General features: G+C 73.4%; 54 protein-coding genes and 1 pseudogene (1 of these 55 only partly in view). 23 read left to right on the top strand and 32 right to left on the bottom strand.

From position 1 onward, the window contains the following. Together IE177_RS08195 and IE177_RS08190 are read left to right on the top strand one after the other, a co-directional pair. On the top strand, positions 1 to 901 hold the 3' portion of the coding sequence (locus IE177_RS08195) for a DUF6777 domain-containing protein (protein WP_190014257.1). It extends 470 nt beyond the left edge of the window; 901 of the gene's 1371 nt are visible here — the last part of the coding sequence; the start codon falls outside the window, past its left edge; it ends in the stop codon at positions 899 to 901. A gap of 114 nt (positions 902 to 1015) precedes the next feature. After that, complete coding sequence (locus tag IE177_RS08190) at positions 1016 to 1468, top strand: ATP-binding protein (protein ID WP_190014255.1); 453 nt, start codon at positions 1016 to 1018, stop codon at positions 1466 to 1468. 31 nt (positions 1469 to 1499) lie between these two features. Here the strand turns inward: IE177_RS08190 and IE177_RS08185 are convergent, their stop codons facing one another. After that, positions 1500 to 2387: an RNA polymerase sigma factor SigF gene (locus IE177_RS08185; RefSeq protein ID WP_190014254.1), complete on the bottom strand. Its 888-nt coding sequence runs from the start codon at positions 2385 to 2387 to the stop codon at positions 1500 to 1502. 303 nt (positions 2388 to 2690) lie between these two features. On the opposite strand from IE177_RS08185, the gene IE177_RS08180 reads away from it, so the two are divergent. Both IE177_RS08180 and IE177_RS08175 read left to right on the top strand, forming a co-directional pair. Next, positions 2691 to 3080, top strand: a complete 390-nt coding sequence (locus tag IE177_RS08180) for a helix-turn-helix domain-containing protein (RefSeq protein WP_190014252.1) — start codon at positions 2691 to 2693, stop codon at positions 3078 to 3080. Between the two features lie 125 nt (positions 3081 to 3205). Further along, on the top strand, positions 3206 to 3688 hold the full coding sequence (locus tag IE177_RS08175; protein WP_190014251.1) for a VOC family protein: 483 nt from the start codon (positions 3206 to 3208) through the stop codon (positions 3686 to 3688). Positions 3689 to 3700: 12 nt separating this feature from the next. Here the strand turns inward: IE177_RS08175 and IE177_RS08170 are convergent, their stop codons facing one another. Next, on the bottom strand, positions 3701 to 4579 hold the full coding sequence (locus tag IE177_RS08170; protein WP_190014249.1) for an aminoglycoside phosphotransferase family protein: 879 nt from the start codon (positions 4577 to 4579) through the stop codon (positions 3701 to 3703). Positions 4580 to 4742: 163 nt separating this feature from the next. Between IE177_RS08170 and IE177_RS08165 the strand changes: the two genes are divergently transcribed. Together IE177_RS08165 and IE177_RS08160 are read left to right on the top strand one after the other, a co-directional pair. Then, positions 4743 to 5540: a VOC family protein gene (locus IE177_RS08165; RefSeq protein ID WP_190014247.1), complete on the top strand. Its 798-nt coding sequence runs from the start codon at positions 4743 to 4745 to the stop codon at positions 5538 to 5540. A 46-nt stretch (positions 5541 to 5586) separates the two neighbouring features. Further along, entirely contained in the window at positions 5587 to 6270 is a 684-nt protein-coding gene (locus IE177_RS08160; protein WP_190014245.1) for a ribonuclease H family protein, read from the top strand. Here the strand turns inward: IE177_RS08160 and melC2 are convergent, their stop codons facing one another. Together melC2 and melC1 are read right to left on the bottom strand one after the other, a co-directional pair. Further along, a complete protein-coding gene (melC2, locus tag IE177_RS08155; RefSeq protein WP_190014243.1) occupies positions 6271 to 7092 on the bottom strand; it encodes a tyrosinase MelC2 in 822 nt (273 codons plus the stop codon). 35 nt (positions 7093 to 7127) lie between these two features. Continuing rightward, entirely contained in the window at positions 7128 to 7508 is a 381-nt protein-coding gene (gene melC1, locus IE177_RS08150; RefSeq protein ID WP_190014241.1) for an apotyrosinase chaperone MelC1, read from the bottom strand. Positions 7509 to 7845: 337 nt separating this feature from the next. On the opposite strand from melC1, the gene IE177_RS08145 reads away from it, so the two are divergent. The 5 genes from IE177_RS08145 (at position 7846) to IE177_RS08125 (ending at position 12879) form a co-directional block, all read left to right on the top strand. Then, positions 7846 to 9042, top strand: a complete 1197-nt coding sequence (locus IE177_RS08145; protein WP_190014240.1) for an FAD-dependent monooxygenase — start codon at positions 7846 to 7848, stop codon at positions 9040 to 9042. Positions 9043 to 9134: 92 nt separating this feature from the next. After that, on the top strand, positions 9135 to 10628 hold the full coding sequence (locus IE177_RS08140) for an MFS transporter (protein WP_190014238.1): 1494 nt from the start codon (positions 9135 to 9137) through the stop codon (positions 10626 to 10628). Further along, positions 10625 to 11221: a TetR/AcrR family transcriptional regulator gene (locus IE177_RS08135; RefSeq protein ID WP_190014235.1), complete on the top strand. Its 597-nt coding sequence runs from the start codon at positions 10625 to 10627 to the stop codon at positions 11219 to 11221. The genes IE177_RS08140 and IE177_RS08135 overlap by 4 nt, the downstream gene beginning before the upstream one ends. 113 nt (positions 11222 to 11334) lie before the next feature. Then, entirely contained in the window at positions 11335 to 12318 is a 984-nt protein-coding gene (locus tag IE177_RS08130) for an aldo/keto reductase (protein ID WP_190014233.1), read from the top strand. 66 nt (positions 12319 to 12384) lie between these two features. Continuing rightward, on the top strand, positions 12385 to 12879 hold the full coding sequence (locus IE177_RS08125) for a DUF6328 family protein (RefSeq protein WP_190014231.1): 495 nt from the start codon (positions 12385 to 12387) through the stop codon (positions 12877 to 12879). 29 nt (positions 12880 to 12908) lie between these two features. On the opposite strand, the gene IE177_RS08120 is transcribed toward IE177_RS08125, so the two are convergent. The 9 genes from IE177_RS08120 to IE177_RS08080 all read right to left on the bottom strand — a co-directional run bounded on the left by IE177_RS08120 (position 12909) and on the right by IE177_RS08080 (position 22066). After that, the gene (locus IE177_RS08120) at positions 12909 to 13565 is read right to left on the bottom strand and encodes a DUF2238 domain-containing protein (protein WP_373305048.1); all 657 of its coding nucleotides are present in this window, start codon (positions 13563 to 13565) and stop codon (positions 12909 to 12911) included. A 74-nt stretch (positions 13566 to 13639) separates the two neighbouring features. Further along, positions 13640 to 14068, bottom strand: coding sequence for an SsgA family sporulation/cell division regulator (locus tag IE177_RS08115; protein ID WP_190014230.1), 429 nt, complete (start codon positions 14066 to 14068; stop codon positions 13640 to 13642). A 95-nt stretch (positions 14069 to 14163) separates the two neighbouring features. After that, positions 14164 to 15135 carry an LLM class F420-dependent oxidoreductase gene (locus IE177_RS08110; RefSeq protein ID WP_190014228.1) on the bottom strand — a complete coding sequence of 324 codons (972 nt, stop codon included), beginning with the start codon at positions 15133 to 15135 and terminating at the stop codon, positions 14164 to 14166. Positions 15136 to 15185: 50 nt separating this feature from the next. Next, positions 15186 to 16757 carry a serine/threonine protein kinase gene (locus IE177_RS08105; RefSeq protein ID WP_190014225.1) on the bottom strand — a complete coding sequence of 524 codons (1572 nt, stop codon included), beginning with the start codon at positions 16755 to 16757 and terminating at the stop codon, positions 15186 to 15188. A gap of 83 nt (positions 16758 to 16840) precedes the next feature. After that, entirely contained in the window at positions 16841 to 17800 is a 960-nt protein-coding gene (locus tag IE177_RS08100; protein WP_190014223.1) for a threonine/serine dehydratase family protein, read from the bottom strand. Between the two features lie 93 nt (positions 17801 to 17893). Beyond that, positions 17894 to 18925 (bottom strand): polyprenyl synthetase family protein, encoded by a 1032-nt coding sequence (locus tag IE177_RS08095; RefSeq protein ID WP_190014221.1) that lies wholly within the window; start codon positions 18923 to 18925, stop codon positions 17894 to 17896. Next, on the bottom strand, positions 18922 to 19962 hold the full coding sequence (locus IE177_RS08090) for a tetratricopeptide repeat protein (protein ID WP_190014219.1): 1041 nt from the start codon (positions 19960 to 19962) through the stop codon (positions 18922 to 18924). The genes IE177_RS08095 and IE177_RS08090 overlap by 4 nt, the downstream gene beginning before the upstream one ends. Before the next feature lie 154 nt (positions 19963 to 20116). Continuing rightward, entirely contained in the window at positions 20117 to 20794 is a 678-nt protein-coding gene (locus IE177_RS08085; RefSeq protein ID WP_190014218.1) for an AIM24 family protein, read from the bottom strand. A 57-nt stretch (positions 20795 to 20851) separates the two neighbouring features. Beyond that, a complete protein-coding gene (locus IE177_RS08080; RefSeq protein WP_190014216.1) occupies positions 20852 to 22066 on the bottom strand; it encodes a serine hydrolase domain-containing protein in 1215 nt (404 codons plus the stop codon). 334 nt (positions 22067 to 22400) lie between these two features. Here IE177_RS08080 and IE177_RS08075 point away from each other — a divergent pair, with 334 nt between their 5' ends. Then, complete coding sequence (locus IE177_RS08075; protein WP_229815945.1) at positions 22401 to 24164, top strand: M4 family metallopeptidase; 1764 nt, start codon at positions 22401 to 22403, stop codon at positions 24162 to 24164. A gap of 169 nt (positions 24165 to 24333) precedes the next feature. After that, the gene (locus IE177_RS08070) at positions 24334 to 25509 is read left to right on the top strand and encodes an SGNH/GDSL hydrolase family protein (protein ID WP_190015075.1); all 1176 of its coding nucleotides are present in this window, start codon (positions 24334 to 24336) and stop codon (positions 25507 to 25509) included. Between the two features lie 41 nt (positions 25510 to 25550). Here IE177_RS08070 and IE177_RS08065 read toward each other — a convergent pair whose 3' ends face one another. From IE177_RS08065 to IE177_RS08055, 3 genes are read right to left on the bottom strand one after another with little or no spacing between them, the layout of a single operon-like run. Beyond that, a complete protein-coding gene (locus tag IE177_RS08065) occupies positions 25551 to 25901 on the bottom strand; it encodes a UBP-type zinc finger domain-containing protein (RefSeq protein WP_190014212.1) in 351 nt (116 codons plus the stop codon). Then, positions 25898 to 27358 carry an ATP-binding protein gene (locus IE177_RS08060; protein ID WP_190014211.1) on the bottom strand — a complete coding sequence of 487 codons (1461 nt, stop codon included), beginning with the start codon at positions 27356 to 27358 and terminating at the stop codon, positions 25898 to 25900. The genes IE177_RS08065 and IE177_RS08060 overlap by 4 nt, the downstream gene beginning before the upstream one ends. Beyond that, the gene (locus IE177_RS08055; protein ID WP_190014209.1) at positions 27355 to 29031 is read right to left on the bottom strand and encodes an NAD(P)/FAD-dependent oxidoreductase; all 1677 of its coding nucleotides are present in this window, start codon (positions 29029 to 29031) and stop codon (positions 27355 to 27357) included. Before IE177_RS08055 ends, IE177_RS08060 begins: the two co-directional genes overlap by 4 nt. Before the next feature lie 186 nt (positions 29032 to 29217). Here IE177_RS08055 and IE177_RS08050 point away from each other — a divergent pair, with 186 nt between their 5' ends. Further along, entirely contained in the window at positions 29218 to 30084 is an 867-nt protein-coding gene (locus IE177_RS08050; protein WP_190014208.1) for a universal stress protein, read from the top strand. A gap of 16 nt (positions 30085 to 30100) precedes the next feature. On the opposite strand, the gene IE177_RS08045 is transcribed toward IE177_RS08050, so the two are convergent. The 3 genes and pseudogenes from IE177_RS08045 to IE177_RS08035 all read right to left on the bottom strand — a co-directional run bounded on the left by IE177_RS08045 (position 30101) and on the right by IE177_RS08035 (position 32538). Continuing rightward, complete coding sequence (locus tag IE177_RS08045; protein ID WP_190014206.1) at positions 30101 to 31351, bottom strand: DUF4032 domain-containing protein; 1251 nt, start codon at positions 31349 to 31351, stop codon at positions 30101 to 30103. A gap of 10 nt (positions 31352 to 31361) precedes the next feature. Next, positions 31362 to 31799: pseudogene (locus IE177_RS08040) on the bottom strand (MBL fold metallo-hydrolase); the annotation flags it as partial. A gap of 109 nt (positions 31800 to 31908) precedes the next feature. Beyond that, positions 31909 to 32538 (bottom strand): alpha-ketoglutarate-dependent dioxygenase AlkB, encoded by a 630-nt coding sequence (locus tag IE177_RS08035; protein ID WP_190014204.1) that lies wholly within the window; start codon positions 32536 to 32538, stop codon positions 31909 to 31911. A gap of 133 nt (positions 32539 to 32671) precedes the next feature. Here IE177_RS08035 and IE177_RS08030 point away from each other — a divergent pair, with 133 nt between their 5' ends. Beyond that, positions 32672 to 33298 (top strand): TetR/AcrR family transcriptional regulator, encoded by a 627-nt coding sequence (locus IE177_RS08030; RefSeq protein WP_190014202.1) that lies wholly within the window; start codon positions 32672 to 32674, stop codon positions 33296 to 33298. Between the two features lie 26 nt (positions 33299 to 33324). Beyond that, on the top strand, positions 33325 to 34998 hold the full coding sequence (locus IE177_RS08025; protein ID WP_190014200.1) for an FAD-binding dehydrogenase: 1674 nt from the start codon (positions 33325 to 33327) through the stop codon (positions 34996 to 34998). A gap of 2 nt (positions 34999 to 35000) precedes the next feature. Here IE177_RS08025 and IE177_RS08020 read toward each other — a convergent pair whose 3' ends face one another. Then, positions 35001 to 35351 carry a DUF488 domain-containing protein gene (locus IE177_RS08020; RefSeq protein ID WP_190014198.1) on the bottom strand — a complete coding sequence of 117 codons (351 nt, stop codon included), beginning with the start codon at positions 35349 to 35351 and terminating at the stop codon, positions 35001 to 35003. A gap of 166 nt (positions 35352 to 35517) precedes the next feature. Between IE177_RS08020 and IE177_RS08015 the strand changes: the two genes are divergently transcribed. Together IE177_RS08015 and IE177_RS08010 are read left to right on the top strand one after the other, a co-directional pair. Continuing rightward, positions 35518 to 36954: a M1 family metallopeptidase gene (locus IE177_RS08015; protein WP_190014196.1), complete on the top strand. Its 1437-nt coding sequence runs from the start codon at positions 35518 to 35520 to the stop codon at positions 36952 to 36954. A 92-nt stretch (positions 36955 to 37046) separates the two neighbouring features. Next, positions 37047 to 37496, top strand: a complete 450-nt coding sequence (locus IE177_RS08010) for a DUF6098 family protein (RefSeq protein WP_190014194.1) — start codon at positions 37047 to 37049, stop codon at positions 37494 to 37496. 25 nt (positions 37497 to 37521) lie between these two features. On the opposite strand, the gene IE177_RS08005 is transcribed toward IE177_RS08010, so the two are convergent. Together IE177_RS08005 and IE177_RS08000 are read right to left on the bottom strand one after the other, a co-directional pair. Then, positions 37522 to 37773, bottom strand: coding sequence for a WhiB family transcriptional regulator (locus IE177_RS08005; RefSeq protein WP_190014192.1), 252 nt, complete (start codon positions 37771 to 37773; stop codon positions 37522 to 37524). A 150-nt stretch (positions 37774 to 37923) separates the two neighbouring features. After that, a complete protein-coding gene (locus IE177_RS08000; protein WP_190014190.1) occupies positions 37924 to 38811 on the bottom strand; it encodes a LysR family transcriptional regulator ArgP in 888 nt (295 codons plus the stop codon). A gap of 66 nt (positions 38812 to 38877) precedes the next feature. On the opposite strand from IE177_RS08000, the gene IE177_RS07995 reads away from it, so the two are divergent. Together IE177_RS07995 and IE177_RS07990 are read left to right on the top strand one after the other, a co-directional pair. After that, positions 38878 to 39495 carry a LysE/ArgO family amino acid transporter gene (locus IE177_RS07995; protein ID WP_190014188.1) on the top strand — a complete coding sequence of 206 codons (618 nt, stop codon included), beginning with the start codon at positions 38878 to 38880 and terminating at the stop codon, positions 39493 to 39495. 82 nt (positions 39496 to 39577) lie between these two features. After that, positions 39578 to 40891, top strand: a complete 1314-nt coding sequence (locus IE177_RS07990; RefSeq protein WP_190014187.1) for an MFS transporter — start codon at positions 39578 to 39580, stop codon at positions 40889 to 40891. Between the two features lie 18 nt (positions 40892 to 40909). On the opposite strand, the gene IE177_RS07985 is transcribed toward IE177_RS07990, so the two are convergent. Both IE177_RS07985 and IE177_RS07980 read right to left on the bottom strand, forming a co-directional pair. Further along, positions 40910 to 41368 (bottom strand): cyclic nucleotide-binding domain-containing protein, encoded by a 459-nt coding sequence (locus IE177_RS07985; protein ID WP_190014185.1) that lies wholly within the window; start codon positions 41366 to 41368, stop codon positions 40910 to 40912. 266 nt (positions 41369 to 41634) lie between these two features. After that, a complete protein-coding gene (locus tag IE177_RS07980) occupies positions 41635 to 41874 on the bottom strand; it encodes a hypothetical protein (RefSeq protein WP_190014183.1) in 240 nt (79 codons plus the stop codon). 126 nt (positions 41875 to 42000) lie between these two features. Between IE177_RS07980 and IE177_RS07975 the strand changes: the two genes are divergently transcribed. Further along, entirely contained in the window at positions 42001 to 42438 is a 438-nt protein-coding gene (locus tag IE177_RS07975) for an ATP-binding protein (RefSeq protein ID WP_190014181.1), read from the top strand. A 231-nt stretch (positions 42439 to 42669) separates the two neighbouring features. Next, positions 42670 to 43515: a SigB/SigF/SigG family RNA polymerase sigma factor gene (locus IE177_RS07970; protein WP_190014179.1), complete on the top strand. Its 846-nt coding sequence runs from the start codon at positions 42670 to 42672 to the stop codon at positions 43513 to 43515. Between the two features lie 25 nt (positions 43516 to 43540). On the opposite strand, the gene IE177_RS07965 is transcribed toward IE177_RS07970, so the two are convergent. From IE177_RS07965 to IE177_RS07950, 4 genes are all read right to left on the bottom strand, one after another. Further along, entirely contained in the window at positions 43541 to 45769 is a 2229-nt protein-coding gene (locus tag IE177_RS07965; protein ID WP_190015074.1) for an FUSC family protein, read from the bottom strand. 169 nt (positions 45770 to 45938) lie between these two features. Continuing rightward, complete coding sequence (locus tag IE177_RS07960; RefSeq protein WP_190014176.1) at positions 45939 to 47312, bottom strand: NAD(P)/FAD-dependent oxidoreductase; 1374 nt, start codon at positions 47310 to 47312, stop codon at positions 45939 to 45941. 219 nt (positions 47313 to 47531) lie between these two features. Further along, positions 47532 to 47966, bottom strand: a complete 435-nt coding sequence (locus IE177_RS07955) for an ATP-binding protein (RefSeq protein WP_190014174.1) — start codon at positions 47964 to 47966, stop codon at positions 47532 to 47534. 147 nt (positions 47967 to 48113) lie between these two features. Continuing rightward, on the bottom strand, positions 48114 to 50009 hold the full coding sequence (locus tag IE177_RS07950) for an AMP-dependent synthetase/ligase (RefSeq protein WP_190014172.1): 1896 nt from the start codon (positions 50007 to 50009) through the stop codon (positions 48114 to 48116). A gap of 150 nt (positions 50010 to 50159) precedes the next feature. Here IE177_RS07950 and IE177_RS07945 point away from each other — a divergent pair, with 150 nt between their 5' ends. Then, positions 50160 to 50393 (top strand): DUF6480 family protein, encoded by a 234-nt coding sequence (locus IE177_RS07945; protein WP_190014170.1) that lies wholly within the window; start codon positions 50160 to 50162, stop codon positions 50391 to 50393. A 3-nt stretch (positions 50394 to 50396) separates the two neighbouring features. Here IE177_RS07945 and IE177_RS07940 read toward each other — a convergent pair whose 3' ends face one another. From IE177_RS07940 to IE177_RS07925, 4 genes are all read right to left on the bottom strand, one after another. After that, entirely contained in the window at positions 50397 to 51485 is a 1089-nt protein-coding gene (locus IE177_RS07940; RefSeq protein ID WP_190014168.1) for a glutamate--cysteine ligase 2, read from the bottom strand. A gap of 92 nt (positions 51486 to 51577) precedes the next feature. Further along, complete coding sequence (gene glgB / locus IE177_RS07935; protein ID WP_190014165.1) at positions 51578 to 53818, bottom strand: 1,4-alpha-glucan branching enzyme; 2241 nt, start codon at positions 53816 to 53818, stop codon at positions 51578 to 51580. 5 nt (positions 53819 to 53823) lie between these two features. Beyond that, a complete protein-coding gene (locus IE177_RS07930) occupies positions 53824 to 55188 on the bottom strand; it encodes a maltokinase N-terminal cap-like domain-containing protein (protein ID WP_190014163.1) in 1365 nt (454 codons plus the stop codon). A 31-nt stretch (positions 55189 to 55219) separates the two neighbouring features. After that, the coding region (locus tag IE177_RS07925) for an alpha-glucosidase C-terminal domain-containing protein (RefSeq protein ID WP_190014161.1) at positions 55220 to 55437 on the bottom strand (218 nt) is incomplete at its 5' end.

Here is a 55437-nt window from a genome sequence, read left to right as displayed (position 1 = left end):
GATCAGGTTCCTGCGGGCCGATCCGGCCAGGAACCGGTCCTTCGCCTCCGTGGCCGGTGTCGAGCCGGCCGGCGTGCCCGGTTACCTGCGCTCGCTCACCCCCGTCCAGTTGCGTGTCGACACCCGCGTCACCAACCACGGCTACCGCGACGGCAGGGCCACCGCCTACCAGGCCGTGCTCCAGGCGGGCACCGCCGTGCTGGTGGACGGGCACGGCGTGCCCAGGGTGCGCTGCGCCTGCGGCAATCCGCTGACCCCGCCCGTGGCCCAGCGGGCCGCACCCGAGCCGGTGGGCGCCCGCTGGCCGTCGTACCGGCCCTCGGGCGTGGTCGTGGTGATGCCCGCACGGAAGCCCCTCGACGTCTTCGTCATCTACGACTCCCGCCACGACGACTGGATCCACCGGCAGCGCGCGGACCGCGACTGCCGTCACGACCGGCGTGCGAAGCCGCCCGCCGAACCGCACCCCTGGGCGACGCCGGGCGGACCCAGCTGGTCGCAGTCCTCGTCCCCCGGGTCCCCGTCCTCGCCGCCAGGCTCCTCTCCTTCGCCGCCCTCGTCGGCTTCCTCCTCGTCGCCGCAATCGAAGCCGCCGGAATCGAGGACACCGGAAACCAAGCCGCCGGGCTCCGGGACGCCGGAATCCAGGTCACCGCAGTCCAGCACGCCGAAGCCGTCGTCGCCGGAGTCCAAGGGGTCCGAGCCGTCGTCCGAGTCGTCTCCCGAGTCCCCTTCGAAGCCGTCCTCCGAGCCGCCCGCGTCCACACCGGCGCAGCCCTCCTCCGGTCCCCGGTCGGCCGGGACGACCCCCACCGGCGAGGCGACCGGCGGGAAGACCGACCGGTCGGCCGGGACGTCCGCGCCGTCCCGGCCGCCGGACTCCGGCCTGCCGCGGACGTGACCCTCGCCACTGTGCGCGCTGGGCGAACGCATCCGGTGGACTGACGGGCCCGGCATGGGGTACGAGGACGGGTGCGACAGTGACCGGCCGGACCGGCTTTCCGAGAGAGACAGCATGACCGAACACCTGGGCGGGACAGTGATACCGACTGGTTTCGACGTACCCGTTGAGCCGCTGCGTCGTGCGGCGCACTACACCGGCGAGCCCGGATGCATCGCGGAGGCGCGCGACTTCGCCGCCCGGTTCCTCGAGCAGCTGAGGACCGAGTGGTGCGCCGCCCCCGACGGCCGCGCCGGAGGCGAGCTGCTGCTGATGGTCAGTGAGCTGGTGACCAACGCCGACCGGCACAGCGACGGCCCGTACATCCTGGAGCTGGAGGGCACCGACAGCTGTGTCACGGTGTCCGTGTACGACAGCAGTTCCGCCCTGCCCCGCCGCTATCCGAAGGACCCCGCCCGCGTCGGGCGGCACGGTCTGGAGATCGTGCACGCCCTGGCCGCGGACGTCAGCGTGGAGCGGGTGCCGGTCGGCAAACGCGTGCGGGCCCGTTTCGAGCTGAGGCGCTGACGGCGGACGCCGTCGGCGCCGGGGTGCTCGGTCAGGCGCAGCCCAGTTCGCCGAGCATTCCCTGGCGCAGCCGCGAGATGATCCGCTTGATCAGCCGCGAGACGTGCATCTGCGAGCAGCCGAGCCGTTCGCCGATCTCGGCCTGAGTGGCCTCCTCGACGAACCGCAGGTGGATGATGCGGCGGTCGCGGTCGCTCAGTTCGGCCATCAGCGGGGCGAGTGCGTGGAGGTCCTCGACGAGCCCCAGCCCCTCCTCCTCGACGCCGATGAAGTCGGCGAGCACGGCCTCGCCGTCGTCGGGGCCGTCACCGGTGAGCGCGGCGTCCAGGGAGGCCGAGTTGTAGCCGTTGGAAGCCAGCTGGGCCTCCACCACCTGCTGCGCGGAGAGGTTCATCAGCGTGGCCAGCTCCGCGACCGTCGGGTCCCGGTCCAGCCGGCTGGACAGCTCCTCGCGGGCCTTGGCCAGCTCCACGCGCAGCTCCTGGAGCCGGCGCGGCACGTGCACCGCCCAGGTGCTGTCCCGGAAGAACCGCTTGATCTCGCCGACGATGTACGGAAGCGCGAAGGAGGTGAACTCGACCTCGCGCGCCAGCTCGAACCGGTCGATGGCCTTGATCAGACCGATCATGCCGGTCTGGACGATGTCCTCCATGTCGTCCCCGCGGCTGCGGAACCGGCCGGCCGCGAACCGCACGAGCGACATGTTCATCTCGATGAGGGTGTTGCGGGCGTACTGGTACTCGGGAGTGCCCTCGTCCAGCTCGGCCAGCCGCCGGAAGAACTGCCGGGACAACTCGCGTGCGTCGCGCGGGGCGACGGAGGCCGGGTCGTCGATGCCGAGCACCGGTCCGTCGCACGTCGTGTCCTGCCCGGCTCTCTCGGCTACCCCTGCCTTCGACCGGATCCCGGCGGTCTTCATTGCCTCTCCCACGTGAGTCACGGTTCGACGTCCGCCTCCGCGGCCATGAGTCGTATGTCCGCATCGACGCTGTTTCAGCCACGGTGTGCTTGGAGCGCCTACCCCATTCTGCCGGAACCATGCGTCCCTGCGGAGCCGCTCACCCGGCGGGTACCCCTGGTGACGCACTGTACGCGTGATCGCCCGCGTGTTGGCCGGAAACAGCCCTCGCCGGACGGAGACGGCCCCGGCCGCCACGTGATTTCCCTCTGGGCGCAACGCGGCACCCTTGTCACCGTGATCACGGCTCCTAGGCTGACGGAGGTGAGCGAACAGGTGAGCACCGAAGCCCGAGTCCTTCCCCTGCGACCCGCACCCGTCCGCCCCGACGGCGGCGGGGGGCCCGAGCCCCGGGAGCCGCTGTGGCGCGACCTGATCGGGGAGGTGCTGCGGCGCGAGCGCCGGGCGCAGCAGCGCACGATCAAGGACGTGGCCGACGCGGCCCGGATCTCGCTGCCCTATCTGTCGGAGATCGAGCGCGGCCGCAAGGAGGCCTCCTCGGAGGTCCTGGCGGCCGCCGCGCACGCGCTCGGCCTGGGCCTCGGCGACCTGCTGTCGCTGGCGCACGGCGAGCTGACCCGGCGCACGCCCGAGCGGCGCCGGCCGGCCGGCGTGCCGTACCGGCCGCACAACGGACTCTGCCTGGCCGCCTGACCCGGTCGCGGCCGGGCCGCTTCGGCCGCGGCCGCCGGAAACGACGTCCGGTGGCCGGGGCCGATGAGTTCCGGGCCGCGGCCCGGTCTGCACCGGTGACCGCGTTCCACGCCCAGGAGGTGCTCATGACCACCGACGGTTTCACCACGTGTCTCTGGTTCGACGGACAGGCCGAGGAGGCCGCCCACTACTACGTGTCGGTCTTCAAGAACTCCGGCATCGGCCGCGTCAGCCGCTACACCGACGCCGGTCCCGGACCGGCGGGCTCCGTGCTGGCCGTCGAGTTCACGGCCAACGGCCAGAGGTTCCTCGCGCTCAACGGCGGGCCCCAGTTCACGTTCGACGAGGCGGTGTCGTTCCAGATCCTCTGCGCCGACCAGCAGGAGATCGACCACTACTGGACCAGGCTCACCGAGGGCGGCGGCGAGGGCGGCCCCTGCGGCTGGCTCAAGGACAAGTACGGCGTCTCCTGGCAGGTCGTCTACGGCCGGCTGATCGACCTGATGGCCGACCCGGACCCGGAGAAGGCCGCCCGCACCACCCGCGCCATGCTGGGCATGGGCAAGCTGGACGTCGCCGCGCTGGAGAGGGCGTACGCGGGGGAGTGACGCGCCCCGGCGCTATCCGGCCTCGGCGAGGATCTCGGTGATCACATGCCGGGAGTTCTCCGCGAGCGCCGGATTCGTGTCCCAGTAGTACGGCAGCTGGATCAGTGAGACCGACAGCGCCCAGCCCCGCCCGCGCGCCCACTCGGCGTCGTCCGCGCCGACGGTCCGGCGGAAGGTGTCCCGGGCGTGTCCGGGCAGCAGGTTCCAGGCGACGATCAGGTCCGCGGCGGGATCGCCGACCCCGGCGGTGCCGAAGTCGATCACCGCGCGCAGTGCGCCGCCGGGGCCGACCAGCACGTTCCCGGGCGACAGGTCGCCGTGGGCCCACACCGCCGCTCCGGTATGGGCCGGGGCGTCCAGGGCCCGCTCCCACAGGGCCGTGACCGCGGCGGCGTCCACCCTGGCGCCCAGTTCCGCGACGGCCGCCCGGGTGGGCTCGTCCCGGTCCCGCAGGGGGCCGCCCCGGTGACCGGGCGGCCCGTCCCACGGGGCGACGCGGCGCAGCGACCGCACGAACGTCCCCAGGTCCACGGCCAGCCGCCGCGGCTCCTCGACCGCCCCCGCGACGGGGTTGCGGCCCTCCAGCCACCGGTAGACCGACCAGGGCCACGGGAAGTCCTCGTCCGGTTCGCCCACCCCCAGCGGCTCGGGCACGGCCACCGGCAGCAGCGGTCCGAGCCGGGGCAGCCAGCGCTGCTCGTGCACCACGTCCGGCACGGCCCCGGGGCGGCGGGGGAGCCGCACCACGAGGCGGGGCCCCAGCCGGAACATGGCGTTCTCGGTGCCACTGGACGCCAGGCGCCGGACCGGCAGCCCGGCCCACTCGGGGAACCGCCGGGCGACCAGGCGCCGGACCAGCGGGGCGTCGACGTCGGCCTCGTCCGCGTGCATCCGCCGCGGGCTCCGGCTGTGAAAGGCACTCATCGGTGCCCATCCCAGCGCCCCGACACCCCTGCTGTCGACGGGATTTCCGTTCGGTTCGGCGCGCGGGCCGCCCGGCGGGTGGCTAGCGTGAGCAATCGGGGACACACCGCACCTCAGGAGGGCCGCGAGCATGGCCGTACAACCCGAAGGAACGCCCTGTTGGGCCGATGCGATGTTCAGCGACGTCGAGGGAGCGAAGAGGTTCTACGGCGACGTCCTCGGCTGGACCTTCGGCGAGTCGTCGTCGGAGTACGGCAACTACACGCAGGCCTACGTGGACGGCAGGGCGGTGGCCGCCGTCGTGCCGCCCATGCCGGGGCAGGAGGGCCAGTCGCAGTGGTGCCTGTACCTCGCCTCGCCGGACGCCGAGGCCACCGCGGCGAAGATCCGCGAGAACGGCGGCGAGGTGCTGATGGGGCCGATGCGGGTGGGTGACTTCGGCACCATGTGCCTGGCCAGGGAGCCCAGCGGGGCCGTGTTCGGCGTGTGGCAGGCCGGCACCCACGAGGGCTTCGAGGCGCCGGCGGCGACACCGGGCGCCTACTGCTGGGCCGAGGTCTTCACCCGCGAGCCAGAGACGGCCGACGCCTTCCTCTCCGCCGTCTTCCCGTACCGGATGAAGGAGATCGAGGACCAGGCGGTCGACTTCCGCATGTTCGACCTCGGGGAGGACACGGTCCTCGGCAGGATGCGGATGACGGAGGACTTCCCACCCGAGGTGCCGTCGTACGTCAACGTCTACTTCGCCGTGGACGACTGCGACGAGGCCGTCGCCAGGGCAACGACGCTCGGCGGCATCCTCCGCTTCGGTCCGATGAGCAGCCCCTTCGGCCGGTTCGCGGCGCTCAGCGACCCGCAGGGCGCCAATTTCTCGGTGATCGACGTCACGACCACCGAGGGGGAGATGCCCGGGGTCAAGGACGTCTGACCCGGCCCGGGACGCCGGCCGGCGAGGCCATGGCATCATCGTGCACATGCGTGAACGTGTGGTGGCCGCGTGCGACGGGGCTTCGAAGGGAAACCCCGGACCGGCCGGATGGGCGTGGGTGGTCTCCGACGGCGACGAGCGGACCCCCGCCCGCTGGGAGGCCGGCCCGCTCGGCCGGGCCACCAACAACGTCGCCGAACTGACCGCCCTGGAACGCCTGCTGGCGGCCGTCGACCCCGATGTGCCGCTGGAGATCCGGATGGACTCCCAGTACGCGATGAAGGCCGTCACCACCTGGCTGCCCGGCTGGAAGCGCAACGGCTGGAAGACCGCCGCCGGCAAGCCGGTCGCCAACCAGGACCTGGTGGTCCGCATCGACGAACTGCTCGACGGGCGGACCGTCGACTTCCGCTACGTGCCGGCCCACCAGGCCGACGGCGACCCGCTGAACGACTTCGCCGACCGCGCCGCCAGCCAGGCGGCGACCGTCCAGGAGGCGGCCGGCAGCGCGCTCGGCTCCCCGCAGCCGCCGGCGTCCCCCGACGCCCCGGCGGCCAGGGCGCCGCGCAAGAAGGCGCCCCGCCGTACCGGCGGCGCGGCGTCCGCACGCACCATCAAGGCGAAGTTCCCCGGCCGCTGCCTGTGCGGCCGCTCCTACGCGGCCGGCGAGTCCATCGCCAAGAACACGAAGGGCTGGGGCCACCCGGAGTGCCGCGGCGCCGAGGTCTGATCAGACGTCGAAGGTGTAGTGCCGGGTGTGGTCCAGCAGGTCCGCCGGACGCACGTCGTTCCACGGCTTCATCGTCTCGTCGAGGTCCACTACGTCCGGCGTGCCGGCCGCCGGCACGTACCCGGCGCCGGGGTGCCGCCGCTGCCACTCGGCCCACAGCTTGTCGACGTAGGCGTGGTGCAGCCAGAACACCGGGTCGTTGGGTGAGACCCCGGTGGCCATCTGCCCGCCGACCCACACGTGGACCCGGTTGTGCAGGTTGACCCCGCGCCAGCCCTCCAGGTGGTTGCGGAAGCCGTCCGAGGCACTGTTGTACGGCGCCATGTCGTACGTGGCGATCGACAGCACCGACTCCACCTCCGCCCGGGTCGGCAGCTCGCGCACGCCCGTGCCGAGCGAGCGGCGCAGGAACGTGCGGCCGTCCACCCGCACGTTGACCGGCCAGGCGCCGCCGGCCGCGGCGAACGGGCCGTCCATCACCCGGCCGTCCGAACTGCGACCGGTGCCGCCGAGGAAGTCCGGCGCCCACAGCGAAGCGCGGACCGTGCGGTCGGTGCTCCAGTCCCAGTACGGCAGCGCCACCGAGGGGTCCACCGACTGCAGCGCCTGCTCGAAGTCGAGCAGGAATCTGCGGTGCCAGGGCAGGAAGGACGGGGAGCGGTGTCCCGTCCGCTCGCCGCTGTCGGTGTCGGCCATGATGAAGGCGTTGTGCGTGCGGACGAAGTCGTCGTAGCGTCCGCTGCGCTTGAGTTCGAGGAGTGCGGCGACGAACCGGCGCTTCTCGTCTGCGGTCAGGACGGCCTGGTTCTTGCGTACGGTCATGGTGCGCGGTGCTCCGTGAGTCCTTGCGGGGGCGGTCAGTTGGCGGGGAAGGGCAGCAGGGGCGCGCCCTGGAGCTCGTCGACCGCGGCACGGGCGGCCGCGCGCGGGGTGGCCACCGGGTCGTAGTGGCTGACGACGCTGATCCAGCTGCCGTCGGCGTTGCGCATCATGTGCAGCTGCACCCCGTCCACGAACACCGCGTAGCCGCCGCCGTGTTCGGCGTGGTGACCGCCCGCGCCGGCCGGCCGGCCCTGTATCCGGCGGCCCTTGTAGACCTCGTCGAAGGACTGCGGCGCGGTGTGGTCGTGGTCGTGGCCGGCGGCCGAGGCGGCGGGTGCGACGAGCGTGGCGGCCGAGGCCGTCGCGGCCAGGGCGGCCGCCGCGGTGAGCGCGCGGCGGCGGGTGAGGTCGGTCATGCGGGTCCTCCGGGAGGGGTGTTGCGGTGGTGACGACGCATGCCTACCGGTGGGTGCGGGAACGGGGGAAATCCCCCGGAGCCGGTTGGTCACGATCAGGACAAGTGGCCACATGTCATACAGAGTTGAACGAAGATGATCTTGTCGTGGCGCCGGGCCGGCGTGCCGCCGCCCGGGCAATTCCTTGCCGCCGCGCCCGGTTTTCCGCCGATCCTTCTCCGGCGCCGCCCGTCCGGGTGACCCGGCTCACCGCGCCAGGCTGACGCGATCGACGCGACCGGCCCTGCTACTGTGCGGGGTCGGATCTTTACTCCAGGTGACCGGTAGGGGTGTTGCGGTGAAGGTGGTCTGCGTCGGAGGAGGGCCGGCCGGCCTGTACCTCGCCATCCTGCTCAAGAGGCAGGACCCGGCCGTGGACGTCACCGTCCACGAACGCAATCCGGAGGGTTCGACCTACGGCTGGGGCGTGACGTACTGGCGTGGCCTCATCGACAGGCTCCAGGAGCACGACCCCGCCTCGGCGCGGGCGATCGAGGAACACTCCGTCAGCTGGAGCGACGGCGTCGCCCACGTCGGTGACCTGACGACCCGGCACCACGGCGACCAGGGCTTCGGCATCGGCCGCCACCGGCTGCTCGCCCTGCTCGCCGACCGCGCCCGCACCCTCGGCGTACGCCTGGAGTTCGACAGCGAGATCACCGGGCCGCCCGCCGGCGCGGACCTCGTCGTCGCGGCCGACGGCGTGCACAGCGCGCTGCGCACCCGGTACGCCGGCCACTTCGGCACCGAGTCCGTCTCGGGCCGCAACCACTACATCTGGCTCGGCACGACCAAGGTCTTCGACGCCTTCACCTTCGCCTTCACCGAGACCCGGCACGGCTGGATCTGGGCCTACGGCTACGGCTACAGCGGCGAGCACAGCACCTGCGTCGTCGAGTGCTCGCCGCAGACCTTCACCGGCCTCGGCCTGGACCGGGCGGACGAGGGCGAGCGGCTGGCCCTGCTGGAGAAGCTCTTCGCGGGCATCCTCGACGGCCACCCCCTCATCGGCCGCGACGGCGCAGCGTGGCTGAACTTCCGCACCCTCACCAACCGCACCTGGCACCACGGCAACCTGGTGCTGCTCGGCGACGCGGCCCACACCACCCACTACTCCATCGGCGCCGGCACCACCCTCGCCCTGGAGGACGCCATGTGCCTGGCCGGCGCCCTCGGCGAGCACGCCGCCCTGCCCGCCGCGCTCACCGCCTACGAGCGGCGGCGCAAGGCCGACCTGCTGTCCGTGCAGAGCGCGGCCCGCTACAGCGCCCGGTGGTACGAGAACCTGCCCCGCTACATCCAGCTGCCCCCGCACCGGATGTTCGCCCTGCTCGGCCAGCGCCACTCACCCCTGCTGCCCTACGTGCCGCCGCAGCTGTACTACGGCCTCGACAAGGCGGCCGGGCAGCTGGAGGTGCTGCGCAGGTTCAAGCGCTGGCTCGGCCCGAGGGCCGCACGCGCGCTGCACGCCCGGTCGGCCTCCCGGCGCGGCTGACCTCCCCCGGCGGCAACGGTTGGTGAATGACCATTCACTCGATAAGGTGAATTGCTATTCACTTTCCGGGAACGCCGTCCGCAGGAGCGCAGATGGACCAGTCCGCCCCGATACCCCCGTCGCCGCGCGCCCCGGCCGCCGCACCCCCGCTGCGCCAGCGGCTCACCGTCCCGGTGCTGGCGTCCGGCGGCATCCTCATGGCGGTCATGCAGACCGTGGTCGTCCCGCTCCTGCCGGACCTGCCCCGGCTCACCGGAGCCTCGGCCGCCACCGTCTCCTGGCTGGTCACCGCGACCCTGCTCTCCGGCGCCGTCCTCACCCCCGTGCTGGGCCGGGCCGGCGACATGTACGGCAAACGCCGGGTCCTCACGACCGCGCTCGCCCTCATGACGGTCGGCTCGGTGCTGTGCGCCCTGTCCTCCGACATCCGCGTGCTGATCGCCGCCCGGGCGCTGCAGGGCGCCGCCGCCTCCGTCGTCCCCCTGTCCATCAGCATCCTGCGCGACGAGCTCCCGCCGGAGCGCCGGGGCTCGGCGGTCGCGCTCATGAGCGCGACCGTGGGCATCGGCGCCGCCCTCGGCCTGCCGCTCGCCGCGCTGGTCGTGCAGTACGCCGACTGGCACACCATGTTCTGGCTGACCAGCGCCCTGGGCGCGGCGGGCGTGACGGCCACCTGGTGGGCCGTCAAGGAGCCCCCCGTACGGGAGCCCGGCCGCTTCGACACGCTCGGCGCGCTCGGTCTCGCCGCCGGGCTGGTGTGCCTGCTGCTGGGCGTCTCCCAGGGCGGCACCTGGGGGTGGGGCAGCGCCCGGGTCCTCGGGCTGTTCGCCGGGGCCGTCGTCGTCCTCGCCCTGTGGTGGTGGCAGCAGCTGCGCACCGAACGGCCGCTGGTCGACCTGCGGCTGGTGACCCGGCCGCGGGTGGGGCTGTCCCATGTGGCGGCCACGCTCACCGGGTTCGCCTTCTACGCCAACTCCCTGGTCACCGCCCAGCTGGTGCAGGCGCCGAAGGCCACCGGCTACGGCCTCGGCCTGTCGATCGTCGCCACCGGCCTGTGCCTGCTGCCCGGCGGCGTCACCATGCTGCTGTTCTCCCCGCTGTCCGCCCGCATCTCCGCCGCGCGCGGCCCGCGCGTCACCCTCGCCCTCGGCGCCGCCGTCATCGCCTGCGGCTACGCCGTCCGCATCGCCGACAGCCGCGACCTGTGGATGATCATCCTGGGCGCCACCGTCGTCGCCACCGGCACCACGCTCGCCTACTCGGCGCTGCCGACCCTGATCCTGCGCGCCGTCCCGGCCGGCCAGACGGCCTCCGCCAACGGCGTCAACGTCCTCATGCGGACCATCGGCCAGGCCACGTCCAGTGCCGCCGTCGCCGCCGTCCTCGTGCACCACACCAGCCCCGTGGGCGGCGTCGCCGTCCCCACCCTGCACGGCTACCTGCTCGCCTTCGCGATGGCGGGCGCCGTCGCCCTCGCGGCCTGCGCCGCCGCCCTCACCATCCCGGGCGACGGCCCCGCCGGCGGCACCCGGCGTGCCCGCGGCGCCACCCGGGGCACCCGCGACGAGGCGATGGAGGGAGCATGAGAGCCGTGAGCACCCCACCCGGCCCGCGAGCCGCCGCCCCCGCACGCCGTGACGCCGAGGCCACCAAGGCCGCGATCCTCAAGGCCGCCCGCCACCTCCTCGCCCGGCACGCGCACACCGACATCACGCTCAAGGCCGTCGCCGAACGGGCCGGCGTCAGCCCGCCGCTCGTGCTGAAGTACTTCGGCAACAAGGACGCCCTGTTCGCCCGCGTGATGTCCTTCGACACCGACGCCGACGCGCTGCTGGCCGCGCCGCTGCCCGGCCTCGGCCGGCACATGGTCCGGTACGTCCTGTCCAGCCAGCGCGAGCGCGGCGCCGACCCGCTGGTGCGCATCGCCTTCGCGCCGCTGCACGGCGACCACGGGGACGTCCTGCGCGCCAACTTCCGCGCCCAGGTGACCGAGCGTCTCGCCGCCCGGCTCACCGGCCCCGACGCCGGTCTGCGCGCCGAACTCGCCGTCGCGGCCCTCGTGGGCCTCGGCGCCATGTACGGCATCGCACGCGGCCCGCACCTGCGGCAGACCGACATCGACGCCGTCGCCGACCGCTACGGCCCGCTCGTCCAGGCGCAGTTGTCCCCCGCGAGCTGACCTCCCCCCCGGCCCGACGCCGGGACGGGGCGGCCACGACACCCCGCCGGGGCGGGGCACGACGCGGAGGCCGCCGTTCCGCGGGACGGGGCACCGGATGACAGACTGACACCATGGACGAACGCGTAATCGGCAGGTCGGGTCAGTGGGCGTCGGTGATCGGCCTCGGCACATGGCAGCTGGGCGCCGACTGGGGCGACGTGGACGACAAGGAGGCCCTGACCGTCCTGGAGACGGCGGCCGAGTCGGGGGTCACCTTCTTCGACACGGCGGACGTGTACGGAGACGGGCGCAGCGAGGAGACCATCGCCTCGTTCCTGCGCGGACGGCCCGACCTGCACGTACTGGTGGCCACCAAGATGGGGCGCCGGGTCGAGCAGATCCCCCAGAACTACGTCCTGGACAACTTCCGCGCCTGGAACGACCGCTCGCGCCGCAACCTCGGCGTCGACCGCGTCGACCTGGTCCAGCTGCACTGCCCGCCGACCCCGGTCTACTCCTCGGACGAGGTGTTCGACGCCCTGGACACCCTCGTGGCGGAGGGACGCGCCGCGGCGTACGGGGTGAGCGTGGAGACCTGCGCCCAGGCGCTGACCGCGATCGCCCGGCCGAACGTGGCGAGCGTGCAGATCATCCTCAACCCCTTCCGTATGAAGCCGCTTCGCGAGGTGCTGCCCGCCGCCCGCGAGGCCGGCGTCGGCATCATCGCGCGCGTGCCGCTCGCCTCCGGCCTGCTGTCCGGCAAGTACACGAAGGACACCGTGTTCGCCGCCGACGACCACCGCACCTTCAACCGGCACGGCGAGGCCTTCGACCAGGGCGAGACCTTCTCCGGCGTCGACTACGACAGCGGGGTCGAGGCGGCCGCCGAGTTCGCCGCGCTCGCGCCGGAGGGGTACACCCCGGCCCAGCTGGCCCTGCGCTGGATCGTCGAGCAGGACGGCGTGACCACGGTGATCCCCGGCGCGCGCAGCCCGGAGCAGGCCCGCGCGAACGCCGCCGCCGCCAAGCTGCCGCCGCTGCCGGCGCACACGTTCGCCGCGATCCGGGAGCTGTACGACCGGCGGATCAGGGACCAGGTCGAGCACCGCTGGTAGCCCGCGGCGCACGGGCGGGCCGCTCCCGCCGTTTGAACGAACGGCGGGAGGGTTAAACGCAAGCCCATGACGCAGGACGGACGGCGCCGCGGGCGCGACGAGACCGAGGAGGAGCGGGCCGACCGGATGTGGGGTGAACTCATCCAGGAGGTCCGTGTGGCCCAGACAGGCGTGCAGATCCTGTTCGGTTTCCTCCTGACGGTGGTGTTCCAGCCGAAGTACGCCCAGCTCGCCGCCGCCGACAGGACGATCTACATCGTCACCGTGGTCCTCGGCGCGTGCGCGACCGGCGCCCTCATCGGCCCGGTGTCCCTGCACCGGCTGGTCTCCGGCCGGCGGGTCAAACCGCAGGCGGTGCGGCTGGCGTCACGGATGACGTTCGTCGGCCTGGTGCTGCTGCTCGCCACCATGACGTCCTCGCTGCTGCTGATCCTCCGTGTGGCGACCCACGACAGCTACGTGCCCTACCTGGTGTCGGCGGTCGTCGTCTGGTACCTCGTCTGCTGGTACGGCCTGCCCCTGTGGGCCCGCCGCAGGCACACGACCGGCTCGGACTCATGAGGTCACCAGCCCCGCGGTCGCCGGCCTGATCAGCGCCGGGCGGCGGTGCCCTCCAGCATCCGCAGGTGGCGGTCGTGCAGACGGCTGAGCAGGAGGAGGGAGAGCACCGCGCCGATCAGGGCGCAGAACATGTCCCACTGGGTGTCCCACACGTCGCCCTGGGTGGCGAGGAACGCGTCCGCGCCGTGCCCGCCGATCTCGGCCGCCAGCCACTCCAGGAGTTCGAAGCACGCGCTGAACGCCAGACAGGCGCACACGGTGAGCGGCGCCAGCCAGCGGCTGCCGCGCAGCGGAGAGGTCCTGCTGAGCAGTTCGCGCACCAGCATCGCCGGGACGAAGCCCTGCACGAGGTGCCCGAAGCGGTCGTAGGGATTGCGGTCGAGACCGAAGGCGTCCCGCACCCAGTCGCCCGCCGGCACCCGCGCGTACGTGTAGTGGCCGCCCACCGCGAGGACCAGCGCGTGCACGGCCAGCAGCCCGCACAACAGCCCCGTCAGCGGGAAGCGCCGCCAGGCGAGGACCACCACCGGCAGGCCCAGCAGGGCCCACACGGTCTCCAGGAACCAGGTCGGCCGGTCGTGCGCGCCCCACGCCGACACGGCGAGCCCGGCGGCCACCGCCCCGGCGAACACGGCGGGAGGCACGCGGCGCGGAGCGGGATACGGGGCGGGGCGCACTGCGGTCACTGCGGGGCTCCTTGCCTGGGGGCGTCGTGGAGCACCCATCGTGGCGCGGGCCCGGCCCGCGGGCATGAGTACGGCTACTCAGCCCCGGAGAGGATCTCCTCGAGCAGCTCGTCGACCGGCACCTGCTCCTGCCCGGGCGGAACGAGCCGGTGGGTGTCGCGCAGGAACGCCGCGATCGCGGGTGCCCAGGCGAACACCACCGCGTGGTGCCGGCCGCCGTCGGGCCGGTGGTCGCCGAGGAAGTCCATGCGCAGCTCCTGCCACATCCCGGTGGCGGCCGGCCGCAGCCGTACGTCGCCGACGCCCACCGGCCCGCTCAGGCCGTCGAACAGCATCTGCCGGTCCAGCCGCCAGCGCGCGAGCACATGACCGTCGTGGCCGAAGACGGCGGTCACGGCGAACGGGTCCTCGGGGTCGTAGCTGAGGTGGGCGAGCACCGGACAGCGCTCGGTGCCTCCCGCGCGGAGCTGCACCACCAGGGTCTTGTGCACGAACGAGTTCACGCGAGGGCCTCCGGGAAACAATCGGCGTAGGGCCCTCTAGTACCCCCATCCCCCGCGCAATGCTCACCCGGGCGAAGGATTTCGGCCGTGTCGGGTCAGCCGAACGCCTCCCGCAGCGCCGGCAGCAGCGTCTTCGCCGACCAGTCCACGTACTCCGGCTGCGTGTCACCGCCGATCTGCACCAGGGCGATCTCCCCGAACCCGGCCTCCACATAGGGCCGGACGGCCTCCACGAAGGCGTCCGGGTCGTCACCGCACGGGATGGCGGAGGCGACGTCGTCCTCGGTCACGAACTGCGTCGCGGCCTCGAAGGCGTCCGGGTGCGGCAGTTCGGCGTTCACCTTCCAGCCGAGCCCGAACCAGCGGAACTGGGAGTGGGCGCGCTTGATCGCCCTTTCCCGGTCGGCGTCGTAGCAGACCGGCAGCTGTCCGACGCGCGGTTTGCCGGTGCCGCCGTGCCGGTCGAAGGCGTCCAGCAGACCCGCCTCGGGCTCGGTCGCGATGACCAGGTCGGCCAGGCGCCCCGCGAGCCTGCAGGACTGCTCGCCCGACACGGCCAGGCCGATCGGCGGGGCCTGGTCCGGCAGGTCCCACAGCCGGGCCGACTCCACGTCGTAGTGCTGTCCGTGGTGGGTGACGTGCCCGCCGTCGAACAGCGCGCGGATGATCTCCACCGCCTCCTCGAGCATCTCGTGGCGCACGTCCACGGGCGGCCAGCCGCCGCCCACGACGTGCTCGTTCAGGTTCTCGCCGGCGCCGAGGCCGAGCCGGAACCGCCCCTGCGACAGCAACTGCACGGTGGCCGCCTTCTGTGCCACCACCGCCGGGTGGTAGCGCAGGATCGGGCAGGTCACGTAGGTCATCAGGCCGATCCGGGACGTGGCCTGGGCGGCGGCGCCCAGCACGCTCCACGCGTAGGGGGCGTGGCCCTGCGAGCGCAGCCACGGGAAGTAGTGGTCCGAGGTCACCGAGAAGTCGAACCCGGCCTCCTCGGCCCGCACCACGTGGTCCACCAGGTCCCGGGGCCCGGCCTGCTCGGTCATCATCGTGTATCCGATTCGCACCATGACAGGCGGGTCCCCTGGCCGGCGGCGGGATAACGGCCGCGTCAGCAGGGTCAGCCCTTCGGCTCACGGAACGAGCCGAGGACCGTCCTCAGCGCCAGCCGGCTGGCCGCGTCGTCCCAGAGCCCGGCCGGGGTGGTGAAGCGCAGGGACAGACCCCGCCCGCCGCCCAGCAGGAAGCCCCGGCCGAAGGTGTGCGTCCGTGCCCCCGGGGACCCCGCCAGCCACTCGAGGTCGGCGGCCCGGTGGCCCCGGTAGGTGGTGGCCCGGACATCGCCGACACGGCGGTATCCGGGCAGTCTGCGCAGCTGCGGCTCGACGTCGTCGCGCCACACGGCGACCGGGTCGGGCCCCACCTGCGCGCTGTAAGTGACGGCGAGGGTGGCGGAGTCGCCGCCGGTGCCGAAGGTGACGCGGTAGGCGACGCCGCTCACTCGGGAGGTGCTCAGCCGCTTCCAGCCGCCGGGCAGCGCCACCGAGAATCCCTCCGGAGCGGTGTAGCGCCGGTAGCCGGCCGGCAGGGCGGGGGAGGCGGGGGCCGTCGGCGTGGCGCTCGCCGTGGGGGTTCCCCCCGCGGTGTGCCGCCCGGTGGGGGAAGCCGGGGCCGTGGCCGCGGGGGGTGCGCCCGCGGCGGCGGTGCCGGGCAGGTGGTGGGTCGCGGTCAGGACCGCCGCCGTGCCGGCGACCGCGGCCAGCGCGGTGCCCACGGCCAGGACCCGTCGGCCCCGCGCCGGCCCGGGAAGGCGCACGCCCCGGTACGCGCCGCGGGTCCGGGGCGCCGGAACCGGCTCCCGGTCCGCGACCGTGTCCTCGGCCACGGCCCGGTTCAGGGCCTCCTCGGCCACCTGCCCGGACAGCCGCTCCACCGAGTTCTTGCGCAGCAGCCCCTGCACGACCTGGGTGAGCGGTCCCGCCCGCAGCGGGGTGCGCAGCGGCAGCCGGTCGACGGCCTTCAGGGTGGCGTAGGGCCGGCCGCGGTCCCGGAAGGGCGGCCGGCCCTCGACCATCGTGTAGAGCACCGCGCCCAGCGCCCACAGGTCGGCCGCCGGACCGATGCGCTCGTCGCGGGCCTGCTCCGGCGAGGCGTACGACGGCGCCGTCAGTCGCGGGACGAGGGTCGCCCCCGCCAGGCCGAACCCGGTGACGACGACCGCACCGTCCTCCCGCACGAACAGCTGGCCGGGACTCAGCTCGCCGTGCGTGATGCCCTCGCCGTGCGCGGCCCGGAGCACGCCGAGCAGCTCCAGCGCGATCCGCGCCGCCCGCACCACGTGGAACGGGCCCTCGCCGGCCGTGACTTCGGACAGCGGCGTGCCGTCGATCCACTCGGTGACCGTCCACAGCGTGCCGGCCTCCACCACGGCGTCGACGACGGCGGCGACCTCGCCGGGACACAGCAGCCGCAGTGTCTGGGAGGTCCGCACGACCCGGGCGGTGACGCGGCGCGCGGTCTCGTCGGTGCACGGCTCGGGAAGGGCGGTCTGCGCCACCAGTCTGGGCTGCCCCGCCGTGACGTCCTCGGCGTACCACCACGCGCGGTTCGTCTCGCGGGCGAACACTTCGAGGAGGCGGTACCGCCCGGCCACCAGCTCGTGTGCGGAGACGTGCGCCTTGGCCATGATCATTCCTCGCTGCAACCCCTGCCCGGTCTTTCCCAGAGGTACGCGAGGCGCGCGGGGGTGCGTTCAAACGGGCCCCCGCCGAGGGGTCACAGCAACCCGAACCGGCCGGCCCAGCCGGTGAGTTCACCGGGTGTCGTGTTGCCCCCGCACACCACGAGCCCGATCCGCGCACCCGCGCCGACGCGGGCCGCCACCTGCCGGGCCGCCGGCAGCAGACAGCCCGCGGCCGGCTCGGCCCACACCTTGGCGTGGGTGGCGAGGTCCAGGCAGCCCTGCACGGCGTCCCGGTCCGGGACCACCAGCACCTCCTCGACCAGCGCGGACACGTGCTCGTACGTCGACTGCGACACCGAGGGAGCGCTGAGCGTGGTGACCAGGGACGACAGGGGCACCGGCACGGGTGCTCCCGCCGCGAGCGCGGCGGACATCGCCTCGGCGCCCCCGGTCTCCACACCCCACACGCGCACGCCCGGGCGCCGGGCGCGCAGGGCCGCCGCGACCCCGGCGATCAGCCCTCCGCCGCCGATGCTGACGACGACGTCCGTCAGCTCGCCGGCGTCGTCGGCCAGCTCCAGCCCCACGGTGCCCTGGCCGGCGATCACGACGGGGTCGTCGAAGGGGTGGACCAGGGTCAGTCCCTCGTCCCGCAGCCGCGTCACCAGTTCGAACGCGCTGTCCATGCCGTCGGTCAGCCGCACCGACGCCCCGGCCCCCTCCACGATCCCGATGGAGCGCGCGGGCGCGGTTCGGGGCATCACCACGGTCGCCTTCACATCGAGGGCCGCCGCCATCACCGCGAGGGCGATGCCGTGGTTGCCGCCGCTGACCGCGACGACGCCCGCGGCCCGTTCGGCCCCGCTCAGCGACAGCAGCTTCGCGGTGGCCCCGCGGGCCTTGAACGAGCCGGTGCGCTGGAGCAGTTCGAGCTTGGCGGTGACCGGGACGCCGAGCAGTTCGGACAGGCCGGGGCTCGCCACGGTCGGCGTCCGCACGACGTGTCCGGTGATCCGCCGGGCGGCGGCTTCGATGTCCGAGATGCCGATCAAGGTGCCTCACCCTTCCGGCGCGGGGGTGGGGACCGCGCCGCACGCACCTTGACGTGCCGCGACGCCCGAGGTCAACGACGTTTCACGGTGCGGCTACAGCTCGCGGTCCACCAGGTGGTCCAGGAGCCGGCGCAGCTCGTCGGCCGCCCCGGCGGCCAGGGGCGCGTCCGCGAGCAGCGCCCGTGCCGCGGCGGTGTGCGCCCGGGCCCCGGCCAGGGCCGCGGCCCGGCCGCCCGCCCGGTCGATCAGCTCGGCCGCCTCCTCGATGTGCCCCGGCGAGCCGAGCAGCGCCGACAGGTCCCGCGCCGCGGGGGAGCCGAGCGCGACGAGCACCGGGAACGTCTTCTTCCCCTCCCGCAGATCACCGCCCACCGGTTTGCCGGTGACGTCCGGGTCGCCCCACAGGCCCAGCACGTCGTCGACGAGCTGGAAGGCGACGCCGAGGTGCCGTCCGGCCCGGTCCAGCGCCGTGACCGCGGCCTCGGGAGCCCCGCCGAGCGCGGCGCCGAGCGCGGCGGCGCAGCCCAGGAGGGCACCGGTCTTGCCCTCCGCCATCGTCCGGTACTCCTCGGGTGTCACCCGCCGCGGGCCCGTGCGGGGCCGGGCGGTGAACAGCAGGTCCTCGGCCTGGCCGCGCACCAGGTCGGCGAGCGCCGCGGAGAGCAGCCGCAGGGCGCCGGGCCCCTGCGGGGCGGTGGCGAGCACGTCCACGGCCAGCGCGAACAGGGCGTCCCCGGCGAGCACCGCCGGTCCGGTGCCGTACGCCTTCCAGACGGCGGGGCGGCGGCGCCTGGTCGCGTCGCCGTCCATGATGTCGTCGTGCAGCAGCGAGAAGGCGTGCACAAGCTCCACCGCGACGGCCGCCGGAACACCGGCCCGCCCGTCGGCGCCCGCGGCCTCCGCGCCGAGCACCGCCAGCGCCTGCCGTACGCCCTTGCCGCCCGGCGCCGTCGCGGGTGCCCCGCCGACCTCGCACCAGCCGAAGGTGTAGGCGGCCATCTCGGCCGTCCACGGGTGCAGCCGCCCCACCGCCTCCGTCAGCGCCGGCCGCACCAGCGCACGGCAGCGGGCGAGCGTCTCGGGAGCGCGCGTCGCCGCCCGCGCCGCCGTGGGCGGGGCCGTCACCGTGCGGCCTCCGCGTCCAGGCCGAACTCCCGCTGCGCGCGGGACACCATCTCCCGCGCGTGCTTGAGGCCGCTGCGCTCCAGCGTCCCCGCCAGCTCGGCGAGTTCGGCCGCCGTCTCCGTGCGGTCCCGGCCGAGCCGGGCCATCGACTTCGCCAGGCCCAGCCGGGCGAGTGCCTCACCGCGCGGCTCGCTCATCGCGCGGAACTCCGCCAGGGCCAGTTCGTACATGTCGCGGGCCTCGGCGTGCCGTCCGGCGCGGTAGAGCACGTTGCCGCGCATCTTGTGGTTGTAGGCGAGCGCTCCGGAGAGGTCCATGGCCCGGCAGCCGGCCTCCGCCTCGGACAGCAGCCGCAGGGCCTGTTCGGTGTCGCCGTCCCGGACGGAGAGGATGTCGGCGAGGCCGCGCAGCGCCCAGGCGTGCCCACGCCGGTCCTCCGCACGCTCGGCTATCTCCGCGGCCTCCTCGAACAAGGCGTACGCCGTGTCGAGGTCGCCGGTGTTGCGGTGCATCTGCGCGATGCCCTCAAGTGCCCACACCGTGTGCCTGGCCTCCCCGCGCCTGCGGGCCTCCGCCAGCAGCTGTTCGTGCAGCCGGCCGACCGCCTCGTAGTCGCCCTGGATGCGTCCGGTCTCCGCGAGGCCGGCCAGGGAGTAGCCGCGGACCACGACGTCCCCGCCGCGCTCGCCGAGTTCGGCCGCGAGCCCCAGCAGCCGCCAGGCGAGCGGGAACGCCCCGCGCTGGCGGGCCAGGGTGCCGCCGCTCCACAGCGCCCAGGCCATGGCGGCGGTGTCCCCGGCCTCCCGGGCGGCGCGGTAACTGGCCTTCCAGGCCCGGTCGGCGTCCCCCACCCGGCCGAGCCGCCGGTGGGCCTCGGCGACGGCGAGCCCGCAGCGCGCCGCCTCGGCGGGACGTCCCGACCGTTCGGCCTCGCGCAGCCGCTCGGTGCCCTCGGCCAGCACGTCGGCCAGCGAGGAGTTCACGGACAGGGTGGTCAGGGCGCCCTGGTACTCAGGGGCGAAAGCCTTGCCGTACATGCGTACCCTTCTATACACGGAGTGTATACATGACGTGTATAGCGTCTCGGAAATACGCCCCGGCCGTGGACGGGCCGGGGCTCGGTCTGTCGTCGGTCAAGACGCCGGTACGCCGACGGGGGTTGCCCGCGCGGCACGGATCACTTGTGAAGGATCAGTGCTGCTGCGCCTTCTGGGGCGTCAGCTCGCTGGGCCGCACCACCACGAACCCCTCGCCCTGGAGCATCAGCTGCACGGCCTCGCCGGAACCGCCGCGCAGCATCGAGCCGATGGACTGCGAGCGGTGCAGCGAGGTCTGCAGCTGTGCGGTCCAGCCGACCACCGCGTCGGTGTCGACGTACACCGGCGCCTGCGCCGAGACGGGTATGACCAGCGGGTTGCCCTCGCAGACCAGGCCCAGCCGGCCGTGCCCGCCGAACACGCTGTTGAACAGGCCGCCTCCGGCGATGCCCGAGCCCTTCACCGTCTTGATCTCGTACGACAGCGACGCGTCGAAGCACAGGACGTTGCGGCCGTTGACGGTGAACCGGTCGCCGGTCTCGACCTCGACCATGAAACAGTTCTGCGCCTCGTGCGCGAACCAGGCCTCGCCCTGCCCGCGCACCGCCATGAGGGGCAGTCCCTCGCCGGTGACCGCACGCTTGAGCATGCCGCCGACGCCCTGCCCCTTGCGCTCGAACCTGAGACTGCCGCGGTGGGCGATCATGGCGCCCTGGCGGGCGTACATCTCGCCGTTCACCGCGTACTTGATGCACTTCGCGTTCTCGACGGACATCCCCGGCTCGACGGCCGGCCGCACCACGTGCTGACTGGAGAAAAGATCACCCTTCATGCCGGGCATGGTGTCCCGGACGGTGCCGTTCCGCCAAGACGCGGGGATCACCGCGGGTCATTCGCCGGCGGCCCCGTCCCAGCCGCCGGGCTCCGGCCGGCCCGGGGCGCGCAGCGTCCGCGCCGCCTTCCCGCAGAACGCCGACTCCAGCGTTCCCGTCAGCGTGCTGAGCACCTTGCCGTTGTTGGAGGTGTTGGCCAGGGCGGTCAGGGCGCGCTTGCCGTCCTTCGTCGCGAAGGCGTACGTGTAGTACCCCTGCACCGCGCCCGTGTGGCCGTAGACCGAGATCCCGCAGGACAGCGTGCGCCGCCGCAGTCCGAGTCCGTACGCCGTGGTGCTGTTGACGGGGCTGAAGCGCTCCATGTCGGCGAGCCGCGCCGGGGACAGCAGCCTGCCGCCCAGCAGCGCGGAGTAGAAGGTGTTGAGGTCCCTGGCGCTGGAGATGATGGCACCCGCGCTCTGCGCCCAGGACACCGTCTGGGCGGTCGCGTCGACCAGTGCGGCGCCGGCCGTGTCCGGGGTCAGGTACCCGCGGGCGTGCCGGCCGGGGATCGCGGTGTCCGGGTGGAGGTAGAACGTGTCGCGCAGGTTCAGCGGCCCGAAGATCCGGTCCTCGTACGCCGTCCGCACGGAGTGCCCCGTGAGCTTCTCGATGAGCAGGCCCGCGACGACGAAGTTGGTGTTGGAGTAGGAGTAGGCGGCGCCGGGCGCGTTGGTGCGGGGCTTCTTCAGGGAGAGCGCGACCAGCTGCCGGTAGGTGAAGACCCTGTCGCGCACCGCCTCGAAGCCGGACACGCTGTCCGCGAACATGTCGTTGGTGTAGTCGTACAGGCCGCTGCGGTGGCTGAGCACATGACGGACCGTGATCCGGTCGTCGGGCAGCAGCCCGGGCAGGTAGCGGTTGACCGGCGCGTCGAGCACCAGCCGGTGCTCGTCGGCGAGTTGCAGCAGGACCACGGCCGAGAAGGTCTTGGTGACGCTGCCGACCCGGAACCGGTCGCCGGCGTCGACGGCCCGCCGGGCCGCGCGGTCGGCGACGCCGTAGGTCACCCGGTAGGTGCTGCCCCGGTCGTCGATCCGGGCCAGCGCGCCCGGCGCGCCCTGGGCCACGGCCGAGCGCAGCACCGCCGTGAGGCCCGTCGTGTCGGGCGCCGGGAGCACCGCCGCCGAGGGTGCCTTCACCTCCCCGGTCGCGGCCCGCGCCGGGACCGCGAGGAGAGACAGCGCGACCGCTCCCAGGACCGCCCCGCGGCCCACCGTCGCTGAGACCATCCGGCATCCACTCCCATCCGCACACGGCTTGATGCGATATCAGTCACATCCCGGGCTCGGAACCTACGGGACGGGGGTGACGTCTCCGCAGTCGACACACAGGTGGTGGACCTGTGATCACCCTGTGGAGCCCATTCGTAAAGGATTCCCCTAGGAACCCGCGAAATGGATCATTCCGGCTTTACGCGGACATGACCGATCCGTAAGGGTGTCCCCCGGGGCCCTACAAGCCCCCGTGGCGCCCAACTGCGCTGCGTCCAAAGGCGGTTGGCGACCCCTGCCGTCTTCGATCGAAGGAACCACGATCAGATTGCGTAGACCGCACATACGCTCCGTGGCGGTCGCCGTCGCGGTGACGACGGCTGCCACTGGCCTGGCGGGCACGGCCTTCGCCGGCCCCTCCACGACGGGGGTGGAGCGGACCGCCGCGTCCTCCGCCACGAACGCCACGGCGGTGGTGAAGGCGGCGCGCTCCGCGGCCTTCGCCCACGCCTCGGCGACCGGCGTCTCCAAGGGTGACGAACTGCAGCCCACGGACGTCCTGATCGACCCCGAGGGCGCCCGGCACGTCCGGTTCGTCCGGACGCACGGCGACCTGCCGGTGCTCGGTGGCGACCTCATCGTCCACCTCGACCACAAGCTGGCCTACACCGGTGTCACCCGCGCGGCCGGCCACGCCGTCAAGCCGGCCACCGCCCACGCCAGGCTGACCGCCGGTCAGGCCGCCGCCAAGGCCGCGAAGGCCGCCAAGGGCACCGCGGCCGACGCCCAGCTGGTCGTCGACGCCCGCGACGGCGCCTCGGCGCTCGCCTACCAGGTGACCGTGGCCGGCAAGGACGGTTCCCACACCGTCGTCGTCGACGCCGTCACCGGCAAGGTGCGCAGCAACACGCCCGACAGCGACGAGTTCCTGTCGCCGAAGCTGCTCGACACCCTGCGCGAGCGCGGCGAGACCATCGACCCGGCCACCGGCACCGGTTCCGCCGGCACGGCGGGCCTGACCGGTTCGGGCCTGACCGGCGCCACGCACTACCCGTCGTCCGCCAAGGGCACCGGCAAGACCCTCTTCGTGGGCAACGTCGGCCTCACCACCACCCAGACCTCGCGCGGCCACTACCAGCTCAAGGACCCGAGCCGGTACGGCACCGAGACGCGGGACGCCAAGGGCAAGTACACCGAGAAGTTCAGCGCCGGCACCAAGTTCACCAACACGACCAACGTGTGGGGCAACGGCAAGACCACCAGCCGTGCCAGTGCCGCCGCCGACGCCCAGTACGGCATCACGAAGACGCTCGACTTCTACAAGAGCACCTTCAAGCGCAAGGGCATCGCCAACAACAGCAAGCCCGCGCAGGCGATGGTCCACTGGGGCAACAAGGTCGCGAACGCCTTCTGGGACCCGACCTGCAACTGCATGCTGTACGGCGACGGCGACGGCACGATGTTCAAGAAGCCGCTCGTCGTCCTCGACGTCACGGGTCACGAGCTGACCCACGGCGTGGTGGAGGCGACCGCCAACCTGCAGCCCACCTTCGTCGACTCCGACGGCAACCAGTACGGCGAGCCCGGCTCGCTGAACGAGTCGCTCGCGGACATCTTCGGCTCGAACGTCGAGTTCTACGCCAAGAACGCGAAGGACACCCCGGACTACCTGATCGGCGAGAAGCTGGGTCTGTCCCAGAAGTTCCTGCGCCGCCTCGACCACCCGTCGCTCGACAAGCTCGAGGGCACGATCGACTACTGGTCGTCGGACACCTACTACACCGAGGTGCACGCCGGTTCCGGCGTCTCCTCGCACGCCTACTACCTCCTCGCGGAGGGCAGTGGCAAGAAGAAGATCGGCGGCGTCACCTACAACTCGCCGACCTACCACAACATCGCGGTCAAGGGCATCGGCCGGACCAAGGCCACCGCCATCTTCTACCGCGCGCTCACCCGCTACATGGTCTCCACGACCGACTTCCACCAGGCGCGCGTCGCGACCCTGAAGGCGGCCAAGGACCTGTACGGCGCGAACAGCACCGAGTACAAGACGGTGGACAAGGCGTGGTCCGCGGTCAACGTCACCGCCGCCAACACGCCGGCCGCCCGCCACTGACGGACGGCGGCGCAGCACAGCACCACCGGATGCCCCGCCCCGCGCGGGGCATCCGCATGTCCGGGCGGGCGGGGCGGAGCCGCGGTGAGCACCGGCATGTGCACCCGGGGCGTCAGCGGGAACACGGCCTCTCGTGGGACACACGATCATCTCCAGGGGGGCCGTCGCGATGCTGACGGTCCTCGCATGCCAGAGCCCGGCCGCCGCGGCCGGAGGGCCGCCCGGAACCGCCACGCCGGCCACCGGGGTCGTCACCTGGGCGGCGAGCGCCGACCGCATGGGCGAGGGCGCGGCCGGCCGGTGCTACCGGATGATCGTCCACACCAGCGTCGGGGGCAGCGATCTGCGCGTCCGCTTCACGAACGCCTTCGGCGACCGGCCGCTGACCCTGGACGGCGTGCACGCCGGCCTGCGGGAGCACGGGGCCGCGCTGCGGCCGGGCAGCAACCGGCCGCTGACCTTCGGCGGAGCGCGCACGGTCACCGTGCCGCCCGGCGCCACCACCTGGAGCGACCCCCTGCCCGGCAGGGTGCCCGCCGGGAGCGACCTCGTCGTCAGCCTGCGCACCCCGCACGCGCGGGGGCCGGCCTCCGGCCACTGGCTCGCGATGCAGACCTCGTACACCGGCCGGGGCGTCCGCACCGCCGGTGAGGGCGGCGCCGGCTGGACGCGGACCACCGGCTCCTGGTGGTACCTCGACGCCGTCTCCGTCCGGCCGGCCGGGAGGGGTGCCGGTGCCGTGGTGGCGCTCGGCGACTCCATCACCGACGGCTGGCGGTCCACCGCAGGCCGCAACCACCGCTGGCCCGACTACCTCGCCCGGCGCCTCGCCGCCGTCGGCACACCGGTCAAGGGCGTGGCCAACGAGGGCATCGCCGGCAACAAGGTCCTCGCTGACGGCTTCGGGCGAAGCGCCCTGAACCGGCTGGAGGGCGACGTCCTCTCCCAGCCCGGAGTGCGCACCGTCCTCCTCTTCGAGGGCGTGAACGACGTCAAGGCGCACACCGGCGTCACCGCGGCCGGCCTGATCGCCGGCTACCGGCGGATCGCCCAGCGGGTGCACGCCGCCGGCAAGTGCGTGACCGTCGCCACGGTCGGCCCGTTCAAGGGCCGGCCCGAATGGGACCCGGCCGCCGAGGCCCTGCGCCGACGGGTCAACCGGTACCTGCGCACCCGCGGGGACTTCGACGCGGTGACGGACCTCGACGCCGTGCTGCGCAGCCCGTACGACCCCGAGCGGATCTCGCCGCTGTACGACAGCGGCGACCACCTGCACCCCAACGACAGGGGCATGCGGGCCGTGGCCGACGCCGTCGACCCGGGCAGCCTGGACTGCGGGCGCTGAACCCGGCCCGGCGGCGGGCCGTGACGGCGGTCCGCGCCGCCTCAGCGCAGCGTCCGCGCCCAGTCGGCGGGCACCCTTCCCGCCGGGCCCGGCGCCGGCTGGTCCGCGGGACGGCTGACCGGGGCGGCGAGTTCGGGGCCGGAACCGTAGAGCTCCTCCGTCGCGTAGTTCCAGAACCAGTCCTCGCCCGGTTCGAAGCTCTGGATGACCGGATGCCCGGTCGCCCGGTAGTGGGCGGTGGCGTGCTTGGCGGGGGAGTCGTCGCAGCAGCCGACGTGCCCGCACTGCGCGCAGCGGCGCAGATGGAACCACCAGCCGCCCGCCTCGTCGCACTCCACGCAGCCGGTGCCGCTCGGCGGGACGTCCGGGTCGATTCCGTCGACGGTGCTCATGCCGGTTCCTCGGCTTCCTCCGCCGGCGCCCCGGCGGTCAGGGGGAGCAGCACCTGGAAACGGGTGTCGCCGGGCACCGACTCGACCCGCAGGGTGCCGTGGTGTTTGTTGACGACGATGCGCCAGGAGATGTCCAGGCCGAGCCCCGTGCCCTCGCCCACCGGCTTGGTGGTGAAGAACGGGTCGAAGATCCGGTCCTTGATCTCCGGCGGGACACCGGGGCCGGTGTCCCGGAACTCGACCAGCACCCGCTCGTGGTCGAGCGCCGTCCGGACCGTCAGCGTTCCCTCGCCGCCCGCGCAGGCGATGGCGGAGACCGCGTTGTCGATGAGGTTGGTCCACACCTGGTTCAGCTCCGCCGGATAGGCGGGCACCGGGGGCAGCGTGCGGTCGTACTCCCGGACGACGCCGATACCGGGGCCGATCTTGCCGGACAGCATCAGCAGGGTGCTCTCCAGGAGTTCGTGCACGTCCACCACCCGGTGGGGCGCCCGGTCCAGCTGCGAGTACTGCTTGGCCGCGTCGACGAGGTGCGAGACGCGGGTGGTGGAGTCCTCGATCTCGTTCATCAGCAGCTCGGTCTCGACCGTGTAGTTGAGCCAGCCGACCGCCCCGGGCAGGATCTCCTCGTCCACCGCCGCGGCGACCTGCTCCAGCCAGTCGACGTCGAGTCCGGCCTGCACGAACGTGGGCGACAGCTGCCAGCCGTGGCCGATGCCGTGGTCCTCCAGCCAGTCGGTGAGCAGATCCTCCCGGTCGGACGCCTCCAGCGGGCTGAGCGACGGGGCCTTCGCCACCCGCTCAGCGGTGCGTTCCTGGATCTCGATCAGGCTCGCCAGCGCGTCACGCGAGAACGGCCCTTCGGCGATGACGGCGAGCTTGTGCCGCATCTTCGCCACCCGCTCCCGCAAGGTGGCGGTGGCCCGGACCGCCGCCGCCGCCGGGTTGTTCAGCTCGTGGGTGAGCCCGGCCGACAACGAGCCGAGCGCCAGCAGCCGCTCCCGCTGGCCGATCATGGCCTGGGTGTTCTTCGAGCCGAAGAACAGGCCCTCCAGCAGGTGCGCCGCCATCGGGAACCACTCGCGCATGACGTCCGCGAACACGTCCGCCGGCAGCACGAAGAACCGCGTCGGCTCGGTGACCCGCATCGAGTTGGTGTACACCTGCCGCACCCGGTCGCCGAGGTACGCCTGCATCGCGCCCGCGTACACGCCGCGCTGCGAGGTCCGGCTCACCTCCACGTCGTCCCCGCCGACCCGGCGGGAGAGCACGACCGTACCCTCGATCATCACGAAGAAGCAGGTGGCGGGAGTGCCCTCGGTGTACACCGGACCGGGCTCGAACGACTCCACCCGCCCCTCGGCGCACAGCCGCCCGAGCTGTTCGGCGCTCAGCTTCTCGAAGAGGAACAGCGAGCCGATCTCCCGGGGGCTGCAGGGCACGATCCGCCCGCTCATGACTGCTCCAGGTAGCGGTGCACCAGCATCACGGCCATGGCTCCCTCTCCGACAGCGGACGCGACACGCTTGGCGGACTCGGCGCGGGCGTCGCCCGCCACGAACACGCCGGGAACGCTGGTCTCCAGGTGGTACGGCGGCCGGTCCAGCTCCCAGCCGGCCGGTGGCCGCCCGTCGGCCGTCAGGTCGGGCCCGGCCAGGATGAACCCGCGCTCGTCGCGCAGCACCGTCCCGCCCAGCCAGTCCGTCAGCGGGGCCGCCCCGATGAACACGAACATCCACTGGGCGTCGACCTGTTCGCCCTCCCCGGTGGACACGTGGCGCAGCGACAGCCGCTCCAGGCGGCCGGAGCCGAGGGCGGCGTCGACCACCGTGTGACCGCGCACCGCGATGTTCGGCGCCTCCTCTATCTGCTGGATCAGGTAGTGCGACATCGACGCCGACAGATCGGGCCCGCGCACCAGCAGCGTCACCGACTTGGCGAACCGGGACAGGTACATCGCAGCCTGGCCCGCGGAGTTGGCGCCGCCGACGATGTACACGTCCTGCCCCTGGCAGGCGGACGCCTCGGTCAGCGCGGAGCCGTAGAACACCCCGCAGCCGGTCAGGTCGGTGCAGCCCTCGGCCTCCAGCTGCCGGTACTGCACGCCCGTCGCCAGGATGACGCTGTGCGCCGCGATCGCCGAGCCGTCGGCGAACCGCACGATGCGGGCCGCGCCGTTGACCTCCAGTCCCGTCACCTCGCGCGCGGTCAGGATCTCCGCGCCGAACTTGGCCGCCTGCCGCCGCGCCCGGTCGGTGAGCTGGGCGCCGGAGACGCCGTCGGGGAATCCCAGGTAGTTCTCGATCCGGGAGCTCTGGCCGGCCTGTCCGCCGGTCGCCGACCGCTCCACCAGCACGGTCCGCAGCCCCTCCGAGGCCCCGTACACGGCGGCCCCGAGCCCGGCGGGCCCGCCGCCGATCACCACGAGGTCGTAGAAGTCCGCCGTCGGCGTCGTCGCCAGACCGACCCGGGCCGCCAGTTCCGGTGCCTCGGGCTCGACCAGCACGGAGCCGTCCGGGGTGACCACCACCGGCAGCCGCCGCCCGTCCTGCCCGGCCGCGGACAGCAGCCGCTGCCCCTCCGGCTCCTCCACCGAGTACCAGCGGTAGGGCACCTGGTTGCGGGCGAGGAACTCGCGCACGTCGGACGACCGCGCGGACCACCGGTGCCCGACGACCTTGGTGCTGGGCACGGGCCGGTAGGCGCTGGTGCGCCAGGCCTCCAGCAGGTCGTCCAGGACGGGGTAGAGCTTCTCCTCCGGCGGGTCCCACGGCTTGAGCAGGTAGTGGTCCAGGTCGACCACGTTGATCGCGTCGATCGCCGCGCCGGTGTCCGCGTACGCGGTCAGCAGCACCCGGCGCGCCCCTGGGTACACGTCGAGCGCCTGCTCCAGGAACTCGATGCCGTTCATCCGCGGCATGCGGTAGTCGGCGAGGATCACGGCCACCAGGTCACCGCGCAGTTTCAGTTCGCGCAGCGCCTGGAGCGCGGACTCGCCGGACTCCGCGCGCACGATCCGGTACGACTCGCCGTAGCGCCGCCTGAGGTCGCGGGCGACGGCACGGGAGACTCCCGGGTCGTCGTCCACGGTCAGGATGACGGTCCGCGCCGTGTCGGCGGCCTGTGCCATGCCTCTCCCACCCCGTGTGTCGGGTCACGCGGGTCGGTGTCGTGGGGACCACCGCACCGGTTCGCAGCCCATCGTATGTTCGATCGCCCGGGTCCGCTCCGGGATATGGCGGGGGACGGGGCACGGGACGGGCGGTGTGGGGAAGACTGATCGCCGCAGAGCGCACGACGACGAGGAGGCACACGCATGACACGCCCGATCACGGCAGGGGTGGACGGTACGGAGGAGAGCCTGGCCGCGCTGGACTGGGCCGGCCGGGAGGCCGTGCGCCGGGGCCTGCCCCTGCGGGTGGTGCACGCGTGGCGCTACGCCGAGTCGCTCGCCACCGCGGACCGGACCACCCAGCACGCATGGGCGTCGGAGGGCACGGAGCAGGCGGTGCGCACCGTCCGCGAACGGCACCCGGGGCTGGAGGTGGGCGTCGACGTCGTCGAGGGCGGGGCCGCGCACGCGCTGGCCGCGGCGGCGGCGGAGGCCGAGACGCTGGTGCTGGGTTCGCGCGGGTACGGACGGGTCGTCGGCTTCCTGCTCGGCTCGGTCGGCCGGCAGGTCGTCGCGGAGGCGACCCGGCCCGTGGTCCTGGTGCGGGCCGGTGGGAAGGCGACGGCGGAGGCGGCCGGCCGCGACGTCGTGGTCGGTCAGCAGGGGGCACCCGAGGACAGCGCGGCGGCACTGCGGTTCGCGTTCGAGACGGCCGCGGCCCGCGGCGCCACCGTCAGGGCGGTGCGGGCCTGGACGCTGCCGCCCGTCTTCGCCTACAGCCCCGGCTCCCTCAAGCTCCTCGACGAGGCGGGCGGCCTCGAACCCTACGAGAAGCAGGCGCTGGCCGACGCGCTGCAGCCGTGGCGGGAGCGGTTCCCGGACGTGCCCGTGGCCGAGCACGTCGAGATGGGCAGCGCGGCCCAGGTGCTGCTGTCGGTGGCCGGCGGGGCCCAGCTGATGGTCGTGGGCCGCCGGGCGCGCCGTACCGCCGTCGGCGCCCGGATCGGCTCGGTCGCCTACGGTGTGCTGCACCACGCCGACTGCCCGGTGGCCGTGGTCCCGCACGACTGACCCGCTCCGAAGCGGCCTACTCCGGGGCGGCCGGCTCGGGGGAGGCCGGCTCCAGGGTGCCCCGTGCCCTGGGCAGGACGTTGTCGATGTAGTCCCGCACGACGGCGTCGAGGCCCAGGTCCTGCTGGGCGCGTTCGGACAGGTACCAGCGGTGTTCGAGGAGCTCGTGGTAGATCTCGGCCGGGTCCATCGCGCCGCGCAGCCGCCCCGGCACCGCCCGCACGGTGGGCCGGAACACGTCCCGCACCCAGCGGTGGGCCAGCACCTCGGGGCGGGCGGCGAGGGGGTCGCCCGGGGCGTAGTCGTCCTGGGTGGCCATCCAGCTCTCCAGGTCGTTCAGCAGCCGCCGCGCCTGGTTCTCCTCGGCGTCCAGGCCGGTCAGCCGCAGCAGCTGCCGCTGGTGGTGGCCGGCGTCGACGACCTTGGGCACGAAGGTGACCGTGTCGCCGGCCGCCGAGCGCTCGATCTGCATCTCGGCCACGTCGAAGCCCATGTCGTTGAGCCGGCGTATCCGGCGCTCGATGTAGTGGTACTTGCCCGCCGGGTACACCGAGGTGCGGGTCAGCTCCTGCCACAGCCCGGTGTAGCGGGTGCTGATCTCGTGGCCGAACGCGATCGGGTCGACGGACGGGTGCAGCGCGCCCGACGCCTCGAGGTCCAGCAGTTCGCCGCTGATGTTCACGCGGGCCAGATCGAGGTCGTACTCCCGCTGACCGGGACTGAGCCGGGGGTGCAGTTCGCCGGTCTCGGCGTCGACCAGGTAGGCGGCGTAGGCACCCGCGTCCCGCCGGAACAGGGTGTTGGAAAGCGAGCAGTCGCCCCAGGCGAACCCGGCCAGGTGCAGTCGCACCAGCAGCACCGCGAGGGCGTCCATCAGCCGGTGCATGGTGGCCGGGCGCATGGTCGTCTCGAACATCGACCGGTACGGCATCGAGCCGCGCAGATGGCGTGTGACCAGCACCGGTTCCAGCGGGGCGCCCGAGCGGCCGGTGCGGCCGGTGACCACTGCGAGGGGGTCGACGGCGGGGATGCCGAGGCGGTCGAGGTCGCGCAGCAGCCCGTACTCGCGCAGCGCGGGCCGCTCGGCCAGCTCCTTGACCGCGATCACCTCGTCACCGGCGTGCGCGTACCGCACGACGTGCCGGGAGATGCCCCGGGGGAGCGGCACGAGATGCTCCTCGGGCCACTCCTCCAGGGGTACGTCCCAGGGCAGGGCGAGCAGGAGCGCGGGGTGCTCCGGGTTCGTGGCGCTGATCTGCAAGGCCATGGGGTGAACCTTACGGTCTCGCGCGGGCGTTCCGGGTTGCTCGTTCCCGCGCCTGTCCGGCGGCGGCGCGTACCGGGCCGCGGTGGAGCGGCCCGTGGCCGGGCAGCAGGGCGCCGGCGTCGAGCGGGCCGATGACCTCCAGGGAGGCCAGGGCCCGGGCGCGCTCGTGGTGGAAGAAGCCGAGCGGCATCTGCGGCCCCCTGGTCCGCGAGGTCGCGTGCCCGCTGGCCAGGGCGTCCCCGGAATCACGATGCCGGCCTCCGGCAGGTGGCAGGCGCAGTGGCCGTTCGTGTGATCTGGCGTGCGCACGGGGACCGGCCGGCCCGGCACGTCGAGCGGATCCTCGACCGGGAACGGCTCGGGCGAGACCACGGGGTGGTTGCGAGTGCCGCCCACCCGGACCACGTTGCGCGGCCCACGGCAGCACGCCCGGCCGCCAGGCGTTGCGGCGACTTGGCGTTCGTCCGCGGTCATGATCGCCCCAGGGCCCTGGACGGCGGCTCGTCGGGGACGGCCGACCAGACCGGTGGGTGCCGCGGGCAGGAGGCGCGACCCGGTCAGTGCACCCCGTGCGGCCTGAACTGGACGCTGATGCGGGGGCCGGCGGCGCGGGTGGTCTTGGGGACGCAGTGTTCCCAGGTGCGCTGGCAGGAGCCGCCCATCACGACGAGGTCCCCGTGGCCGAGCGGTCGCCGTACCGCCCGGCCGCCCCCGCCGGCCGGGCGCAGCAGCAGGTCGCGGGGTGCTCCGACGGAGAGGATCGCGACCATCGTGTCCTCGCGCGCGCCGCGCCCGATCCGGTCGCCGTGCCAGGCCACGCTGTCCCGGCCGTCGCGGTAGAAGCACAGTCCGGCGGTGGTGAACGGCTCGCCCAGCTCCTCGGCGTAGTGCCGGGACAGCGCCGCGCGGGCCTCCGCCAGGACCGGGTGGGGCAGTGGGTCGTCCTGCTGGTAGAAGGCGAGCAGGCGGGGGACGGCCACCACGTTGTCGTACATCTTGCGGCGCTCCGCCCGCCACGGGACCTGTGCCGCCAGCGTCTCGAACAGCGCGTCGGCTCCGCTCAGCCAGCCGGGCAGGAGGTCGATCCAGGCGCCGGAGCCGAGCCCGGTCCGGCGCAGCCCGTCGAGGGGGCCGAGCCGCAGCTCGTCGGTCTGGTCGAAGAGGGAGCCCTGGAGGTGCGTGGCCATGGGCCCAGCGTACTCCGTATTCGAAAATCCGTTCCCATTCGGTCCGTGGCCTAGGCTCCGGCCCTTTCGATACACCCGTGTATCGGATACATTCCCGTATCCGACTGAGGGGCGGACGGAGGAGCGGCAGCCGATGGAACAGGCACCCAGGCGCGTCACCCGGCGCCGGGTCCGCACCCGGGCCCGGCTGCTCGACGCCGCGTTCGAGGTGTTCGCCGCCAAGGGCTTCGGCCGGGTCTCCATCGAGGAGATCTGCGAGGCCGCCGGGTTCAGCCGGGGCGCCTTCTACTCGAACTTCGCCACACTGGACGAACTGTTCTTCGCGCTCTACCAGGAGCGCGCCGACGTCATCGCCGCCCAGGTCGCCGACGCCCTCGCCCAGGAGGGGCCCGGCCTGGACGTGCCCGCCTCCGTGGACCGGGTCACCGAGGTGCTGCTGCTCGACGTCGACTGGCTGCTGGTGAAGACCGACTTCCTGGTCCACGCGGCCCGCGACCCGGACGTCGCCCGGGCCCTACTCGGCCACCGCGCCCGGCTCCGGGAGGCCATCGCCGACCGGCTCTCGCGGGCCCGGGGCCACACCGAACTGCCGGCCGCCCTCGGTGACGTGCGGGGCGCGGCGCACGCCGTGGTCGCCGCCTACGACGGGGTCACCACCCAACTGCTGCTGGACAAGGACGTCGAGGGCGCCCGGGTCTGGCTGAAACAGCTGCTCACCGCGCTTCTCACCGACGGCGGCAGCTCACCGTCCACCCACTGAGGAACCGAGGAAGGGAACCGGACGCCATGGACGCGGACGTCATCGTCGTCGGAGCGGGCCTCGCCGGCCTGGTCGCGGCGCACGAACTCACCAGCCGGGGCCGCCGGGTGGCCCTGCTCGACCAGGAGAACGCCGCCAACCTCGGTGGCCAGGCGTTCTGGTCGTTCGGCGGGCTCTTCCTCGTCGACTCGCCCGAGCAGCGGCGCCTCGGCATCAAGGACTCCTTCGACCTCGCCTGGAACGACTGGCAGGGCAGCGCCCGGTTCGACCGGCGGGAGGACGAGGACTCCTGGGCGGTGCGCTGGGCCCGGGCCTACGTCGAGTTCGCGGCGGGCGAGAAGCGCTCGTGGCTCCAGGGCCACGGCATCGAACTGCTGCCGACCGTCGGCTGGGCCGAGCGCGGCGACCTGCGGGCCGGTGGTCACGGCAACTCCGTGCCCCGCTTCCACATCGCCTGGGGGACGGGCACCGGAGTGGTCGGGCCCTTCGCAGCCCACGCCGAGCGCGCCGCCCGGGACGGGCTGCTGACCTTCCACCACCGCCACCGGGTGGACGAGCTGGTCATCGAGAGCGGCACCGCGCGCGGGGTGCGCGGCACCGTCCTCGCCGCCGACGACTCACCGCGTGGCGTCGCCTCCAGCCGCGAGGCGGCCGGCGACTTCGAACTCACCGCCCAGGCGGTGATCGTCACCACCGGCGGCATCGGCGCCGACCACGACATCGTCCGACGCCACTGGCCCGAGCGGCTCGGCACGCCCCCCGCCGAGATGGTCACCGGTGTCCCCGCCTACGTCGACGGCCGGATGCTCGACATCAGCGCCGAGGCCGGCGTACGCCTGGTCAACCGCGACCGCATGTGGCACTACACCGAGGGCCTGCGCAACTGGGACCCCGTCTGGCCCGGCCACGGCATCCGCATCCTGCCCGGCCCGTCCTCCATCTGGCTCGACGCCCTCGGCCGCCGCCTGCCCGACCCCTGCCTGCCCGGCTACGACACCCTCGGCACGCTCAAGTACCTGCGCACCACCGAGGACATCGCCGGGTACGACCACTCCTGGTTCATCCTCACCCGGAAGATCATCGAGAAGGAGTTCGCGCTCTCCGGCTCCGAGCAGAACCCCGACATCACCGCCAAGGACCGCAGGGCCGTGCTGCGCGACCGGCTCCTCGGCAAGGGCGCCCCCGCACCGGTGCGGGCCTTCCTCGACAAGGGCGCGGACTTCGTCACCGCCGGCTCCCTCGAGCAACTGGTCGCCAGGATGAACGACCTGACCGGCAAGCCGCTGCTGGACGCCGCCGAGGTCCGCCGCCAGATCGAGGCACGCGACCTGCAGATCGCCAACCCCTACAGCAAGGACTCCCAGATCCAGGGCATCCGCAACGCCCGCCGCTACATCGGCGACCGCCTCGGGCGCGTGGCCGCCCCGCACCGCATCCTCGACCCGGCCGCCGGCCCCCTCATCGGCGTCCGGCTGCACGTGCTGACCCGCAAGACGCTGGGCGGCATCCAGACCGACCTCGACTCCCGCGCGCTCGGCACCGACGGCGCACCGGTCGAGGGGCTGTACGCGGCCGGTGAGGTGGCCGGGTTCGGCGGTGGCGGCGTCCACGGCTACAACGCGCTGGAGGGCACCTTCCTCGGCGGCTGCCTGTTCTCCGGACGGGCCGCCGGCCGGCACGCGGCCCGCCAGACGGGCTGACCTCAGCCGCTCAGCAGTTCCGCCAGCACCCGCGCGTGGCTCTCCCCGGGCGTCTTCGACGCCGTCAGCAGGGTCACGCGCCCCTCGCGGGCCGACCTCCTGAGACCGTCGAGCAGCCCGGCCGCCTCGGGAGCGTCGAGTTCCGCCTCGTAACGGCGGCGGAACTCCTCGTAGGAGCCCTCGCCGGCGTGGTACCACTTGCGCAGCTCGGCCGAGGGCGTGAGCCCCTTGGGCCACTCGTCCACGTGGGCCGCGTCCTTGGCGAGGCCGCGCGGCCACAGCCGGTCGACCAGCACCCGCAGGCCGTCGTCGGGCTCGGGCGGTTCGTAGATCCGGCGCACGCGCACGCTCACGGTCGGTTCCCTCCCGGGTCGCGGTGACGGTCCCGTGAGCGTACTGCGCCCGGTCCGCCCCACCGGGCGGCGACGCGGCGTGACTTGACCGGAACAAGGGGGAAGCCGGGCCGTCCGCGCGCCTAGTGTGTCGGCCAGCCGATCACCAGCCCCCCGAGGAGCGCACGTGACGTCCCCCCGCCCGCCCCGCACAGAGCCCGCGCGCCGCCGGACCACCGTCCTGCGCCGTGAGGCGGTCCTCGCCACCGTCCCCGTCGCCGTGGCGGCCCTCCTGGCCGCCGCCGGACCCGCGGCGGCCGGCACCACCGGCACGTCCGGGGCGGGCGACCCCTACTTCCCGCTCAGCGGCAACGGCGGTTACCACGTCGCCCACTACGGTCTGACGCTCCGTTACGACACGGCCACCCGGCACCTCGACGGCAAGGCCGTCCTCACCGCCCGCGCCGCCCAGCGGCTCACCCGCTTCGATCTCGACCTCAAGGGCCTGAAGGTCACCGCGGTCACCGTCGACCGCGCCGCGGCCTCCTTCCGGCGGTCCGGCCAGGAACTCGTCGTCACCCCGCGCCACGCCCTGCGCGCAGGCCACCGGTTCCGCGTCACCGTCGCCTACCACGGCACCCCGAAGCCGGTCACCGACCCGGACGGGTCCACGGACGGCTGGATCGCCACCGACGACGGCGCCTTCGTCGCGGGGGAGCCCCAGGGCGCGATGACCTGGTTCCCGGCCAACGGCCACCCCGCGGACAAGTCCGCGTACGACTTCACCGTCACGGTGCCGCGGGGACACACCGCCGTGGCCAACGGCGCCTACCTCGGACGGCGCACCGCGCACGGGCGCACCACCTTCCGCTGGCGCGAGACGCGGCCCATGGCCGCCTACCTGGCGACCGCCAGCATCGGGAGATTCGAGGTGGAGCGCTACACCACCCGCGACGGCATCCAGGTCTACAACGCGGTCGACCCGCGGGAGGCGCGCGCCGCCGCACCGGTGCTGAAGAAGCTGCCCTCCGTCCTCGCCTGGGAGAGCAGGCTGTTCGGACCGTACCCGTTCCGGGCCGCCGGCTCGCTCGTCGACCACGCCCCGCGCGTCGGCTACGCCCTGGAGACCCAGACCCGGCCGCTCTACGACTCCGCGCCGGACCTGAGCACCCTGGTGCACGAGAACGCCCACCAGTGGTTCGGCGACTCCGTCTCCCTGACCGCCTGGAAGGACATCTGGCTCAACGAGGGCTTCGCCACCTACGCCGAGTGGCTCTACACGGAGCAGCACGGCGGTGCCGGCGCCCAGAAGACCTTCGACTCCCTCTACGCCCGCCCCGCGGGCGACGCGCTGTGGGCCTACCCGCCCGGCGACCCGGGCGGCGGCGCCCGCCTCTTCGGCGCGCCCGTCTACGCCCGCGGCGCCATGACCCTGCACGTGCTGCGCCGCGCCGTGGGCGACCGGGACTTCTTCCGCATCCTGCGCGCCTGGACGGCCGGGCACCGCGGCGGGCACGGGACGACCGCGCAGTTCGTGCGGCTCGCGGAGCGGACGTCGGGCAGACACCTGGCCGGTCTCTTCCGCACCTGGCTGTACACGAAGGGCAAGCCGCACCGCGCCTGACCCCGCGGACACCGGACTGGTTCCCGGAGCGTTCCGGGGGTACCCCGGTGCTCGTCGCCGCACCGCCGCGGCCGGTCGAGGGAGGTCATGCCATGAGCACAGCGGACGACCTGCCGGTCGTGTCCACCCTCGCCGAAGCGGCCCGGCTGGTGCGGCGGCACCAGGGCCTGTACGTGCGCTGGTCCAAAGGCCCCGGGACCGACCTCGGCGCCGCCTCCAGCACCGACGAACTCACCGGCGTACGCATGCCGGGCCTGTCCGCCAGCCCGCTCGACGTCGAGGACTGGTGGGGGGACCGCTCCCTGGAACTGTGGGTGGCGCGCCGCCTGTACGACTACGCGCACCTGCCGCACGACAAGGGCCCCGGCGTGCGTCCCTGGGTCCTCAAGGGCCGGGAGACGGGCCGGGGCCCCGACAACGAGCCGCTGGTGGCCGACGTCGAGCCGCTGTGCTGGATCGCCGACGACGTGATCGCCGGGGTCAGGGCCGAGATGGACCGCCGGGAACGGCAGTGGGGGACCCTGCGCCGCGGTGGCCGCTGAGCCCCCCGGCCGCTGGACGGGCGGGTCAGCCGGAGCGGGGCCGGGAGCGCGCGCGGCGCCGCAGGGACCGGCGTTCGGTCTCGGTCGTGCCGCCCCAGATCCCGATGCTCTGCCCCGTCTCCAGTGCCCAGTCCAGGCACTGCTCCCGGACGGGGCACCGGCCGCACACCGCCTTGGCCTGCTCGGCCTGCATCTGGGCGGGTCCGGTGGTGCCGATCGGGAAGAACAGATCGGGATCCTCTTGACGGCACGCGGCATGGTTCCGCCAGTTGTCCATCGAAGTCTCCTGCAGTGGGATCGAAGTCGTCCGGTCCGGTCGAATTGGTGTCGTAGGGGTTCGGGTGACCGGTCGGGACGGGGTGAAACTGCGCAATCGGCACCGGATCGGGTCACGGGCACGATCCGGTCACGCGCGCGGCGGGGGACCTCAGCGGCGCAGCGCCCCCGCCGCGGTCGCCGTCACCGCGTCGGCCAGGGCCACGAGCGCGGGGGAGTCGAGCTTCCACTGCTGCCAGTACAGGGTGACGTCCGCCCACCGACCGGGAGCGATCAGGGCCAGCCGCCCCGCGTCCAGCAGCGGGCCGGCCTGGGTCTCCGGGACCATGCCCCAGCCGAGGCCCGAGGCGACCGCGTCGACGAAGCCCTCCGAGGTGGGCACGTAGTGCCGCAGGGGGCCGGCGGACCCGGGGCCCAGCCGGCGCACGAAGCCGTCCTGGAAGTCGTCCTTGCGGTCGAAGACCACGACGGGTGCCCGGGTCAGGGCCTCCGGCAGGGGCCGCCCCTCCAGGTGGGTCCGGGCGAACGGCGGTGCGGCCACCGGCAGGTAGCGCATCCGGCCGAGCGGCCGGACGGTGCAGCCGGGCACCGGGTCGGGCGAGGAGGTCACCGCCGCCATCACCAGTCCCTCGCGCAGCAGGGCCGCCGTGTGCTGCTCGTCCTCCCGGTGCAGTTCGAAGCAGATCCCCGCCACCCGGGTCAGGGCCGGCAGGAACCAGGTCGCCAGCGAGTCCGCGTTCACCGCGACGGGCACCCGTGTCGGCTCCCCGGCGCCGCTCAGCCCCAGCTCGTCCCACGCGTCGTGCTGCAGCCGGGCGAGCTGCCGGGCGAACCGCACCAGCACCGCGCCGGACTCCGTGGGACGCACCGGCCTGGTGCGCTGCAGCAGCACCCGGCCCGTGCGCTGTTCGAGGGCCTTGACCCGCTGACTGACCGCCGAAGGCGTCACGTGCAGGGCCAGGGCCGCAGCGTCGAAGGTGCCCTCGTCAACCACGGCGAGCAGGGTGCGCACCTGCTCCAGGGGAAGCTCCGTCATCACGACAGCTAAGGGTACGTAAGAATCCTTAGCTGTACTTCGGCTCAGGGCGCTCGTAGCGTCGACGGCATGAACCACGCCCTGACCACCGCTTTCGCCGGCTTCGGCACCGGACTCTCGCTGATCGTCGCCATCGGCGCGCAGAACGCCTTCGTGCTGAGGCAGGGGGTGCGCCGCGACGCCGTCCTCGCCGTGGTGGGCATCTGCGCCCTGTCCGACGCGGTGCTCATCGCACTGGGGGTGGGCGGCGTCGGGGCCGTCGTCGTGACCTGGCCGGGCGCGCTCAGGGCGGTCGGGATCGTCGGCGGCGTCTTCCTGCTCTGCTACGGCGCTCTCGCCGCCCGCCGGGTGTTCGGGCCGGGCGCGGGCGGCCTCGACGCCGAGGGGGAGGCCGCCGGTTCCCGCAGGCGGGCGGTGCTCACCTGTCTGGCGATGACATGGCTCAACCCGCACGTCTACCTGGACACCGTGTTCCTGCTCGGTTCCCTCGCCGCCGACCGGGGCCCGCTGCGCTGGACCTTCGGGCTCGGCGCGGCGTTCGCCAGCCTGTGCTGGTTCGCCGCCCTCGGTTTCGGCGCCCGGCTCCTCGGCCGGTACCTCGCCAGGCCCGGCGCCTGGCGGGTGCTGGACGGACTCGTCGCCGTCACCATGCTGGCGCTCGGAGCCACGCTGGTGGCCGGTTCCTGAGAATCCCGTTCGAAGTGCACGGGGATCACTGGGATGGTTAGGCTCTCGAAGCGAAAAGTTGTAGCGAGCAACCAGGACGCCTGTGAACACGAGCGAGAGCAGCGGCACCGACACCGATCCCGGCACGGACGCCGGCGGACGCCCCGCCGGAGCCCCGCCCCGGCGGGGATGGCGCCGCTGGGCCATGGACACGCGCCCGCTGCGCATCCCCGCCTACCGGCGGCTGTGGTCGTCGACCGTCGTCACCGCCGTAGGCAGCCAGCTGACCGCCGTCGCCGTGCCCAAGCAGATATACGACATCACCCACTCGTCGGCCTGGGTCGGCTACGCGAGCCTCGCGGGCCTGGTACCCATGGTGGTGTTCGCACTGTGGGGCGGGGCGGTCGCCGACACCGTGGACCGCCGCAGGCTGCTGCTGGTGACCAACTGCGGCATCGCGGTGACGTCGCTGCTGTTCTGGGCGCAGGCCGCCACCGGCCTCGACTCGGTGGCCGCCCTGATGGTTCTGCTCGCGGTGCAGCAGGCGTTCTTCGGACTCAACTCGCCGGCCCGCAGCGCCTCCATCGCCCGTCTGGTGCCGGCCGAGGAACTGCCCGCCGCCAACGCCCTCGGTTCCACGGTGATGCAGACCGGCCTGGTGGCGGGTCCGCTGCTGGCCGGTGTGCTCATACCGGTCATCGGCCTGCCGGAGCTGTATCTCATCGACGCCCTTGCGCTGTGCGTGACCGTGTGGGCCGTCTTCCGGCTGCCCGCGCTGCCCCCGCTCGGCGGGACCGCCGTCCGCCGAGCCGGGCTGCGCGAGATCGCGGACGGGTTCCGCTACATCCTGCTCCACCGGGTGCTACTGCTCTCCTTCCTGGCCGACATCGTCGCCATGGTGTTCGGCATGCCCCGCGCGCTGTTCCCGCAGCTCGCCGCGGAGACGTACGGGTCGTGGGACGAGGGGCTCGCGCTGGGCGTGCTGTTCGCCGGCATCCCGGTCGGCGCGGTGCTCGGCGGCCTGTTCTCCGGCGCGTTCTCCCGGGCCCGCCGGCACGGGTGCATGGTCATCGGCGCGGTCGTCGGCTGGGGCGCGGCCGTCGCCGGGTTCGGGCTGAGCGGCAACCTCTGGCTCGCCCTGGCCTTCCTCGCCGCCGCCGGCGTCGCGGACATGGTGTCGATGGTTTTCCGGGGCGCCATCCTGCTGTCCGCCGCGACCGACGAGATGCGGGGGCGAATGCAGGGGGTCTTCACGGTCGTCGTCGCGGGCGGCCCGCGCCTCGCCGACGTACTGCACGGCACCGCGGGGTCGGCGTTCGGCCCGCGGGCCGCCGTGGCCGGCGGGGGCGCGCTGGTCGTCGTGGTGATGCTGGCCCTGGCCCTCGCGATGCCGGCCCTGCGCCGCTACCGCGTCTGACGGTCCCCGAGACACCCCCTAGAGCAGGCCGGTGCGCCGCCGGATCGCGTACTGGTCCATCAGCTTGCCCCGCGTCGTCTCCAGGCGGTGGGCGAGGATCTCGGCGACCGTCCGCACCAGGGAGAGGCCGAGCAGCGGGTCCTCCACGCACAGCCCCAGCACCGAGGGGCCGTCGAACTCGTAGGCGCGCACGTTGCTGAAGGCCACCGCGCCGAAGTCCCACTCGTACGGCGGGAACAGCCAGGACCAGCCGAGCATGTCGCCCGCGCCGAGCGTGGCCACGGTCACCCGCTGCCGGGAGGTGACCTGCGTGTCCAGGTGGACGGCGCCCGAGCGGATCACCCAGAAGCGGTCGGCCGTGCCGCCCGCCTCGAAGATGCGGGCGTCCTCCGGGAAGGAGACCTCCTTGGCCAGTTCCATCAGGCGCTCGCGCTGGGCCTGGGGGAGGGCGGTGAGCAGTTTGATCGCTTTGGTCATGGCGCGGGGCTCCTCGCCGGTGGCGGTCCGGATGCGGTCCTCAAGCCCATTTCAGCCGCTGCCGCCGCCGCGGGCACCTCGAAGGGCGCGGATGTCTCCGTTCCGGCTGCGCCCGGGCAGCAAAAAGCCCTGGCTGGACGGGGGAAGCCAGCCAGGGCCGTATGCGGTGACGCGCACGGAGGGGGAAGGACGGTTCCGGCCACTCCGGCATCACGTATTAATGAACGATAAACCATCTTGCGTACTTCCCGGTAATCGGACGCGGGTCAGGTGACCTGCTTCGCCCCCTCCGCCGTCACCGGCGGCCCGCCCGGATGGATGATCTCCTCCAGCACGCTCAGTACCGCCTCGTACGCCCGCGCCCGCACGACCGCCTCCCGCGCGCCGTCGGGGTCCGTCGCCGTCAGGCTCTGCGCGCGCTCCCGCCAGGCCCGTTCCTCGCCGGCGGCGCGCTCCAGGCCCCGTCGGATCCGCCGCAACAACTCGTCCGCGTCCACGACATCCATATCCGCCGGGTACCCGGTCGCTCAGCCGTGATGGCATCCGTACCGACCGTGTTTGACTCCGCCCGCCGGGGTCAGCCGGAAAGGGACGGAACAGTCCACTCCGGGCACCGTGCAGGGAGGCCAGGGATGCTCGACGACAAGCACCGGAACCACACCTCCGCGACCCTGGGCGAGCCGCGGCGCCGTACGCCGTACCGGCCGGTCGACGCCCGCAGAACGGTCCGGCGGGTGGTCGCCGAGCGCTGCCGGGCCCGTGCCCTCTCCTGCGGCCCCGAGGCCATGGCTGACGCCCTGCTGGTCACCTCCGAACTCGCCACCAACGCCATCCTGCACGGCGGGGGGATCACCAGCTTCGACGTCGACGTGGACCTGAGCGGCGTCCGCGTGTCGGTGAGCGACCACAGCGCCGAGGTGCCGGTGGCCCTCGCCCCGGTGGGCGAGGCCGGCCGTTCGCGGCCGGGCGGCCGGGGCTGGCCCATCGTGTGCCGGCTGGCGCGGGACGTCAGCGTGGCGGAGCTGCCCCGCGGCGGCAAGCGCATCACCGCTGTGGTGCCGCTGCGCTGAAGCGGTGGGCGAAGTTCCGCCCGGCGGCGTTTGCCCCGGGGACCGGGGGGCAGGCGGAATCTCGTGCTTCGGACCGGAGGCGCGCGCCCAGCGGGGAGCACTACCGCTGCCTGGCCGCCTTCCGGTGGGCCGGGGCGGTGACCCCGCGGCGAACCCCTGACACCACCGTTCGGGCCAGACCGGAACCGATGTTCCGGCCTGCCCGGAGACCACGTTCAGGAGCGATTCCGCATGCTGACCGACATGTCGACAAGCCCCGGCACGCCCGCCCCCACCGCCGCCGGGGCGTCCGCCCGGCGGAACCACGACGACGCCCCCGACACCGCGGAGCTGTTCGCCCGGCTCTCGGAGATGGAGGACGGTCCCGAGCGGGACGCCGTACGCGACGAACTCGTCACCGCCTGGCTGCCCATGGCCCATCGCATCGCGGGCCGTTTCCGCGACCGCGGCGAGTCCGTCGAGGACCTTCGCCAGGTGGCGGCGCTGGGACTGGTGAAGGCGATCGACAGGTTCGACCCGTCCCGGGGAGCCTTCGAGAGCTACGCCGTGCCGACCATCACCGGGGAGGTCAAGCGGCACTTCCGCGACCGCATGTGGGCCCTCCGGGTGCCGCGGCGGGTGCAGGAGCTGCGCAACCGGGTGCGGGTGGCCCGCCGGGAACTCACCCAGAACCCCGGCAGCGCCGAACCCTCCGTAGCCGACCTCGCCGCGCACACCGGGCTCAGCGAGGAGGAGGTGTCCGCCGGCCTGGAGGCGCTGGAGAGCTTCAGCACCCTGTCGCTGGACGCCGAACTCACCAGCGGCGAGGACGGCTACAGCCTCGCCGACACCCTCGGCGCGGCGGACGCCTCGTACGACGTCGTGGTCGACCGCGAGGCCGCCAAGGAAGGGCTGCGCCGCCTGCCCGAGCGCGAGCGGGCGATCCTCTACATGCGCTTCTTCGAGGACATGACCCAGAGCCGCATCGCCGACAAGCTGGGCATCTCCCAGATGCACGTCTCCCGGCTGATCAGCCGCAGCTGCGCCCGGGTCCGCGACGAGGTGCTGGGCCGCCGTCCCGGCGGCGGGCCGGTGTGAAGGCCCGTCCCGGGGCCGCGGGGCCTCACCTCGCCGGCCGGGGCACGTCCGGACCGGCGCCCAGGGGGCGCGCCAGACCGGAGACCGCCTCGTCCAGGCGCTGCAGATGGCGCAGCACCCGGTCGGTCACCCGCCCGTAGCGCGGGGTGCGCAGGGTCCCCGGCTCCAGCATCGAGGCGATGCTGGGGCCGGACTCGATCCGCTCCGTGCACCGCGGATCGGTGACGTGCGCGGAGATCGCCGCGATGTTGTGCACGATCCGCCCGCACGCCCCCCGCAGCCGGGGGTCCGCCGCGATCGCCGGGTGCGTCGGCAGCAGTTCCGCCGTGGCGGCGAGTGACCGGGCGTGGTACGCACAGGTCTCCAGCAGCGCGACCACGTACCGGGCCGTCTCCCGGCGGGAGCGCAGCGGGGTGACCGGATGGGTCAGCGGCCGGGTGGCTCCGCGCAGGTCGGCCAGCGCCTGGTCCAGCTGCCGCGCCCGCTCCACCAGGTCGGTACCGGCTTCGCCGCCGCCGCTCAGCTGGTCCACGGCCGCCCGGGTGACGTCGGCCAGCCGGTCCAGGACGCCGACGAGGAGCTCGTTGGTACGGCGGTCGGTGTGGACCGGCAGCACCACCGCGGCCGCGATCACCCCGCAGGCCGCGCCGAGCGCCGTCTCCTCCACCCGCAGCACCAGCACCGCCGTGCTGTAGGTGTTCAGCAGCGTGTAGAGCAGCCCCAGCATCGCCGTCACGAAGAACGACATCAGCGTGTACGACAGCGGCGCGGTGTAGAACATGATGAAGACGAACAGCAGCACCAGCGCGAAGGCCGTCCACGTGTGACGCCCGACCACGCCGGCCAGCGCGATGCCGGCCACCACGCCGAGGACCGTGCCGACCAGCCGCCGGTAGCCCTTCACCAGGATCTCGCCGGTGGACGCGGTGTTGATGAACACGATCCAGCACGTCAGCACCGCCCAGTACCAGCGCTGACTGGAGAGCAGCTCGCCGCCCGCGATGGCCAGGGCCGAACCGGCCGCCACCTGCACGGCGGCCCGGGTGGTGGGCCGCCCGAGCCCGGCCGGCTCCGGTTCGTCGGCCTCGTCCTCCTCGTGGCCCGCGATGGCGGCGTCCTCCGCGTCCAGCTCCTCGCGGGAGCGGGCCGTCGCCGGGGTGTCGTCCGACTCGTCCTGCGGACCCTCCAGGGCGGTCCGCAGCCCGAGCACGGCCCGCGCCGCCTCGCCCAGGGCGCGGAAGACGTCCTGCACGGCCGGGGAGGCGTCGGGCAGGTTCTCCTCCTCGCGGTAGCCGAGAAGCCGGTTGCGCACCTGCGCGAGCGCCGTGCCCGACGCCTCGCCGAGCGGCCGCAGCACCAGCAGGCGCAGCGCCTGGAGATCCCGGCGCAGCACGGCCGTCGAGGCGTCCCGCACCGGCAGTTCACCGCCCGACGGCAGGGCTGCGCCGGGCAGGTGCAGGGTGAGGGTGTCGGTCCGCTCGGCACTGCGCGCCGTGAGCAGCAGCAGCCCCAGCCGCTCGGCGGTGATCTCGGCATCAGCGATCCGGCGCTGCAGCAGCCGAGCCGTGGCCCGGTCGGAGGTGCCGTCCTCCAGCCGGCCCTGGATCATCAGCGCCGTCTCGTGCAGCCGGGCGGTGCGCGTGCGCAGCTCCTCCAGCACCTTGTCCGCCTCGTCGGGACCCGCGTCCAGCAACTCCACCTGAGTGGCGATCAGCTGACCGAGCCGGGCGCGAAAGGCCCGCCGCAGCCGGTCGAGGATGCCGGCCGGGGTCTGCGGCAGCAGGCCGAAGCGCACGACGGCGCTGCTCGCGAACGCCACCGTGATGACGCCGTAGAGGGCGGGCAGCGTGGCCGGGGCCGCCCGCACGAACAGGGAGAGGAAGTAGATCTGGAAGCCGATCAGCCCCAGTGCCGTGCCTCGGTCCCCGAACCGGCGGCCGTAGACGGCACAGAAGATGAGGGCGACGAAGAACAGGTCGCCCACGACGAGCCGTTGGTTCAGCAACGCCCCCAGTGACACCGAGGCGAGCGCCACGAGCAGGCCGAGGGCGAGGGTGAGGGCCTGGCCCGAGCGCTGCCTCTCGCGGATGGCGAAGGTCGCGACCATCGCCGCGATGGCGCCGGCGACCAGCTGGGACACGGGGACCCGCAGCAGTCCGAGCACGATCAGCGTGAGCGCGATGGCGGCGACCGTCCGCAGCCCGGCGGTGAGCCTGAGCAGACCGGGATCGGACGCGGCGAGCCGGTCCCGGATCCCCGCCCGCCCCGACCGAACCGCTTCGCTCACGCCGCCGCGCTCTCTCCCGTGCCGTCAATCGGTCTTCGACCCGGCATGGCACGAGACCAGCGGGTCGTCCGCCCCTCGGGCCGGGGCCGCGGCCACCGGGCGTCCGGGTGCGGTCTGCTCCTGCCGCCGCGGGGAGTCAGGGACTCTCGACGGTCCGGCCCTCCGCCCGGGCCCGGACCTGTTCCGGTGTCAGGTACGCGTCGGTGAACTCGAAGTCCTTCAGCCGGGCGGGCTTGCGGGCCTGGAAGCCGGTGCGCACGAAGTCGTCGCCCGCGACCGCGTTCAGCAGCCAGTTGGTCATCACGCGGGTCTTGGCGACGTTGGTGCGCAGCGCCGACCAGTGGTAGCCGCGGGCCACCACCTGGGCGGGCACACCGCGCAGCTCGACGCCCAGCGGCTTGGACACGGCGTCCTTGCCGCCGAGGTCGACGACGAGGCCCAGGTCCTTGTGTTCGTACGGCCGCATGGGAAGCCCCCGCAGCGTCGCGATGACGTTGTCCGCGACCCGCTTGCCCTGACGCATCGCGTGCTGCGCGGTGGGCGGGCACACCGCGCCGTCGCCCTTGGCCAGGTCCGGCACGGCGGCCGAGTCGCCGAGGGCGAACACGCCGTCGTGGCCCGGCAGGCACATCTCGGAGGTGACCGCCAGCCGGCCCCGCACGGTCTCCGCGCCCAGGGTGGCGATCAGCGGGCTCGCCACCACGCCCGCTGTCCAGATGAGCGTGTGCGTCGGCACCACGCGGCCGTCGGTGAAGGTGACCTCCTCCGCACCGGCCTTGGCGATCGACACCCCCAGCGACACCTCGATGCCGCGCCGCCCGAGGATCTCCTGCGCGCTGCGGCCGAGTTTGTCGCCCAGTTCCGGCATCAGCTTGGGCGCGATGTCGATCAGGTGCCACTTGATCAGGCCGGGGTCCAGGCGCGGGTAGCGCTGCACGGCGGCGTGCGTGAGCCGCTGCAGGCACGCCGCGGTCTCGGTGCCGGCGTAGCCCCCGCCGACCACCACGAACTGCAGCCGCGCGGCCCGCTCGGCGGGGTCGTCGCTGGCGTCGGCGAGATCGAGCTGCGAGATCACGTGGTCGCGGATGTAGGCGGCCTCGGCGAGGGTCTTCATCCCGAACGCGTGCTCGGTCAGCCCGGGGATGTCGAAGGTACGGGTCACGCTGCCCGGCGCCAGCACGATGTAGTCGTAGGGCTCGTTGACGATCTTGTCGGTGATGGTGCGGACGACGCACACCTTGGACCTGAGGTCCACGCCGATCGCGCCACCCGGGATGATCCGGGTGCGGTACTTCCTGCTGCGGCGCAGGCTGAGGGCGATCGACTGCGGTGTGAGCACGCCGGAGGCGACCTGGGGCAGCAGGGGCAGATAGAGCTGGTAGGCGAACGGCGTCACCAGGGTGACGTCGGCTTCCGCGGGGGAGAGTTTCCGCTCCAGGCGGCGGACGCACTCGACTCCGGCGAAGCCTGCGCCAACCACCAGGATCCTGGGTCGTGTCACGGTGTTCATCCCTTTCTGCGGCTCCAGGCGGTCCGACTCGACGCCGTTCGCATGCCCTGGATCGCTGCGCCTCAACGTCGATCCCACCGTGACCCCGGACGCTGCGCGAGCCGGGCGCGGCAGGCAGACGAACGCGGGGCACCCACATGCCCCTGCCCGGACCGGAGTAACCGGTTGTCGCGCGTGTACACGTCGTTCCGCGGGACGGCCGGCCGGATCCGCGAGCGGTCACCAGGGCAGGAACACGTGGATGTCCTTGCCGCGGTCGTGCACGACGACGCTGACCTGGGTGCACAGGGTGTGCACCAGATGCCAGCCGATCCCGCCGCCGCCCGTGCGCGGGTGGAAGGGCCGCGGCTCCGGCTTGGTCGTGCTCGTGTCACGCATCGTCACGTGCACGCCGTCGAAGGTGCGCCGCATCCGCAGCCCGAACGGGCCGGGCGCGTACTGGATGACGTTGGCCGCCAGCTCGGTCACGACGAGCAGGATGTCGTCCCAGTACTCGGGCGTGCCCGGCGGCGCGTCCGAGGCGAGGACGCACAGGAAGTCCTCGGCCGCGAGCCGCGCCTCCGTGACGTTGCGCAGCTCACCCGCGAAGGAGAACCTACGCTCGTAGCCCTCCTCCGAAGGAGGTGTGTCGTCCCAACGGGGCTCCGTCGCCATCTCGCATTCCCCGGTCCCGGCCGGCGGAGGGTCCCGAGCCCCTCCGACCAGGAAGGTCGTCGTTGCTGATCTCTTCTCGCGGGGCGGGTTCCCACAGCCGGGCAGGCTACCCGTCCGCCTCCCGGGCGGTCCGCGCGGTGTGCCTCCTCAGCGGAAGACGTCGTCCGGCTCCTCCCAGTCGGCGGGCTCCCGCGGACCGCGCCGGGCCTGGGGCCGCGCCTGGTACATCGCCTCGATCTCGGCGGCGTGGTGGCGGACGATGGCGTCCCGGCGCAGCTTCATGGACGGCGTGAGCAGTCCGTTGTCCCGGTCGAACGGTTCGTGCAGGACACGGTAGACCCTGATGGACTCGGCACGGGACACCGCGCTGTTGGCCGAGGCCACGGCCCGCGCGATCTCCTCCCGCAGGGCGTTTTCCTCCCGCGCCTCGCGGTTTTGGACGTCCCCCTGCAGCGCCAGGACGGCCCGCCAGTGCGCGAGGAACTCCGGGTCCAGGGTGATCAGTGCGCCCACGCAGGGCCGGTCGTCGCCGATCACCACCGCCTGGTGGACGAGCGGGTGGATCCGCAGCCGCTCCTCCAGCGGGGCCGGGGCCACGCTCTTGCCTCCGCTGGTGACGATGATGTCCTTCTTGCGCCCGGTGATGGTCAGATAGCCCTCGGCGTCCAGCCGCCCGATGTCCCCGGTGGCCAGCCAGCCGCCCCGCAGCGCCGCCCGGGTCGCCGCCTCGTCACCGATGTAGCCCTGGAACACCGACGGCCCGCGCACCAGGATCTCCCCGTCGTCGGCCACCCGTACCTCCGTGCCGGGCAGCGGCAGGCCCACGGTCCCGGACTTCTCCCGGCCGAGCGGCTGCATGGTGATCCCGCCGGCGGACTCGGTCAGCCCGTAGCCGTCGTGCACGAACACGCCGATGCCCTCGTAGAACAGGCACATCTCGCGGCTGAGCGAGGAGCCGCCGGAGGTGCCGCGCACGGCCCGGCCGCCCAGCGCCGCGCGCAGCCTGCGGTACACCGTCCGCTCGTAGAGGGCGTGTTGCAGCCTGAGCTCGAGCCCGGGGCCCGCGCCGCGGCCGAGCCGGCGGCGCTCCTCGGCCGCGGCGAACTCCCGCGCGGTCTGCGCGGCCCGCTCGAACAGCGCTCCCCGCCCCGCCTGTTCCGCGGCACGCAGGAAATTCTTGTACAGCTTCTCGAACACCGACGGCACTCCGTACAGGTACGTCGGCCGGAAGGTGGTCAGAGCCGACGCCAGGGCCGCCTCGGTCATCTCGGGCTCGTGCGCCATCAGAACCCCGCCGCGCACGCACACCAGCATGATCATGATGCCGTACACGTGGGAGAACGGCAGGAACGCCAGCACGGACGGCTGCCGGCCCGGCGGGGCCGCCGTGTGGATCCAGCCGGCCAGCACGGTGTCGCAGGGGTAGGCCAGTCCCCGGTGGCTCAGCGCGCAGCCCATCGGGCGGCCCGAGGTGCCGGAGGTGTAGACGATCGCCGCCGTGGAGTCCGGCAGCACGATCCGGCGCAGCGACTCCACCGTCGTGTACGGCACCCGTGCGCCCCGCTCGGCGAGTTCGCGCAGCGCGCCCGCGTCCAGCTGCCAGACGTGCCGCAGCCGCGGCAGCCGGGTGCACACGGTGCCGACGGTCATGACGCCCTGCTCGTCCTCGACGACCACGGCCACGCAGTCGGCGTCCCGCAGGATCCACTCCACCTGCTCGCGCGAGGACGACGGATGGATCGGCACGATCTCGGCGCCCACCGCCCACAGCGCGTGGCTGAACACCGTCCACTCGTAGCGGGTACGGGCCATCAGGGCCACCCGGTGGCCGGGCGACAGCCCGGCGGCGATCAGCCCCTTGGCGAGGTCGACCACCTCATCCCGCACCTCCAGGGCCGTCACCTCCTCCCACCCGGTGGCGGTGTCCGCGCGGCGCGCGAGCACCGGCAGGGTCGGGTCCCGCTCGGCCCTGTGGAAGACGCTGTCGGCGAGCCCGCCGGTGAGCGGCGGGGTGACGGCCGGAGCGAGGGCGACGTCCCGCATGTGCTGCTCCCGGGGGTACGGAGGGTCACGCCGCCGATCGGCTCGGTGTCGGCGGTGCTCGAATGTAGCCCAGGTGACGGCTTCCGGTGCCGGAACGGCGGAAGTCGTGATCGGCTGATGATGTGGCCGTGTCCTGGGGACTCGGTACCCATGACCCATGTGAACCCCGATCCGGAGCCCGAGCGCACCACAGGGCTGGAGCCCGGCGGCTCGGTCCCGCCCGGCGAGACCCCGCCCGCCGAGAGCAGCATGCCCGAAGCCGGGCCCCGGGAGACGCACAACCCGACCAAGGGCTGGAGCAAGGCGCCGCTGACGCTGATCCTCGTCCTCGTCGCCCTGATCGCGGCCTTCTTCCTGGTGTACGCCCTCGTGCTGATCCTCTGAGGCTCAGCCCTGGGTGAGCCGCACGCACCCGGTCACCACGTCGCGCAGGCTGTCGGTGCGTTCCAGCAGCCTGCGCTGCTCGCGTGCGCCGTTGCCCGTGCGCAGCAGCTCCTCGACGGCCTGTTCGGCAGGGGCCGCGTCGCCGCTTTCGGTGAGCGCGTCCCCGGTGTACTCCAGCAGGGAGCGCAGCACCTCGGGGGCCGGCCGGGGGCGCAGCGTCACGGGGTCGAGCAGGTCCCCCTCCAGACCGGAACGCGCGGCCTGCCAGGCGGCCATCCGGAGCAGGCTCACACTGTGGTCGAGCGGGGGGCGGCCGGCCCGCCACTCCCTGGCGGCCGTCTCCACCAGGGCGCGGGCCAGCATGGCGATGAGGACCGGCGTCCGCGAGCACAGGCACACGTCCGACACGCGGATCTCCACCGTGGGGTAGCGGGCGGACAGCCGTGCGTCGAAGTACGCCATCGCCTCGTCGAGGATCACGCCGGTGGCCACCATGTCCGCCACCCGCCGGTGGTACCCCTCGGGAGAGCCGAACAGCTCCGTCGGCCCGGCCGACGGCCAGCGCTCCCACACCCGGCTGCGGTAACTGGCGTAACCGGTGTCGCGGCCCTGCCAGAACGGGGAGTTCGCGCTGATCGCGGTCAGCACCGGCAGCCAGGGGCGGATCCGGTCGAGGACGGCGACGCCCTCCTCGTCGGATTCCACCGAAACATGCACATGACATCCGCAGACCAGCTGGTCCCGGGTCCCGACCCCGTACCGCTCGGCCAGCCACTCGTAGCGCTCGTTCACGGTCAGGGAGGGGCTCACCGGCAGCGGGGAGGTGGCGAGGGCGGCCACCGCGCAGCCGATCTCGCCGGCGAGCCGGGCCGCCTCCTTGCGGCAGCGGACGATCTCCGCGCCGAGGTCCGTCATGTCCGACTGCGGATGCGTCGCGAACTCCAGCATCTGCCCGAAGAGTTCCTTCTCGAACACGTCCTGTCCGGGATCGTCGTGGTCGGCACGGGCGAGAACGGCTGACGCCAGTGCCTTCGGGTCGCCGCTGTCCGGATCGACCAGGAGGAGCTCTTCCTCCACTCCGACGGTGCGCACCTGATGCCGCCCTCCTCTTCCGTGCCACAAGGGGCAGTCGTGGGTCTGTACGACCCGACTGCCCCTGGTACGGCCGCCGACACCTGCGGTTCTCAGCGCCGCGGCGCCAGCCAGAGCGTGGCCAGCGGAGGGAGCGCGAGGGTCAGGAAGCCGTCCGCCGGCTCGAGCGGTCCCCCGGCACCGACCCCGCTGCCGCCGTAGCGGACGTCGTCCGTGTTCAGCTCCTCCCGCCAGGCGGGCGCCACGTCGGGCACCCACAACCGGTAGCCGTGCCGGACGACGGGGGAGAAGTTGGACACCGCCAGCAGCGGCGACCCCCCGGCGTCGAAGCGCAGGAACGCGAACACGTTGTCGTCCGCGGCGTCGCCCAGCACCCACCGGAAGCCACCCGGATCTGTGTCCCGCTGCCACAGCGCGGGCGTCGCCCGGTACCGCTCGTTCAGGTCCCGCACGAGCCGCTGGACCCCGCGGTGATCGCCCGCCGAGTGGTAGTCGTCGCCGAGCAGCCACCACTCGGGTCCGTGCGCCTCGGACCACTCGGCGCCCTGGGCGAACTCCTGCCCCATGAAGAGCAGCTGCTTGCCGGGGTGGGCCCACATGAAGCCCAGATAGGCGCGGTGGTTGGCGCGCCGCTGCCACCAGTCGCCCGGCATCTTCGACACCAGCGCCTGCTTGCCGTGCACCACCTCGTCGTGGGAGATCGGCAGCACGTAGTTCTCGCTGTAGGCGTACACCATCGAGAAGGTCATCTCGTTGTGGTGGTACTTGCGGTGCACCGGCTCCTTCTGCACGTACTCCAGCGAGTCGTGCATCCAGCCCATGTTCCACTTCAGCCCGAAGCCGAGCCCGCCGGTGTCCGTCGGCCGGGTCACCCCGTCCCACGCGGTGGACTCCTCCGCGATCGTGACCACACCCGGGCAGCGCCGGTAGACGGTGGCGTTCATCTCCTGCAGGAAGGCCACCGCGTCCAGGTCCTCCCGCCCGCCGAACACGTTCGGCTCCCACTGGCCGGAGTCGCGCGAGTAGTCCAGGTAGAGCATCGAGGCGACGGCGTCCACCCGCAGGCCGTCGATGTGGAACTCCTCGCACCAGTACACCGCGTTGGCGACGAGGAAGTTGCGCACCTCGGTCCGGCCGTAGTCGAACTCGTAGGTGCCCCAGTCGGGATGCTCCGAGCGCAGGGCGTTCCCGGGTTCGTACAGCGGGTCCCCGTCGAACCGGGCCAGCGCCCAGTCGTCCTTCGGGAAGTGCGCCGGCACCCAGTCCATGATCACGCCGATCCCCGCCCGGTGCAGCGCGTCCACCAGGTACCGGAAGTCGTCCGGTGAGCCGAGGCGGGGCGTCGGCGCGTAGTAGGAGGTGACCTGGTAGCCCCACGAGCCGCTGAACGGATGCCCGGCCACCGGCATCAGCTCGACGTGGGTGAAGCCCATCTCCTTGACGTAGGCGGGCAGCCGGTCCGCGAGTTCGCGGTACGTCAGTCCCGGCCGCCAGGACGGCAGGTGCACCTCGTAGACCGAGAAGGGGGCCTCGTGCACGGGCGTGTCACCGCGGTGCGCCATCCACTGGGCGTCGCCCCATTCGTAGTGCGAGGCCGTCACGACCGACGCGGTGTCCGGCGGCACCTCGGTGCCCCGGGCCATCGGGTCGGCCTTGAGGAACCGGTGGCCGTGGCGTGAGGTGATCTCGAACTTGTACCGGGTGCCCTCGCCGATCCCCGGCAGGAACAGCTCCCACACCCCGGACGCGCCGAGCGAGCGCATCGGGTACTGCGTGCCGTCCCAGAACGTGAACTCCCCGGCCACCCGCACGCCCTGGGCGTTGGGCGCCCACACCGTGAAGCGGGTGCCCGCCACGCCCTGGTGGGTCATCGGCTCGGCGCCGAGCGCCCGCCACAGCTGCTCGTGCCGGCCCTCGCGGATCAGGTGCAGGTCCAGCTCGCCGAGGGCGGGCAGGAAGCGGTACGGGTCGTGCACCTCCTGCTCGCCGTCGTCGTAGGCCACCAGCAGCGTGTACGACGGAATGTCCAAGTGGGGCAGGACGGCCGCGAAGAGGCCGTCGCCCTGCGACTCGAGCGGGCTGCGCATGCCGTCGACCACGACGCTGACCGCCCGGGCGTTCGGGCGCAGCGCCCGGAACAGGGTGCCGCCAGGCACCGGGTGGGCACCCAGCAGCGCGTGTGGGTCGTGGTGCGCGCCGCCCAGCAGCCGGCCGCGCTCGGCGGGGTCCAGCGCGGCCGGAGGGCAGTCCCCGCGGACGGCGTCCGGGGCAGGGGCGGCCGCGGGCGGCTTAGGGCCCGCGGCCTCGGGACGCGTGGTGTCGCGCAGTGCCATGACGGTCAGCCTCCCCACACGGCGAGCCGTTTGATCGCCGCCATCGGTACCGGCAGCCAGTCCGGCCGGTGTCTCGCCTCGTACAGCACCTCGTAGACCGCCCTGTCCGTCTCGTGCGCGCGCAGCAGCGCGTGCTTCTTTCGTGGATCCCAGCCGGCGCGGGCCGCGTAACCCGCGCAGAACGCCTCCCGGCAGCGGCGCGCCCACTCGGGTCGCCACGGGCGGCGCTGCCGGGCCGCGTAGTCGAAGGAGCGCAGCATCCCGGCCACGTCCCGCACCGGGGACTGCGGGGCCCGCCGCTCGGCGAGCGGCCGGGACGGTTCTCCCTCGAAGTCGATGACGAACCAGTCGCGGCCGGCCCGCAGCACCTGCCCGAGGTGCAGATCGCCGTGGATGCGCTGGGCGGGCGGCCCGGTGTCGCAGGTGGCCAGCGCCCCGAACGCGGCCCGCAGACCGGGCACGAAGGGCCGCAGCCCGGGTACGGCGTGCGCGGCGGCGTCCAGCCGCGCGCACATCGCGTCGGCCGTACGGCCGTTCTCGCCCGGCCCGGCCGGCGGGAAGGCCTCGGCCAGCGCCAGGTGCACCTCGGCCATGGCCCGGCCCAGCTCATGGGCCTCGGCGGTGAAGTCGTCGCCCGCGGCGAGGGCCCGCAGCGCCAGCGTCCAGCCGTCGGTGGCGTCCGGCAGGAACGGCTGCAGCACCCCGAGCGTGGCCGGGCTGGGCGCGGTCGTGCCGAACCACGCGACCGGCGCCGGCACCCGCCCGCAGCCCTGCGCCGCGAGCGCGGCCGACACCTCCAGGTCCGGGTTGACGCCCGGCTGGACGCGGCGGAAGAGCTTCAGGATGTACGCGTCGCCGTACACGATCGACGTGTTGGACTGCTCGGCGTCCAGCAGGCGTGGCGGCAGCCCCCCGGGCAGGTCCGCGCCCGCGTCCGCCTCGAAGCGCAGCGGACCCGCCGCGCCGGGCCGGCGCAGTCGTTCCAGCAGCAGATGGGCCGAGCGCGGGTCGTGCGGCGCGTCGTAGACCGCCAGCCCCGCCAGCGGACCCTCCACGGCCCGCCCGACGAGCGCGCGTTCGAGCCGCGGCGCGGTCTGCTCGCGGACGCTCAGCAGCAGCTGGTAGCAGTCCCCGGGCGGGGGAGTGCCGCCGGGTGCGGGCACGGGCGCGTGCGAGGCGTGCACCAGCAGATGGAGACACCCGGGGAACAGCTCGGTCGAGGACAGCACCGACAGGTCGGTGACGGGCCGGTCCTTGCCCGCGAACCAGCGTTGCCTCGGCAACCACTCGCGCAGCAGCGCACCGAGCGAGACCAGGGGGCCGTCGACGCCGACGGCGGTTCTCGGCCGGACAGTGATGGTCTTCGGCATGGTGAGGCGTCCTTTCCCCGGCGCCGTGCGCTCAGCGGCGGCGGCCGATGCGGGATGCGACTCGGGTGAGCCGGAACCAGTAGAAGCCGTGCCCCTGGAGGGTGAGCAGGTAGGGCAGTTCACCGATCGCGGGGAACCGCACCCCGCCGATCAGCTCGACCGGATGCCGTCCGTCGTACATCCGCAGATCGAGCTCGGTGGGCTGGGCGAAGCGGGAGAAGTTGTGGACGCACAGCACCAGGTCGTCCT

The organism is Streptomyces lucensis JCM 4490 (assembly GCF_014650035.1).
GTDB classification, from domain to species: Bacteria; Actinomycetota; Actinomycetes; order Streptomycetales; family Streptomycetaceae; genus Streptomyces; species Streptomyces lucensis.
The sequence above is the reverse complement of the archived record's forward strand: the minus strand, read 5'-3'. Positions and strand labels throughout refer to the sequence as shown.

Bases quoted from the DNA above. Each gene is read 5' to 3' on its own strand.
- IE177_RS08065 (WP_190014212.1), bottom strand. From the start codon at position 25,901: ATGAGCACCGTCGACGGAATCGACCCGGACGTCCCGCCGAGCGGCACC.
- IE177_RS08185 (WP_190014254.1), bottom strand. From the start codon at position 2,387: ATGAAGACCGCCGGGATCCGGTCGAAGGCAGGGGTAGCCGAGAGAGCC.
- IE177_RS08140 (WP_190014238.1), top strand. From the start codon at position 9,135: ATGGACCAGTCCGCCCCGATACCCCCGTCGCCGCGCGCCCCGGCCGCC.
- IE177_RS07995 (WP_190014188.1), top strand. From the start codon at position 38,878: ATGAACCACGCCCTGACCACCGCTTTCGCCGGCTTCGGCACCGGACTC.
- IE177_RS08190 (WP_190014255.1), top strand. From the start codon at position 1,016: ATGACCGAACACCTGGGCGGGACAGTGATACCGACTGGTTTCGACGTA.
- IE177_RS08025 (WP_190014200.1), top strand. From the start codon at position 33,325: ATGGACGCGGACGTCATCGTCGTCGGAGCGGGCCTCGCCGGCCTGGTC.
- IE177_RS08060 (WP_190014211.1), bottom strand. From the start codon at position 27,358: ATGAGCGGGCGGATCGTGCCCTGCAGCCCCCGGGAGATCGGCTCGCTG.
- IE177_RS08030 (WP_190014202.1), top strand. From the start codon at position 32,672: ATGGAACAGGCACCCAGGCGCGTCACCCGGCGCCGGGTCCGCACCCGG.
- IE177_RS08135 (WP_190014235.1), top strand. From the start codon at position 10,625: ATGAGAGCCGTGAGCACCCCACCCGGCCCGCGAGCCGCCGCCCCCGCA.
- IE177_RS08045 (WP_190014206.1), bottom strand. From the start codon at position 31,351: ATGGCCTTGCAGATCAGCGCCACGAACCCGGAGCACCCCGCGCTCCTG.
- IE177_RS08125 (WP_190014231.1), top strand. From the start codon at position 12,385: ATGACGCAGGACGGACGGCGCCGCGGGCGCGACGAGACCGAGGAGGAG.
- IE177_RS08080 (WP_190014216.1), bottom strand. From the start codon at position 22,066: ATGGTCTCAGCGACGGTGGGCCGCGGGGCGGTCCTGGGAGCGGTCGCG.
- IE177_RS08070 (WP_190015075.1), top strand. From the start codon at position 24,334: ATGCTGACGGTCCTCGCATGCCAGAGCCCGGCCGCCGCGGCCGGAGGG.
- IE177_RS08175 (WP_190014251.1), top strand. From the start codon at position 3,206: ATGACCACCGACGGTTTCACCACGTGTCTCTGGTTCGACGGACAGGCC.
- IE177_RS08005 (WP_190014192.1), bottom strand. From the start codon at position 37,773: ATGGACAACTGGCGGAACCATGCCGCGTGCCGTCAAGAGGATCCCGAT.
- IE177_RS08170 (WP_190014249.1), bottom strand. From the start codon at position 4,579: ATGCACGCGGACGAGGCCGACGTCGACGCCCCGCTGGTCCGGCGCCTG.
- IE177_RS08105 (WP_190014225.1), bottom strand. From the start codon at position 16,757: ATGATCATGGCCAAGGCGCACGTCTCCGCACACGAGCTGGTGGCCGGG.
- IE177_RS08035 (WP_190014204.1), bottom strand. From the start codon at position 32,538: ATGGCCACGCACCTCCAGGGCTCCCTCTTCGACCAGACCGACGAGCTG.
- IE177_RS07950 (WP_190014172.1), bottom strand. From the start codon at position 50,009: ATGCGGGACGTCGCCCTCGCTCCGGCCGTCACCCCGCCGCTCACCGGC.
- IE177_RS07985 (WP_190014185.1), bottom strand. From the start codon at position 41,368: ATGACCAAAGCGATCAAACTGCTCACCGCCCTCCCCCAGGCCCAGCGC.
- glgB (WP_190014165.1), bottom strand. From the start codon at position 53,818: ATGGCACTGCGCGACACCACGCGTCCCGAGGCCGCGGGCCCTAAGCCG.
- IE177_RS08110 (WP_190014228.1), bottom strand. From the start codon at position 15,135: ATGGTGCGAATCGGATACACGATGATGACCGAGCAGGCCGGGCCCCGG.
- IE177_RS08050 (WP_190014208.1), top strand. From the start codon at position 29,218: ATGACACGCCCGATCACGGCAGGGGTGGACGGTACGGAGGAGAGCCTG.
- IE177_RS08090 (WP_190014219.1), bottom strand. From the start codon at position 19,962: ATGTACGGCAAGGCTTTCGCCCCTGAGTACCAGGGCGCCCTGACCACC.
- IE177_RS07960 (WP_190014176.1), bottom strand. From the start codon at position 47,312: ATGAACACCGTGACACGACCCAGGATCCTGGTGGTTGGCGCAGGCTTC.
- IE177_RS08055 (WP_190014209.1), bottom strand. From the start codon at position 29,031: ATGGCACAGGCCGCCGACACGGCGCGGACCGTCATCCTGACCGTGGAC.
- IE177_RS08010 (WP_190014194.1), top strand. From the start codon at position 37,047: ATGAGCACAGCGGACGACCTGCCGGTCGTGTCCACCCTCGCCGAAGCG.
- IE177_RS07955 (WP_190014174.1), bottom strand. From the start codon at position 47,966: ATGGCGACGGAGCCCCGTTGGGACGACACACCTCCTTCGGAGGAGGGC.
- IE177_RS07975 (WP_190014181.1), top strand. From the start codon at position 42,001: ATGCTCGACGACAAGCACCGGAACCACACCTCCGCGACCCTGGGCGAG.
- IE177_RS07930 (WP_190014163.1), bottom strand. From the start codon at position 55,188: ATGCCGAAGACCATCACTGTCCGGCCGAGAACCGCCGTCGGCGTCGAC.
- IE177_RS07980 (WP_190014183.1), bottom strand. From the start codon at position 41,874: ATGGATGTCGTGGACGCGGACGAGTTGTTGCGGCGGATCCGACGGGGC.
- melC2 (WP_190014243.1), bottom strand. From the start codon at position 7,092: ATGACCGTACGCAAGAACCAGGCCGTCCTGACCGCAGACGAGAAGCGC.
- IE177_RS08085 (WP_190014218.1), bottom strand. From the start codon at position 20,794: ATGAAGGGTGATCTTTTCTCCAGTCAGCACGTGGTGCGGCCGGCCGTC.
- IE177_RS08130 (WP_190014233.1), top strand. From the start codon at position 11,335: ATGGACGAACGCGTAATCGGCAGGTCGGGTCAGTGGGCGTCGGTGATC.
- IE177_RS08160 (WP_190014245.1), top strand. From the start codon at position 5,587: ATGCGTGAACGTGTGGTGGCCGCGTGCGACGGGGCTTCGAAGGGAAAC.
- melC1 (WP_190014241.1), bottom strand. From the start codon at position 7,508: ATGACCGACCTCACCCGCCGCCGCGCGCTCACCGCGGCGGCCGCCCTG.
- IE177_RS07945 (WP_190014170.1), top strand. From the start codon at position 50,160: ATGACCCATGTGAACCCCGATCCGGAGCCCGAGCGCACCACAGGGCTG.
- IE177_RS07970 (WP_190014179.1), top strand. From the start codon at position 42,670: ATGCTGACCGACATGTCGACAAGCCCCGGCACGCCCGCCCCCACCGCC.
- IE177_RS08165 (WP_190014247.1), top strand. From the start codon at position 4,743: ATGGCCGTACAACCCGAAGGAACGCCCTGTTGGGCCGATGCGATGTTC.